Origin of the sequence: Cedecea davisae DSM 4568, from assembly GCF_000412335.2 — a bacterium.
GTDB lineage: Bacteria > Pseudomonadota > Gammaproteobacteria > Enterobacterales > Enterobacteriaceae > Cedecea > Cedecea davisae.
The window spans coordinates 900,845-956,266 of the sequence record NZ_KE161030.1; the positions used below are offsets into that span (position 1 = coordinate 900,845).

The following is a 55,422-nucleotide window of genomic DNA, read 5'->3' on the forward strand; positions in this document are numbered from 1 at the left end:
CAATATGGAAAATGCTGGATTTGGCGTTTTTTGCGCCGTCTCCGAGGCTATACATCAATAATCCACAGCCCACGGAACAGTAAGTACAGCTATTACGGGTTTCTTTCGCACGCAGCAATTTGTAATTGCGCGTCTCCGCCAGCGCGGTTTTTGGCGCAAAGCCCAAAACTGCCGCCGTTGTACCAGCCATCCCGCCGGCGCAGATTTTAAAAAATTTTCTGCGGCTGACGTTCATCGTAACCTCATCGGTATGACGTTATTCGTGCGGCGAAAATAACAACTATGGCCGTTCAAATATTGCGTGAAATCAACTCGATAAACATTGGGTATGCGGTTACCCACAAGGTGTTATCTATTGTGTTAAATAGATAGCCATTTGGTATGTGTGGTTATTGGCAGGAGGGGTAAAAGTGCCGCTCTGCAAATAAGGCGGCACGTTTTTGATATCGGCCAGCGCAGAAAATTACAGGCGGGTAAAAGAGAACCAGCGCCGCCAGATAAAACGCAGCACGTAATACTCGATAACGCCGAGCGCAAGGAACCATGCGCAGAACAGGATTATGTACAGCTGGCTAAGGTCGACCAGATGGAAGGTATCAATCAGCTTTTGCGCCAGCGTCAGGGTTAACGCCGGGGCCGGAAGCAGCAGGCAGGACAGGAAAGCCAGCAGCAGAATGCCGCCCGCGCTTAACAGCGCTTGGTGTGGATGGTTCATGACGTTGTTAACCTGAGGCTAAAAGAAGCTATTGTCCGGGAAAGCGGGCGCGGGTGCAAACCGGGTGAGGGGGAGGAAGAAAGCGGCCTCCCGGTTGGAAGGCCAGCGGAGAAAAGAATGCTTAAAACACTTCGTTCAGCAGGCTGTACATATGGGTAAATGCGCGTTTGGTCACTTCCGGGTGATATTTGGCCACGCCGTCAACATTAGCGCCCGGGTCGGTGAAGGAATGCACCGCTCCGGCGTAGCTGACGAGCTGCCAGTCTACGGAGGCGGCGTTCATTTCAGTGGCAAACGCGCTCAGCTGCTCGCGCGGTACCAGCGGATCTTCCGCGCCGTCCAGCACCAGTACGGAGGCTTTGATATCTCCGGCAGCGCTGGTTTTTTTGGTATCCAGCGTTCCGTGGAAGGAGACCGCAGCTTTGATATCTACGCCGCTTCTTGCCAGCTCAAGCGCGCAATGGCCGCCAAAGCAGAAGCCCGCGACAGCCAGTTTACCGGCGGCAACAGGTGCCGTTTTCTGGGCGGCAAGAGAGTCCAGCGCGGCGCGCATGCGGCCCACTTCTGCCGGAGTATCTTTCACTTCCATCATCAGGGCACCGGCTTCGTCCGCGTTGGTCGGGCGTTTGCCCTGGCCGTACAGGTCGGCAACCAGCACCACATAGCCCTGAGCCGCAATGGATTTTGCCTGCTCGATGGCGGCGGCGCTCACGCCCATCCAGTTTGGCGCAATTAAAATGCCGGGGCGCTCCGCGCTCTCCTTTTCGGCATACACCAGAGATCCTTCAAAGGTTTGATTATCGACTTGATATAAAAATGGCGCTGAAATAATTTCCGACATCGGTATTAACCCCTAAATAAATTATGGTTCTCTTACAGGTGAACCTTAATTATTTTCATAGCGCTAAGGAATTAGCAATTTATTAAAAACTCAAGCGCATGAATTGCTATCTAATTAAATTTAAAAAAGCTTTATGTGTTAGCAGATGGTTTTTTCTGTCAGAAATTGTAATGCAGGATTTGCGGGGTGAGCTTATCACCCCGTTATTTATTGCCGTGGCTGCCTTTTTAAAGGTGAATTGCCGGACGTACTGGCGAAGTTAATCCTGGGACATCAGGTCCCGGTAAAGCTCGGCCAGTACTCCGCCTGCGGCGAACTGCTGTTTGATCCAGCGGGTAACCTGACCCGTGGCGGCGTGCTGGGTGGCAAGCAGCATGCGCGAGTGCTGGCGAGGGTTGTGTACCTTCCGGGTGACCAGCAGCCCGCTGTTTTGCGCCTCACGCACCATATAATCCGGCAGGAAGCCAATGCCTTCCCCGAGGATCTGACACTGGCATTTGGTAGTGAAGTCCGGTACGGCAATCACTTCCTGGCCGTGCAGCAGCCAGCCCACTTTCTTATTAATCGTCGAGGCGGTGTCTTCCACCATGATATTGGGGTAGAGCCTGAGCTGGCTTTCGGGGATGGGCTCCTGAGCGTTTGCCAGCGGATGAGCGGGCGCAACGGCGAACTCCCAGCGGATGGCGCCGATTTCGGTGTAGTCAATCCCGCCTCCGCCCAGCAGGGCATCCGGTGCGCCGATGGCGATATTGACCTGATTATTAATCATCGCATCCCAGACGCCGTTATAGACCTCGGTTGTGATGGCTATCTGGCAGCCGGGGAAGCGCTGTTTGAGGATTTGCAGCAGCTTCGCCGTGTGGTGCGGGGTGTACAGCAGATGGTTAATACAAATTCTGACTTTAGCCTCAATCCCCTGCGAAATGGTATCGATCCCCCGCTTAATGCCCTGAAAATCATTCAGCAGGTCTCTGGCTTTACGGTAGAAATAAAGCCCGGATTCGGTCAGCTCAATATTGCGGGTGTTGCGGATAAACAGCGTCACGTCGAGCGCGGTTTCTATCCGCTTGATGGTGTAGCTGATAGCGGAAGTGGTGAGACCCAGCTCTTCGGCCGCCCTGCTGAAGCTGCCGTAGCGCGCGGCGCAGGTAAATGCCTGCAAATTCTCTTCGGTAAAGATTGAGTTCACGTCGTTCCCTCTTCACGGCGGTGGTTAGCGGGATTTTGACACAAGCGGCAGGATGATTGTTAAAACTCATTCAACAATAGCGCCTCCGGCGATGAATCTTTTTTAAGCGGATGTTATTCAACCGGGACGGTTGGTATTCTCAAATATCAGGAATTACAGCGCACGACAGGAGAACACAATGTCTGAAAAACAGCTGGTTACCGAGTTTCTGACGGCAGCCGTAAGGGGCGACACCGCGACGCTAAAAAAATGCCTCGGGCAGGGCGTGGAGATAAACGTAACCAACCGCCAGGGCAGAACGGCGGTCACGATAGCCAGCCTCAATCAACAATATGACTGCGTGGCGCTGCTGATTGACGCCGGAGCGGACATCAACATGCAGGACGAAACCTGCTTTAACCCGTTCCTGCTGAGCTGCCTGAATAACGATCTCAGGTTGCTGCGCCTGGTGTTACCCGCTAAGCCTGACCTGACGCGTCTGACCCGTTTCGGCGGCGTGGGCATCACGCCTGCCAGCGAAAAAGGGCATGTTGAAATTGTGCGTGAACTGCTGGCTCACACCGAAATTAACGTCAACCACACCAACTTCCTCGGCTGGACGCCGCTGCTTGAAGCTATCGTCTTAAACGATGGCGCAGAGAAGCAGCAGGAGATTGTGCAGCTTCTACTGGAGCACGGCGCTAACCCGCATATGACGGATAAATACGGCAAAACTCCGCTGGAGCTGGCTAATGAAAAAGGCTTCCGCGAAATCGCACAACTGCTGATTAACGCAGGGGCCTAATCGCTTTATCTCTATCTCTGGTTTTCACTCTTTAAGGCAGAAAAATAAAAATGACTGAAATTGAAAAAAGCCGTCGCGACTTCCTCAGCGGCACGGGCACAGTTGCCGCAGCCTGTGCCATTTTTGGCGCAACGGGAACCACCGCCTGGGCCGCGAAAGCACCTGCAACCCTTTGTGAGAACGACAACCGCATGAGCGCCATTAGCGAAAAGCACTATTATCTGGATAACGTGCTGCTTGAAAACGGGTTTAACTACCAGGACGGCGTGGCCGTCAGTACCCGTACGGTGCTGAATACGCTTGAAATTAAAGACGGTAAAATTGCTGCCCTGCACGCCAACAAATCGCACCCGGACGGCGCGCTGCACGCCTATGACGCGGGCGGCAAACTGCTGCTCCCGGCGATGCGCGATATGCATATCCACCTCGATAAAACCTTCTACGGCGGCCCGTGGCAGGTACATAACCGCCCGGAAGGCACCACCATCATGGACATGATTGCCTATGAGCGGAAAATTTTGCCCGAACTCCAGCCGTATACCCGCGAACGTGCCGGAAAGCTTATCGACCTGATCCAGTCGAAGGGCTCTACCGTGGCGCGCAGCCACTGCAATATTGAGCCGGTTTCCGGCCTTAAAAACCTCGAAAACCTGATGGCGGTGCTGGAGCAGAGGAAAGCCGGGCTGAGCTGTGAAATCGTGGCTTTTCCTCAGCACGGCCTGTTGCTGTCTAAATCCGAGCCGCTGATGCGGGAAGCGATGCAGGCCGGGGCGCATTATGTTGGCGGCCTGGACCCGACCAACGTGGACGGGGCGATGGAAAAATCCCTCGACACCATGTTCCAGATAGCGCTCGACTACAACAAAGGGGTGGACATTCACCTGCACGAAACCAGCCCGGCAGGCGTGGCGGCGGTGAATTATATGGTTGAGACGGTTGAAAAAACGCCTCAGCTTAAGGGCAAGCTGACCATCAGCCACGGCTTTGCGCTGGCAATGCTCACCCCGCAGCAGGTGGACGAGATTGCCACGCGCATGGCTGCACAGCAGATTTCCATCGCCTCAACGGTGCCGATTGGCACTCTGCATATGCCGCTCAAGCAGTTGCAGCAGAAAGGCGTAATGGTGATGACCGGCACCGACAGCGTTATCGATCACTGGTCGCCGTATGGCCTGGGCGACATGCTGGAAAAAGCCAATCTCTATGCGCAGCTTTATGTTCGCCCGAGCGAGCTTAGCCTGTCGCGTTCGCTTGCCATTGCCACCGGCAATATTTTGCCGCTGAACGATAAAGGCGAGCAGGTTTGGCCGAAGCCGCAGGATGAGGCGAGTTTTGTGCTGGTGGATGCTTCTTGTTCGGCGGAGGCGGTGGCGCGTATCTCCCCGCGCACCGCGACGTTCCATCAGGGCAACCTGGTGTGGGGAAATGTTAGCTAAAAACAAAATAGCCTGCGCAAGCAGGCTATTTATTCCCGTTAGCGGATAACAAAGACCGGGAAATGCGCGTGTCGAATAATACTCGAGGCGTTAGACCCCAGCAGATGGGTTGAAACCGAAGGATTCCTTGAGCCAACAATAATCACGTCGGCATGAATTTCCTGAGCCAGTTCGTTTACTTCGTCGCGCACCGAGCCGTAGCGAATATCGACAATTACGCGTTCTTTGGGCAGCGAGAAATGCCCGCGCAATTCCTCCATTTTTTCTTCGGCATTTTTCTTCAGGTATTCGTCGAACTTGCGGATATCAGAAGAAAAACCGTGGGTATTAAACAGCGGGGATTTGGGCAGAACGTACAGCAGGTGGATGGTGCCGGAGGACTCTTTCGCGAGGTATTCGGCGTGACGGATGGCTTTATCGGTGAGTTCCATTTCAAAAACATCCACCGGCATTAAGATGGTTTTATACATCGTTAATCTCCTTTTGGTAACGTTTCAGTAATCCTGGCACTAACGGCCTGAGAAATCAGTTTGATTTCATCTGGTTTGCGATCTGCGTGTTAATAAACCTATTTAAATTAGCGGCTATCAAAATGGGGGCAATTGTTTGTATGATACGCCGGTTACGGCTGTTTTTAAGGCCGGACATAAAAATATCAAATTAATACCGAGGATGATTCTGGATGGCTACAAAGATCCTGATGCAGAACCCGCGTACCGGTGAAACGGTAACCGGCTTCTATGGTTTTTCATGGACTACACTGTTTTTTGGCTCGTTCCCTGCGCTGTTCCGTAAGGACTTCATTACCTTTATCGGCGTATTTGTTGTGCTGCTGATCCTGGGCTTCATTACTCTTGGGATTGGTTCGATGATCGCGATGATCGTCTGGGCATTTATGTACAACAAATATTACACCGTTAATCTGGTGAAAAAGGGCTTTGCCTTTGCCGGTACGCACACTGAAAACCAGGTTGCTGCCAGCCGCGTGGGGTTAATCCTCAACGCGGATAATTGCCGAACCTACGCTCAGTAATTGCCGGGTTGATAGCAAAAAAGCGCCTCTGGGGCGCTTTTTCTGTTTTATCGGCATGACAGCTTAGTTGCGCCCAGCCATTACGCCGCCGTCCACGTCCCACAGCGCGCCGGTAACCCAGCTGGTATTGTCGGACAGCAGGAAGCTCACCACTTCTGCCACATCGCGCGGAGTGCCTACGCGGCCAATCGGGTGGAAGCTGTCAAAACTGCCCATCACGCCCGCGACATCTTCTTTAGGAATAAAACCTTCATAAATCGGCGTGTGCACCACCGCCGGAGAAACAGCATTGACGCGGATGCCCTGCGGCCCAAGCTCAATGGCGAGATTCTTAGTCAAAGCGTGCAAACCGGCTTTTGCCATTGAATAGGCGGAAGAAGGCGTTGCGCCGATGGCCTGCTGCGCCCACATGGAACCGATATTCACGATAGAACCTTTAGTCCCGGCGGCCACCATGTTTTTCACCACTTCGCGGGTGATGAAGAATGTTGCGCGGTTAATGTTCATATACATGTCGTAGTCGGCTTCTTCATGCTCGATAAACGGTTTTGGGAAGAAAACCCCGGCGGCGTTCACCAGCAGGCTGATGTCACGATGCTCAGCGTTAATCGCGCTTATCACGCTCTGCATACCTTCGCGGCTCATCAGGTCGGCCACGATGACCGACACTTCGCCCAGAGCGGAGAGCGCCTGGCGTGCCTGCTCTGCTTTCTCTGCCCGGTTGCCTACCAGCACAACTTTGCCGCCGTTTTCCAGCACCATACGGGCGCTTTCCAGGCCCATGCCGCTGGTGCCGCCAACAACTAAAAGTTTTTTACCAACAAATGATGCGGACATTGTGACCTCGTTTTATTTTACTGAATAACAGGAGAGCAGCCCGTTCTGGCGCTCCGGAATGGGCTCAGAATGCCAGCCTCCCTCCGGCGTGGCGAAGCATAAGAACTTGCATAACGAGAAAGAAAAACTATCTTGTAAGCAATGTGAGCGAATAGAGAAAAAAGATGAGGTCGCTAAACCGTCTTAAATGGCTGCACGCGTTTGAAGCAGCCGCGCGCCACGGCAGCTTTACCGGGGCGGCAGAGGAGCTGGGCGTCACGCCTGCGGCGGTTGGCCAACTGGTTCGTTCGCTGGAGGAATGGGTAGGCCACCCGCTGCTGCACCGCACCCGCAGCGGCAAAGAAAGGCTTAGTCTGGTAGCCGAAGCAAAAGAAGCGTTGCAGGACATCACCGCCGGGCTGGACAGCCTGGAGCAGGGCCTTAACAAACTGCGGGGCGCGAGGGCCAGAGCGGTCGTGGTTATCACGGCTTCGCAGGTGCTGATGATGAACTGGCTGATGGAGCGGCTAAACCGCTTTTCAGAGCAGCACGACAGCATCGATCTGCGCCTCAACGTCACCGAAAAACTGACCGACGTGCTGCACGGTGAGGCCGACGTGGGAATCCGCTGCGGCCCCGGAAACTGGCCCGGTTTGCAGTCAACGTGGCTGATGGATGAAGAGGCGGTTATCGTGTGTAGCCCGCAGCTGCTGGGCGGCGTTACCGAGGCCGACTGGCTGTCGAAGCAAAAGCTTATCTTTGATGACACGCCTCATCCCGGCGCGGATTTCCCCACGTGGGAGAGGATTCTGGCAAATATCGGCGTACCGGCATCTCAGCAAAATGGGCTACACATCAACTCCACGTCTGCGGTGATACTGGCTGCGCTGAGCGGGCGCGGCGTGGCGGTTGTACGCAAAGCTCTGGTGCAGCAGCTGATTGAGCATGGGCAGCTGCGCCAGCTGTTCCCGCAGCATAAATGGCCGCTTCGCTGGTCTTATTTTATAGTCCGTTCAGAAAGATCGACCCGCCGCCAGGAGGTCTCGCTGTTCCACGACTGGCTGGTGGCCGATGTGGGCGCTACGATTAAATGATGGAAAAACTGACTGAATTAAAGCGCGCGAAGCGGCTGGCTCTCTCATTACTGCTGATTGCTGCCGCCGTATTTATCGCGACTCTGTTTATGCCGCCCGGTTTCTGGGTTAGCGGCCTGAAGGCTATTTCTGAGGCCGCTATGGTCGGCGCGCTGGCGGACTGGTTTGCCGTGGTGGCGCTTTTTCGCCGCGTGCCGATCCCGTTTATTTCCCGCCATACGGCGATTATTCCGCGTAATAAAGACCGGATTGGCGACAATCTCGGCGTCTTTGTTCAGGAGAAATTTCTTGATACCCAGTCGCTAATTAACCTTATCCGCCGTCACGAACCGGCCCAGATGATGGGCGCCTGGTTCAGCCAGCCGGATAACGCGCGGCGCGTGGGGCAGCATTTGCTCAAGGTGATGGAGGCCTTTCTGTCGCTAACCGATGATGCCCGCATTCAGGGGCTTATTCGCAGGGCGGTGCATAAGGCGATTGATAAAGTCGACCTGAGCTACTCCAGCGCATTGCTGCTGGAGAGCCTGACCAAAAATAATCGGCACCAGGCGCTGCTGGACTCGGTTATTGCCCAACTGCTGACGCTGCTTGCCAAACCTTCAAGTCGGGCGTTTATCGCCCACCAGATAGAACACTGGCTGGAAACCGAGCACCCGATCAAAGCTAAAGTGCTGCCGACCGAGTGGTTGGGCGAGCAGAGCGCGGAGCTGGTGACGGACGCGGTAAATTCTCTGCTTGATGATGTTAGCCAGGATCGTGCGCATCAAATTCGCGGCGCTTTCGACCGCGCCGTTCAGCGCCTGATCGAAAATCTGAAAAACGATCCTGAAATGGCGGCGAAAGCGGAAAGCATCAAAGAGTATCTGAAAGGGGACGAGAAATTTAATCTCTACCTTGGCGAGCTGTGGAACGACCTGCGCGGCTGGCTGAAGGCGGATATCGCCAGCGATGACTCAAGAGTACAAAAACGTATTGCCGAAGCGGGGCAATGGCTGGGTGAAACGCTGATGGCGGACGCCTCCCTGCGCGCCTCGCTTAACGAGCACCTTGAGCAGGCTGCAAGGCAGGTTGCGCCGGACTTCTCCGCGTTTCTTACCCGCCACATCAGCGACACGGTAAAAAGCTGGGATGCAAAAGATATGTCGCGCCAGATTGAGCTTAATATTGGCAAAGATCTGCAATTTATCCGCATCAACGGCACGCTGGTGGGCGGCACGGTTGGGCTGCTGCTATACCTGCTTTCTCAACTGCCGGGCCTGATGGCGGGGTGGGGCATTCATTTTTAAGGCACGGAGCGGTTTGCGGCTCCGTGCTTTGAGCTTTGCCCTGGGGCTGTTAATCCGCCAGTTGAGTTCTCGCCAGCCTTTTTTCCAGCAGCCAAATAAACGGCGGCAGCAGGGCGGAGCTGGCTGCGGCCAGGAGCAGCAGCTGGTTAAGCGAGCGTGTTGTCATCTCTGTGGCCGGAAAGATGATGGCCGGGATGAAAAATGCCAGAGCGGTCAGCAGATGCATAATCGCGGTTTGCAGCGAGTTGAACCCGGCTCGCCACTCGTCTTTAGGGTAACGGATAGAGACAACAGAACTGGCTACAAGGCGGCAATAAGAGGTGCTGATAAAGATAACCATAAACAGCCAGCCCGCCGCAGAGCCGGACAGCGGCAGAGTAAAAGCCGCGAGGTAAAACGCGCCTGAAAGCAGCGTGATGCAAAAAGCAGAATACTTATTGGCAAGCATGCCGGTGAGCTTTGTTGCCAGAAGCCCGGCAATACCGCCCAGCAAAAACAACCACGCTAAATTCCCCTCTGCGGCCTGCATTCTCTGGATTAATAGTGGGACCAGTACCGGGATAATCAGCATTGGGCTGAACTGCGCCAGCCCTGTGGCGGAAGCAAAAAGCAGCAGCTCCGGGGTGATTTTCAGACGCCCTGCGGTTCCTTCCAGGCGCGGCTCCTGAGGCACAAAAACCATCACCAGCGCCGATGAAATAAAGCACAGCAGGCCAATAACGCCCAGCGCCAAATGCCAGTGAAAATGGCTGCAAATGAACAGCACTGCAGGCATGCCGACAATACTCACCGCTGAAAAAGAAGCGAGAACCGTCGCCAGTACCTTCGCGCGTTGCGCCGGTGGGGTGAGGTTAATCATTAGCCCAATGCCTACGCCCATGGTGGTGCCGCCGATAAAACCAGCCAGCAGGCGGAGCACCAGCAGCATGTCAAAGCTTGAAGTGGCGGTGATAGCCAGCGTCAGCAGGCCGAGCAGCGCCATATTGCTTACCAGCAGGCGCTTTTTATTGAGCTTATCGACCCATAAAAAAGCGCCAATCCCTGAAATGACCGCCGCCAGGGTGTAGATCCCCGTAATATAGCCGGACCAGGTGACGGGCACGGAAAAGTCCGGAGCCATAAAGGTAAATACGGGATTGAAAACCATATATTCCAGAGCGTTGGTAAATTGCAGAAAAGCGATTGTCAGGGCGATAACCGTGAGTCTTTTATTGTCAGTGCGGAGCATATACAGAGCCTGTGAAAATGAGATGAACACAGTTTGTCATATGGTGAAAAGGGTGATTAGCCGTTAAAATTAGCAATCATTTTTATCAATAATGGGATAATCAATGCGCCCGAAAATGGACCTGAATGCCCTGCGTGTTTTTGTTGAAGTGGCAAAGCACGGCAGCTTTTCCGGGGCCGCAAAAGCGCAGGGAATGCCGACCTCGAACGTCAGCCGCCAGGTGCAGCAGCTGGAGGAGCGGCTGAACCTCAGATTGATCGAGCGCACCACCCGGCACCTGAAGCTGACCGAGGCCGGACAGCTGCTTTATACCCGCATGGGCTCCATGCTGGATGCCCTGACGGACGCCGAAGTGGCGCTTTCGCTCCAGCAAAATCAGCTCACCGGGCAGCTTCGCCTGTGCGTGCCCAACGAGATTGGCCCGGCGCTGTTTGCTAAAGCGCTGGCGGAATTTGCCGTTATGCATCCGCTGCTGGAGATTTCCTGCACCACCAATCTCTCCGGTGAGGAAGTGCTGAAGCAGGATATTGACCTCGCAGTGATTATCTCTCGCGGCAAAATGGCGGACAGCAGCATCATTGCCCTTCCTTTGCTTACGTTCCCCTGCTGCGTGGTTGCCGCCCCGCAGCTGTTGCAGAAAGTTGGCCACCCCACGCGCATTGCGCAGCTAAAACAGCTGCCCTGCATTACCACCGTTAGCGCGCTCAACGGCGAGGCGTGGCAGTTTATGATGAGCGGCGGGCGGTTTAAGAAGGTTGCCGTTAAAGCGCACTACCGGGTGAACAGCGGTGAAATGGCCTTTCAGGCAGCGGTCGCTGGCCTGGGTTTTGCCATCCTCGCGAAGCAGGCCTGCGCCCGCTATTTGCAGGAGGGAAAACTGGTCGAAGTAGCGCTTGAGCATCAGGCCGCGCCGCTGGCGCTCTCGATTGTGTATAGCGGGCAAAACTACCTCCCGGCCCGGGTGAAAGCGCTGATTGAATTTTTGCGCCAGTACGCCGGTGATTTGAAAGGCAACTTTTCCATCGGCGAAGAGTAATTATGCGCCGCGCTGGTGCAGTCAGCCTTTGCACCCGCGCTTTCTGGTGCATTAACGCCCTTAGCTGATGTTTTCCTCCCCCGGCACTAAACGCCAAATCTGGCCCCTGGCGGGCAATCAGGCGAGAGGCAAAGGATCGCTTAAGTAGTGAAATATATCGTCTGACCAATTTAACCAGGCAAAGAAACAGCCCCGCCTTAATGCGCCAAAATAGCCGCCAGAAGCTGGCACAAAGCTTGCTCAACTCCTGTTAAAGCAACAGGAGAAGAAGATGAGTACAGATAATTTCCCCGCGATTAAAAAACCAGCGTTGATTATCGTTGATATGCAGAACGACTTTATTCGGGACGGAGCACCGCTGGAGGTGCCGGGCGGCAGGGATATTATTGGCCGCAACTTAGCGCTATTGCAGTATTTCCGCGAAACAGGGCAGCCGGTGGTCTTTTTAAGGTGGCTGGCGGTGGAGAACGATCCTAAAAGACGCCTTGAAGGCAAATTCTCGTGGATGAGCCTGCTTGATGAAACCACCCAGGCCTGCCGCCTCGGTTTTACCCGCCGCTACCGCGATGTGGACGGCGAGCTCGATGGATCGGCGGTTATTGATGAGCTAACTCCCCAAAATAATGAATTCACCATTTTTAAATACGGCTACGGCGGCTTTTATGGCACTTCGCTGGGGGAGCATTTATCCCAGCTTGGAGTCGATACTCTGGTCGTTACCGGCGTGGTGGCCGAGTGCTGCGTGGAAGATACGGTGCGCCAGGCCTGGAACCACGCCTACGCCACGCTCGCGGTTAGCGATGCCATTGCGGCGATGAGCGAGAAACGCATGGTGGAGTCCATGAGCGTTATTGAAGAGAACTACGGCTGGGTTGCCACAACCTGCCAGGTTATTTCCCTGCTAAATCAAAATAACAATAAATAAGAGGCCGCTATGCTCGAACTTTTTAGTATTCACAACATCATGGTTCATATTCCCCTCGGCACCGGCGGCTACGATCTTTCGTGGATTGAAGCTATCGGCACCGTTCTGGGGCTGATTAATATCTGGCTGGCCAGCCGTGAAATCACCATCAATTATTTGTTCGGCATTTTAAACGTGCTGCTGTTCACGCTGGTGTTCTACCAGATCCAGCTGTATGCCAGCATGCTGCTACAGGTGTTTTTCCTGGTGGCCAATATTGTCGGCTGGTACATGTGGTATCAAAGCGACAATTCGGCCAGCCCTGCGATGGTGGTCAGATGGATGCCGGTTAAACAGACCCTGGTGGTTTCGATTATCAGCGTGCTGTGCATCGCGCTGGTGGCGGCGAATATTGATGCGGTGTTTATCTGGCTGAGCAACGTGGCGGTTAGCGTGTTGCAGCTCTTCGGCGTGACGTTACAGCGCCCGGAAGCGATTCCCGATCCTTACCCGATAGCGGACTCCACCATTATGATCTTGTCGATTGTGGCGACGGTGTTGATGATCAAAAAGTATGTGGAGAACTGGATAATCTGGTGCGGGCTGGACGTACTTTCGGTCTGGCTGTATGCGAAGCAGGGCGTCTACTTTATGTCTCTGGAATACACGCTGCTTATCTTCATCGCCGCTTTCGGGACGTGGAACTGGATCAAACTTGCTCGTGAAAACCGAGTCTACGCGGGCGGGCAGCAGGGCGCGAAAATAAGCATAACCCCGTAAGGATGATCGCTACAGAGTCGTCATTATCTTGCAGCGTTCGGATTTTAGAACGATAAGCGTTGGTACCATATCGACGGCAATTTACGGGAGGTTTAGGTTAGGGCAACTACTCTTAAGGCTGGGCTGCGGTATCCGCAGTGACTGAGATGTTAACCCTAAAGAAAGGATTTTACGATGAAGGTACTTACTCTTGTTTCATCTCTGGCGTTGGCCAGTTTTTGCTTTTCCGCGGTAGCTGCAACACCTGAAAACATTGCCGTTTATGCTACCCATAAATCCACCGGTTCTATGTCCGTGGGTGGAAAAAGCGCTTATACCAACACCTTTGAAGTGATGGTTGCAAACGTCTCTGATAAGGATATTGATCTCTCCAAAGTGTGTCTGAAAGCAATCTCTCCTGACCATAAGGAATTTAAGCTCGACACCGTGGATGAGGCTCTGGCTAAAGGCCAGCTGAAGGCAGGAAAAATGGCTAAAGGTATCGCTGTTTTCGCCTCCGAAGATGCGAAAGTTAATGATGCGTTGCTGATTACCCTTTCCGGTGAGTGTAAGTAACCGTAACTGGCAGCCCATTCGGGCTGCTACCTTTTGACTGACTCAATGAGCCTGAATCGCTTCTTTTATTTGCCTTTGCTCCTTGCGGCTATCCTCTATTTTTTAATTTATATCATGACAATGAATAGTCATGAATGATTAGAGAATGTAAATGACAACTATTTAGAATACACAAAATTACTGATTGATGAAGCCGCTGTGTTTAATGTTAATTGAATAAAGGTTCAGCAAAATACCTCCATCGAATGATTATGGTTATTGAAAGTCATGAATGGAAATAATAATAAATCTCAGTTACGTGCGTCTGAAACAAAAAAATGCACGCTGGTCAGTCTCTGCATTAATTTTTTCCTGTCTGTATTCCAAATAATAGCCGGCATTTTTTCAGGTTCGCAGGGGCTTATTGCAGATGGGATTCATTCTCTTTCAGATCTCTCTTCTGATTTTGTCGTTTTAATTGCTAATAAGAAAGGGCAGAAGGAGTGTGATGACGACCATCACTACGGCCATTTGCGCTTTGAAAACGGCGGAAAGCTCATTATCGGGGCGATTCTTCTTTTAGTGGGGCTGGGTACTATCTGGTCGGCCGGGGGAAAACTTCTTCATAACAGCTTGCCTCAGGAGATAAACCCCTTAGCAATATGGGTAGCTCTAATCGCGCTGGTGATAAAAGAGACCCTTTTCCGCTATATGCTGTTTGTTGGCAAACGCATTCAGTCATCTTTGCTTATCGCGAACGCCTGGCATGCTCGATCTGATGCGGCTTCGTCGGTCATTGTGGCGATCGGCATTATCGGGAATATGCTGGGGTTCCATATGATGGACTCGATTGCTGCTCTGATTGTCGGCCTCTTCATTGCCCGGATGGGCTACCACTTCTCCTCTGACGCTCTTCAGGACTTGATGGATCGTTCTGTTGATACTGAACTGGAACATGAAATAAGGGTTTGCCTGTTGTCTACGACAGGTGTGGAGGGAGTTCATGATTTGAAAACACGTAAAATGGGCGACTACGCTCTGGTTGATGTCCATATCGAAGTCAACGGGGATCTGTCTATCCGGGAAGGCCATGAAATCGCGATAGACGCCAGAAAAAGGGTGATGGCCGTTTTTGATGTACTCAATGTCATGGTCCATATTGAACCCGAAGATAGCGACTGCCGGTAAGTATTATGTAACTGTTATCGTATTTATTTTACTGTTTGAAATGTATTTCCCTATAAATTGTTGTAATACACAATTTACGGTTATTATTATTGTTTTGACATATTATTTCCTATCTTGACATAACTAAACGGTTCCTAACCGAAGCTTATTCTTTTATTTCCCACAGTGTGCCAGGGGTTATAATAGGCTGTCTTTCAAAAGGGGAGCTCTCGGGTAGCCCTGATGAAGAGATATAATGGCGGGTGCGCGGCTACGCTAGATGTCGCTTACACATTTAAGTGAAAATGAACAGGAGAAGATTTATGACTTGTAATATTTCTGATGAACCTCCATCGAGAGAGGAACATATGGGCTGACTATCTACATTGAGACTCAGTGTATTCAATGGAGACGGTCTGTGCAGTTGCCATGAAACTGCCGGAAATTGATCTTTCATTTTATGCACTCAGGTTGAGGTGTAGTATGTCGCTACTCACAAAGCGCTACATGTTTTATGTTGATGCTAAAAGCACAATCATTTTCTCAATGTTGGCAGACACTGTTCAGTCAATACCATCGCCATTTCATACATCCTTCAATAAAAAGCTTACGGTATGGGGACAATTTGCCGGTAAGCTCCAGCTCAAACTGAAACAAAAAAGGCAACGTGTCGTTGAAGATAATATCAACTCACTATTGCCATAATTCGTAATAAGCCCTGGTGGTGCCTGTTTCTGACGGCTAAATCTTAGTCGCCAGGGCTTTTTAGGGTTTATAAATCTAATCTTGTCTCATTCGTTCGCGCTCAGCGAGGGTAACCTCATGCGTGCAAGTTAATGAGCGGAGTTTCCTATTATGCATGTTTTAACAACACACATAAGCAAGAAGACTTCTGTTGTGAACGACCTGATTGTTGGCTTTATTATAGCGGCCTGCATCATTTTGTTCATTTATGGTTGGCAGGGAATGCACACCCCTTTCGACGGTCACTCGTTGCCAGACGTTAGCCTGGACTATCATTTACTCCCCTATTACACATTGCGCACAACTATGCGATTGCTTATTGGGCTTTTTTACTCAATGCTCTTTTCGATAGTGTTTGCGGTATTAGCAGCAAAATATGCTCCCATGAGGAGGGTTATTTTACCTTTCGTAAATTTTATGGAGTCGGTGCCTTTAGTCGGATTCCTGACATTCACGACGGGATTTTTTCTCGGACTTTATCCGCACAGCGTTATGGGGCTTGAAGGGCTGGCTATTTTCGCAGTCTTTACCGCACAAGCCTGGAATATGATGCTGACGTTATATCAGACGCTAAAGGTCGTGCCTGATGAGTTATCCGAAGCCACTGAGGCTTTTGGTTATAACCCATGGCAAAAATTTTGGCGTCTGGGGTTCATCTATTCGTTCCCGGGTTTGCTGTGGAATACGATGGTCTCTCAGTCCGCGGCCTGGTTTGCGCTGGTTGCTTCAGAGATGCTTACCGTAGGGGATGGCAGTACTAATTTACCCGGGGTTGGCTCGTATATCGGTATCGCTTTACAGAATGGCAGTCTCAACGGCGTTATCCTGGGAGTATTAGCCCTTATCATCAATATTCTCATCTTCGATCAACTGCTATTCCGCCCGCTGGTTCGCTATGCGCATCAGTTCAAATATGAGGATGTTAGTGACAGAAAAATTCCAGGCTCATGGTTCTATCAATGCCTTAGTCAATCACATATAGGCCTTGGCTTAGGGCGCGCATGTAAAAAGTTGTCCATATTTTGGTTATTTGTTCTGCCTAAAGCGTGGTATGGACTAAAGCTAAACCGACTTTTTGCTTTCCTTGCGCAAATGAATTGGCTGTGGTCCAGCCTTTGGTATCTGGCTATCGTGGTCGGCTGCATTTATTACGGGCATCAGCTGTGGCTGTTTATTCCTAAGGAGTACCTGGCTTCACTTCCCGGCTTAATGGGGCTAACCGCCGCTCGAGTCATCGGAGCAATGGTGTTAAGCGTGATTATCTTCACACCTCTGGGTGTGTGGATTGGTCTGCGGCCAAAACTTGTGCGCTTTTTCCAGCCGATTATTCAGGTGATGGCGGCGGTGCCTGCCAACGTCTTTTATCCATTGATAGCCTTTATGATTGTGGCCTGGCATCAGAATTTGGGCACCTGGACAATTCCAATGATTATGTTGGGCACGCAATGGTACGTGCTGTTTAACGTCATTGCCGGAACCTCCATGATCCCAAGTCAACTCGTGGAAGCAAGCCGGGTGTTTCATCTCCGTGGCTTACTCTGGTGGACCCGATTCACGCTCCCGGCAGTGTTTCCCTACATCGTCACCGGCGTTATTTCTGCGGCTGGTGGAGCCTGGAATACCGCTATCGCAGCGGAAGTGCTGAGTTGGGGGAAAATCACCTTACAGACGCACGGACTCGGAGCCTTTATTTCTCTGGCCAGTGATGCGGGCCAAAACCCACAGGAAGCTCTGGGCTGCCTGGCTATGTGCTTCATGGTTCTGCTGTGCATTATTTTTGTCTGGCAGCCTATGTATCGTTACGCAGAGACGCGCTTCAAATTTGATTAGTTATTAACAAATTAAAGATGTCAGGGATTATTATGAAAAAATCATCAGTAGTATTAGAGATTAAGAACGTCTCAAAATCATTTAATAAAGGTCGTAAGCAAAAAGTAACCGTGCTGGATAATATTAGTCTTGAGATTAAAGAGAATGAAATCGTTGCTTTACTGGGGCGCTCCGGCTCAGGAAAGTCAACGCTACTAAGGATGGTTGCTGGATTAGTAGAGCCGGATATAGGCTCTATTGTTTGCTGCGATTTACCCATCAACGGGCCAGGCAAACATACCAGTATGGTATTTCAGTCTTTTGCACTTTTCCCCTGGCTAAACGTTTTTGATAGCGTGGCATTTGGGCTTCAGGCGCAGGGGTTATCGTCAGATGAGGTGGGTAAAAGGACAATGGACATGCTTGATCTGATAGGGCTTTCCGGGTACGAAAAAGCCTATCCGAGAGAGCTGTCAGGAGGAATGCGGCAGCGTGTTGGATTCGCCCGTGCACTAGCCGTTGAACCGGAACTGTTGCTGATGGATGAGCCATTCTCGGCACTGGATATTTTTACCGGTAATAAACTACGGCAGGATCTTATTGAGCTGTGGGAAAATCGTGTGATTAAGACGCGCTCGATGTTGCTGGTCACTCACAGCGTCGAAGAAGCGGTAATGCTTTCTGACAGAGTCTGCCTGCTGGGGGGAAAAGCCAGCACAATCACGGATACCTTTAATATAGATATTGAGCGTTCTCTGAGAACCAAAGACAGTATTGCGCCAATGGTGGATAAAATCAGCGATGCGCTAAATGACAGGATAGCATCTTGTGTCTGAAGGGAGACTCAGGGCGGTAGACAATATTTGTCACCACGGCATCTAACATATCGTTATGAAAATTTGAGAGCTACCTGTTTTATAGGGAGGAGAATCATTATACCAGGTAAATGGTAACTCTCATTTTTTCTGCTCAATCGCCTGCCATATTTCGACGATTGGATTATGGCAGGCGATACCTCTGATTCAATTTGGGCCGTTAACTAGTAGCAGCAGACTGGCTGATTTTCGACGCACTAAAGTTAGCCAACTTACTAAATTTCAGGCATAAAAAAAGACGTCGGTTGACGTCTCTTGATATGAATTTGGTACGCCCTACAGGGTTCGAACCTGTGACCTACGGCTTAGAAGGCCGTTGCTCTATCCAGCTGAGCTAAGGGCGCACTGGGGAGTGCGGGTGTCATTGCAGAAGAATCACACCTTTGTGCGGGTGGGATTATACGGTCAGCACCCTTTGAGTCAATGGCTTTTCAACCACCTGCGCGACAATTGAGCATAAACCCACATCAGAGCCTGACAGCGGGCCGCGCATCTGACAAAATAGAAGCAATCCCCTTCCTTTAAGTTTACAGATGGAATTCTCTCTCTGATGGCAGCAAAGATTATTGACGGTAAAACGATTGCGCAGCAGGTACGGCTTGAAGTTGCTGAAAAAGTAAGAGCCCGAATTGCCGCAGGAAAACGCGCCCCTGGTCTGGCCGTTGTATTGGTGGGAGCGAACCCTGCGTCCCAGATTTATGTTGCCAACAAACGTAAAGCCTGCGAAGAGGTCGGTTTTGTCTCCCGCTCTTACGATTTGCCGGAAACCACCAGCGAAGCGGAGCTGTTAGCGCTGATTGACGACCTGAACGCCGACGCTGAAATCGACGGGATCCTGGTTCAGCTTCCGCTGCCTGCCGGGATTGATAATGTGAAGGTGCTCGAGCGTATCGACCCGAATAAAGACGTAGACGGTTTCCATCCGTATAACATTGGCCGCCTGTGCCAGCGTGCGCCGCGCCTGCGCCCTTGTACGCCACGGGGCATTGTTACGCTGCTTGAGCGCTACAACATCGACACCTACGGCCTGAACGCGGTCATCATTGGCGCTTCCAACATCGTTGGCCGCCCGATGAGTATGGAACTGCTGCTGGCGGGCTGCACCACCACCGTGACCCACCGCTTTACCAAAAACCTGCGCCAGCACGTTGAGAACGCCGACCTGGTGATTGTTGCGGTAGGCAAACCGGGCTTTATTCCGGGCGAGTGGATCAAAGAAGGCGCTATCGTAGTGGACGTGGGTATTAACCGTCTGGAAAGCGGGAAAGTGGTCGGCGACGTAAATTATGATGAAGCCGCCGCCAAAGCCTCGTATATTACGCCGGTTCCGGGTGGCGTGGGTCCGATGACCGTCGCCACTCTAATCCAGAATACCTTGCAGGCCTGCGAGGAATATCATGATGTTGATGGAGAGTAATAATGGCGACCTTCTCATTAGGTAAACACCCACATGTTGAACTGTGCGATCTGCTGAAGCTGGAAGGCTGGTGTGAAAGCGGCGCGCAGGCGAAGGCGGTGATTGCCGAAGGCATGGTGAAGGTGGACGGCGAAGTCGAAACCCGCAAACGCTGCAAAATCGTTGCCGGTCAAACCGTGGCTTTTGAAAGCCTGAGCATTACCGTTCAGCCCTAACCTCTGACCTTAACCCTCGGTCTCACCGGCTGAGGGTTTGCTTTCTCTTATGCTCTGCAACTGAATCCCGCAAGACAAACTCCGCCAATCAGGCTGCAAAGCTTGGGCTGGCCGAAGAGCGCCGCACCCTGTCGCCACTACTCAAAACCTGCGCGACTTCAAATATTCGATAACAATATGGCAACAACGAAGATTTCAGTTGCGGGGAAAAATCCCTTTCGGCACTCTAGGTAGAACGTTCTAGTAGAACGTTCTACCAACCATAAAAACGCGTGAACAGACAAAACGCGGTTACTGCGTCTGCACCGGGGGAAACGTCCATGAGTCTGTTGTCCAGTGTTGTAAAATCGTTATCAAAGCTTTCCATGATTGGCCGCGCCTTAATGCTGCCAATTTCTTTGCTGCCCGCCGCGGGCCTGCTGTTGGCGTTCGGCGATAAGTTTCACTTACCGTTAATGATGAACGCGGGCGGGGTTATTTTCGATAACCTGCCTATGCTGTTTGCTATCGGCTCCGCCGTTGGCCTGGCCGCAGAATCCGGCATCGCCGCGCTTTCTGCTGCGGTTTCGGTGTTTATCATCAATATTACCATCGGCACCGTGATGCACATTACGCCGGAAATGGCCTCCGCAGGCGGTAAATACGCCATGGTGGTGGGTATTCCGACGCTGCAAATGGGCGTCTTCGGCGGCCTTATCTCCGGTATTCTTGCCGCGTGGTGCTACAACAAATTCCACACCATGCAGCTGCCGGAGTTCCTCGGCTTCTTCTCCGGCAAACGTTTCGTGGCAATTGCTACCGCGTTTCTGTCGTTCCTGCTGGGCATGGTTCTGCCGTGGGTCTGGTCTTATATTCAGTCCGGCATTGATGCGCTGTCCGTAGTGGTAAATGGCGATAATCAGGCCGCGTCGACCTTCATCTTTGGCCTTGTTGAACGCGCGCTGATCCCGCTCGGCCTGCATCACATCTGGTATCCGTCCTTCTGGTATTCGTTCGGGGAATACACCACCCACGGCGGGCAGGTTATTCACGGCGACCAGACGATTTGGTTCAAAATGCTGGAAGAGGGCGTGAAGTCCTTCAGCAGCGACAGCTATCAGGATGCCGGTAAATTCATGCAGGGCGAGTTCCCGCTGATGCTGTTCGCGCTGCCTGCGGCGTGTCTTGCGATGTACCATGAAGCCAACACCAAAAATAAGAAAATTGCCTCCGGTATTCTGTTCTCCGCGGCGCTGACCTGCTTCCTGACCGGGATAACCGAGCCGGTAGAGTTCACCTTTATTTTCGTAGCTCCTATCCTGTACGTGTTTAACGCCGTGATGGCCGGGCTTTCTTATATGTGTATGTACCTGCTGCATGCGCATATTGCGAAATCCTTCTCTGCCGGGATGATCGACTACATCTCCTTCGGCATCCTGCCGTCGTTCAACGGCTACCAGACCAACTTCCTGATGGCGGTTGTGGTGGGCGTGCCGATGGCGCTGATTTACTACTTCACCTTCCGCTTCGTTATTCGCCGCTTTGACGTGAAAACGCCGGGCCGCGCCGAAATTACCGCCAACGCCGGGGATAAAACCGATACCGAGCTGGCTGGCGATATCATCGGCCTGCTGGGCGGCGCGCCGAACATCAACTCCGTCGGCTCGTGCATTACCCGCCTGCGTCTTGAAGTGGATGACAGCACAATGGTGGACAAAGACGGCCTGAACAATCTGGGCGCGCGCGGCGTAGTCTTCGTCGGCGACTCGGGTATTCAGGTGATATTCGGGGCCAGAGCACAGTTCATCGCACAGACGATGTCGACGATGATCGGTAAGTGATGTAATACCTTTCGGCCTCCTGTATGTTTCAGGGGGCTGAAATTTATGGAAAGGCGCTAACAGGGGCGGAATGAAAAAGGTCAATATCATTGATGTTGCGGAGCTGGCGGGCGTTTCGGTGTCTACCGTTTCGCTGGTACTGCGCCAGAAAGGGAAGATCTCCGAAGCAACCATCGAGAAGGTTAATGCGGCTATCAAGCAACTGGGCTATGTCCATAACGTCGCCGCCGCCAATCTGCGCTCCAGCACCTCCAATCTGATTGGACTTATCATCCGTGATTTCAACGACTCCTTTTCGATAAACGTCACCGCAAGCGTGGTGCAGCATCTTGAGAAACAAGGCTATATGGTGTTTCTCGGCCAGCCGCGCGACGACCAGCAGCAGCTGCGGAATTGCCTGACGTCTTTTGCCCAGCAGGGTGTTGCCGGTGTGATTTATCTGGCGGCTGACCGCCACTCTGCCGAGCTGCCTCAGGCCATTGCCGACTGCCCGCTGCCGACGGTGGTTATCTCTGAGTCCACGATTACCAGCTCGCGGGATGTTATTGGCCGCGACAACCGCCAGGCCGGAAACCAGGCCACCCGCTTTTTGATAGAGCGCGGGCATCGTAATATTGCCTGGCTCGGCGGCAGTAAGTCATGCCTGATCCGCGCAGAGCGACTATCGGGCTACCGCAGCGCGTTGCAACAGTACGGCCTGCCGTTCAGAGAAGAGTGGGCGGCGGAATGTGCGGACGACACGTCAGCAGCAGCATATGCTACCCGGCAGATGCTGGAAAAGAGCAACCAAATCACCGCCATGCTGTGCCATTCTCCGGCGGCAATTATCGGCGCTATCACCGGTATTCAGCAGGTCGGGCGCACGGTGGGTAAAGATGTGTTTCTTACCCAGCAGGTGTCGCTCATCGGCTTTGAAGACATGATGTACATTAATCTCACTTCACCGAGTTTTACCTACGTTTCCGCCGCCAGCGAAGAAACCGGCCGCCAGGCCGCCTCGCTTATCGTCAGCAAAATTAAGCAGCCTGAATTGCCTGCCCAGCGCATTATTATTTCCGGAGAGCTGGTTCCGCGTGAATCTGCCTGAGGCTGAAATTAATAATAATGTTATTAATCTACTCATAATTAACGTCATTTTATTAACGTATGGTTTTCATTATTTTCCATATTAATGATGATTAAGGCGTTTATATTGCAATGGTTATATAACCGGGTCACACTGGCATCCCGTTACTAAGAATTATCTGTAAAAATGCTAAGACGATTCGCACTCATTTTTCTGGTTTTCCTCGGTTTTTATACTGGCAATGCTCTGGCAGTCAACTGCCAGCGGGCCGCAACGCCGCTGGAAAACACCATCTGCAATAATGAAAATTTGCACTGGCTTGACGCCACGATGACCATTATCTATCGGGCAATGCTTATCAATTCCGACGCCCCTGCGGTACATAAAGAGTACCTGGAGTGGGAGAAGTCGCTGGAAAGCTGTACCTCTGACAGCTGTATCGAGCGTGCCTATTATGAAGGTATTAGCCGGATTTCAGATGCTAATGAAAACTTTGACTGGCAGGGAAAGTGGTGGAATACCGCGGCACCAAACCGCAGCGGCGGCATCTTAACCTTTAGCCGCAACGCCGAGTGGTCTTTAACCGTTGATATCCGGGCATGGGCCGGGGTTAATCATGACGATTTCACCGCCGAAGCGAGAAAGCTTTACGGCATGGCTGTGGTGGAAAAAGTGGAAGATACCAGCAACTGTAAGCTGTTGTTTATTCCCCGCCAGGATGGTTCTATCCAGGTGCATAGCAACGCCGACTGGGGCTGCAATATGTCGATGCCGAACGGCGTATTTGTTGATGGCCGCTATGTAAAGAGCCAGACCGATCCGCGTCCGAAGGCCACGCTGCTGTCAATTGGCGTTTTCCCGGATGAAGCAACGGATACCCGCTTCCGGGAGATGGTCGGAGAGGATTATCAGCGCTTCGTTGATACGGCTAATATTTATATTTATCAGGATGATATAGATAACATAGGCGCGAAGGTTATCTCCATGTGGGTGCGAGGCCAGGCAAACCGCCACACCGCAATTATTATGTATACGCCGGAAGGCAAAATGTGGGCCGCCCGCACCGCTCCGGGTAAAAACGGCGTGCAGGAAGCCAAGTTTTACCGTTCTAAGGGCAATGAAAAAGAGCCACTTCCCCGCACGCTCCAGAGCTGGAAGCTAAGGTTTTTAGAGAAATAATTTTTACCCTCACCCCAGCCCTCTCCCTGAAAGGGAGAGGGGGCTAAAAACTCCGTTTATCTCTCTCACCCTCAGGGGGATAGCTGCCGCTATGCAATTTTTCCGTTCACCTGCACAGCGGCCTATCTCTGGCACCACCGCGCCTGAGTTGGGTCAAAACCGTGGGCGATGAGAGCCGGGGGCGGGCGGAGGCTGTGAGCGTCGGGAACGCATCGCAGCCGACCCAGGGCTGGGAGATAAAACGGAGGTTTACCGCTTGCGGCGATTTATCTCGCCGGGAGTCCGGGTTCTCAGGGGAGTGACGGTGACTCCCCTGAGACGTTCACGAGTCCGGGAGCTACATAAGCAGCGGAATATTGCGTGAACGGAATCCCCTCCAGATTGGCATAAACGGTTGTAAGCAGAAGAGATAACCTCTGTGAGCACGGTTATGTTCCGTTCACCGGGAATCTGTTTTCCCTGCACGTTCCGCGAACGGTGAACGTGTCAGGGGGAAATACGCCTTTCCCCCTGACAACCCCCGGCGCCGGCAAACTCATCGCCGCTAAAGCGGTAAACCCCCGGCTATCACCCAAACATTCGGGGTCGTTCGCGATCCGTTCCCGACGATCGCTCTCTTTCGCTGCTCCCGGCAGCTCCACCCCGCCTGAGTTGGGTCAAAGCCGGGGACGATGAGAGCCGGGGACAAGGGCATCACTGCGAGACTTAAAGCAACACTGACTTTCAGGATGGCTGCGGGATTGAAGCGCGGCACTTGTTCCGGCTTAAATCGCCTCCGTTTTCTCTCCGACTGACCAGGGTCCGGACGCCGGGAGCGGGCGGAGGCTGTGAGCGTCGGGAACGCATCGCAGCCGACCCAGGGCTGGGAGATAAAACGGAGGTTTACCGCTTGCGGCGATTTAACTCGCCGGGAGTCCGGGTTCTCAGGGGAGTGACGGTGACTCCCCTGAGACGTTCACGAGTCCGGGAGCTACATAAGCAGCGGAATATTACGTGAACGGAATTACCTCCGGGTTTGCATAAATGGCAGCTCCCCCTTCTGTAATGGTCTGCTGAGAGCCGGGGGCAAGGGCGTGGCTGCGGAATCTAATGCGATCTGGTGCTGGTGATACAAAGCGATTTGTTTTCCCCCTCGCCCCCGCGGGGAGAGGGCCGGGGTGAGGGGGATGAACTACGCCAGCGTGCCAACAATCTTTAAATCGCTATCGTCCGGCACTTCGTTATAAGAAAGCACATGCAAACCAGAGCTGAACAGGCGACCGTAGCGCGACAAAATCGGGCGTAGCTGCGGCGTAACCAGCAGCAGCGGTGGCAGGCTTTTCGCCTTCATTTGCTCGTAAATCATCGGCATAGTGTTTTGCAGCTGCGCCAGAATATTCGGGTCAACCGGGAAGCTGTCCAGCGCCACTTTACCGGCCTGCTGGGCCTGGTTTAGCGCGTTCAGCAGCAGGTTTTCCAGCTCGTTATCTATGGTGTAGGCCGCGAGCTGCCTGCGGTCGCCGTTGATATTATGCAAAATGGCACGGCGCAGGGCGTAACGCACGTCGGCGCACAGCAGCTGCGGGTCTTTCGTCACGGCCGAGCTTTCAAGCAGCGTGGCGGCGATGGTGACAATATCCTTCAGGGAAATCTGCTCAAGCAGCAGCTGGCGGTAAATCTTCAGCAACTGACTGAAGTTAAGCGCGTTATTTAAATCCTCCGCCAGCTTCGGCGCCTGCAATGCCAGGCGAGAATGCAGGTGCGTAATATCATCGTAGTTAAACAGCTCCGGCAGATGCTGGCGCGCAACTTTATTGACGTGAGTTGCCACTACGCTTGCGCAGTCCACGACCTGGTAACCGAGGTTCAGGGCGCGAGCTTTTTGCTCCGGGTCAATCCAGACTATCGCCATGCCGTAGGCCGGGTCGGTATCCAGCACGCCGTCTATTTCGCCGTACAGTTCACCGCCGGGGATAGCCATCAGCTTTTCTGCGTTAACTTCGCCCAGCGCAACCCGAATGCCGTTAATGTGGATGGCGTACTGGGCGGGTTTCAGGCGGAAGTTTTCGCGGATGCGAATCTCCGGCAGCAGCACGCCGCAGGTCTCAGAGATAACCTGCCTTGCGCCGCGAATACGCTGCGACAGCGGGCTGCCTTTGGCAGCATCCACCAGCGAAACCAGCTTGTAGCCGAGGTTCAGGCCAATTGGCTCCACCAGCGGGATGCTCTCCCAGCTGACGGTCGGCTCTGTGTCCGGGGCCAGCGCTTCCTGAATCGCCTCCATGTCGTCGTCCTGCTGCGCGGCAGGCTGAATAACTTTGCCCTGTCGCCAGGCTGCGAACAGCAAAAGCGCGGTAAAGCTCAGGAAAGCGATGTGAGGCATGCCCGGCACTACGGCCAGAATAAACATCACAAACGCGGCGGTATAGAGCACGTTCGGGCGGGCGAGCAGCTGAGTTTTAATCTCATCGCTGACGTCGCCGCCGTCGCTGACGCGGGTAACGATAATGGCCGCGGCGGTTGCCAGCAGCAGGGAAGGGATCTGGGCAACCAGGCCGTCACCGATGGTCAGTAGCACGTACTGCTGGAACGCATGGCTGGCGTCGAGATCGTATTTGAAAATACCGATACAGATCCCGCCGATCACGTTGATGATAAGCACCATGATCCCGGCAATGGCGTCGCCGCGAACGAACTTAGAAGCCCCGTCCATTGCGCCGTAAAAATCGGCTTCGTTAGCTACGTCTTTACGCCGCGTTTTTGCCTGCTGCTGGTTAATTAACCCGGCATTCAGGTCGGCGTCGATAGCCATCTGTTTACCCGGCAGAGCGTCGAGGGTGAAGCGAGCCGAAACTTCGGAAATACGCTCCGCCCCTTTGGTGACTACCACGAAGTTGATGATCATCAGAATGACGAACACCACGAAGCCCACCACGAAGTTACCGCCGATAACGACCTGCCCGAAAGCCTCGATAACCTTACCGGCCGCGCCTTCGCCTTCATGGCCGTGCAGCAGCACCACGCGCGTGGAGGCCACGTTGAGCGTCAGGCGCATCAGCGTGGTAATAAGCAGCAGGGTCGGGAAGACCGCGAAGTCCAGCGGGCGCTTGCTGTTTACCGCCACCAGCAGCACGATGACCGCCAGCACGATGTTGAAGGTAAACAGGATATCCAGCACCAGCGGAGACAGCGGCAGGATAATCATCGCCAGCACGCTGAGCAGCAGGATCGGCACGCCAACGTGCGTCTGCCTCAGGATGGTAACGGCCTGGGTTAACTTACTGTTCGCCATCGGCTTTTAATACCTCTTTTGGAATATCAATCTGCCTGTTAAGGCGGGGTTTTTGCTCAACTTTGCCCGCTCGCCAGGCTTTCACCTGCATCACGTAAGTCAGGACATGAGCAATGGCGCGAAACAGCTGCGCCGGAATCTGCTGGTTGACGCGCGTGGTGTAATAAACCGCACGCGCCAGCGGAGGGAATTCAACTATTTCCACGCCGTGGTTCTGGGCCACTTCGCGGATAAACATCGCTACGTCGTCCACGCCTTTTGCCACGATATAGGGCGCTTCGGCTTTATCCGGGTCATATTTCAGGGCGACGGCGTAGTGGGTTGGGTTGGTCACAATAACGTCCGCGGCCGGAACCGACTTATTGATTTGCCCCATCGCCATCTGGCGCTGTAGCTGGCGGATACGCCCTTTGATCTGCGGGTTGCCGTCGTTGTTCTTATGTTCTTCCTTCACTTCTTGCTTGGTCATGCGCATTTTTTTGGTGAACATAAATTTGCTCAGCGGCACGTCCAGCAGGGCGAACACGACAATTACAGCCACAAAATAGCTAATGACGTGGTGGAAAATATCAAACCCGCCGTCGATGGCCTGGCGCAGGTAAAGCTGTTGCAGGTTCAGCAGCCCGTTGAGCGAGTCGTGCACCATGGTGTAAAGCACGGCGAGAATAACGCCGCACTTGGCCAGCATTTTGCCGACCTCCACGTAGTGGCTGCCGGAAACCATTCTTTTAAAGCCGCTGATGGGGTTAATTTTTTTAAAGTCCGGCAGCAGCTTGTTGGGGGTAAATATCCAGCCGCCCGGGATAAGGCTTGAAACAATGCAGGCCAGCGGAATCGGCACTAACGTGGCGATAAACTTCAGCACGATAATCACGTTAAGCATCATAAACTGGCCGAGCGCGCCGCTATCGTCGAGCTTGCCCGCCATGGTGCCGACCGACAAAAACGACTCGCCAATCAGCGTTTTGTAATAAGGGAAGAAGCTGCCGAGCGTAATAAAGGATGCCACCAGCCCGACCGCCATGGTCAGGTCTTTGGAGCGAGGAATATCCCCCTTCTGGCGCGCCTTACGCAGTTTACCTGCGGTAGGTTTTTCGCTTTTATCTCCGCTTGAGGCCGACATCAGTTCACCCGCATCGAATCAAGCCTGGCAAGGATCTCATTGGTTAAATTGAGATAGTGCTCGGGAATATGGGACACAATCATGGTGATACACAGCAGGCCGAACAGCATGCTTATCGGGAAGCCGAGGGAAAACAGGTTCAGGGTCGGCGATACGCGGTTAAGCAGGCCAAATCCACCCTGCACAATCAGCATTACAAAAGTGGTGGGCAGCGCGACAAGCGTGGCGGAGGCCACTATCCAGCCGAGGCTTTGCACCAGCTGCTTTAGCGTCGGCTCGTTGATAGCCTGGCCGATGGGCCAGTAGCTGAAGCCCTTCACCAGAATGGTCACTACCAGCAGATGTCCGTCCATGATGAAGAACAGCAGGGCGCAGAAAATAAAGATAATTTGCGAAATAACCGTGGTCGAGCCGCCGTTGACCGGGTCGTTCATCATCGCCATCCCCAGCCCCATATTCATCGACAGAATATGCCCGGCGGTTTGCAGGGCGACGAACACCAGCTGCATCGTCATGCCAAACAGCAGCCCCCAAAGCAGCTGCTCGCCGATAAGCAAAATAGCGCGCATCGACACCAGTTCGTTAAGCACCACATTGTTGTGCAGCATCGGGGTAATCAGCGCCGTGAGCGTTAATGCGGTGGCAATTTTAATGCGGCGGGAGAAGGCTTTGTTGTCGAGCACCGGGCAAAAATGGATAAACGCCAGAATACGCACGAAGGGCAGAACCATCGCCATCAGCGGATTGAACAAGTCGTGGATATTGATGCCCATAATGCTCAGCTAACCAGCGAGGAGGCCTGGTGGAAGATTGCCGTGGTGAAGTCCACCAGCCGGGTCAGCATCCATTTACCGCCAAAAATCAGTACCAGCAGCGTGACAACCAGACGCGGCAGGAAGCTCAGGGTTTGCTCATTAATCTGGGTTGTGGCCTGGAAAATACTCACGCACAGGCCAACCAGCAGGCTGGGCACGATAGCGACGGCGGAAATCAGCAGCACCAGCTGAATGCCGGAAGCCATGATGTCCCCGGCGGTGTCCATATTCATCATCGCTATAGCCCCTGTACGCTTGAGGTCAGGGTGCCGACAATCAGCGTCCAGCCGTCGCACAGTACAAAAAGCATCAGCTTAAACGGCAGCGAGACAATCAGCGGCGACAGCATCATCATCCCCATCGCCATCAGGATACTGGCGACGATAAGGTCGATAACCAAGAACGGAATGTAAATCATAAAGCCAATCTGGAACGCGGTTTTCAGCTCGCTCAGCAGATAGGCGGGGGTGACCACGGTTAAGTCTTGTTCGCGAGCGTCACCGCTCACCCCGGCAATCTCCATCATCTGGGACATTGCCTTGTTGTTGGTCTGCGCCAGCATGAATTTTTTGAGCGGTACTTCGGCTGTTGCCAGCGCCTGATTAAGGGTAATTTTGTCGTTCTGGAACGGCACTATCGCTTCGCTATACACCGTGGTCCACACCGGGCGCATGACCAGCAGCGTCAGGGCGAGGGCAATCCCGGTGAGAATTTTATTCGGCGGGCTTTGTTGCAGCCCCATCGCCTGGCGCAAAATCGCCAGTACGATGATAAAGCGGGTAAAGCAGGTCATCATCAGCACCATGATCGGCAGCAGGCCGAGCAGGGTCATCAGGATCAGGATTTCAATTTTAACGTTGTAATCCTGGCCCGCGTCGGTATTAGCCGAGCTGAATAATGTCACCTCGCCGTTGGCGGCAAACAGCAGCGGCGAAAAGCACAGGCCGAGCGTCAGCAGCGCCGTCAGGGCGGATTTTCTGCCCGCGAGGCAGCGTAACAGCCGTTTCATCCTGCCAGCTCGCCAAGATCTTTGTTGTTGAATTCGATGATGCGTAGCCCGTATTTGTCGTTGAGCACCACCACTTCGCCACGGCCAAACAGGATGCCGTTCACTTTAATGTCCAGCGGTTCACCGGCCAGCTTATCCAGCTCAACCACAGAATCGTTGGTGACGGACATTAAATCGGCCAGCGAAATCTCCACCGAGGCGACTTCCAGCGTGAGGGTAACGGGAATGCGGCTAAACAGAGACATCTTGCGCATCTTGTCCATTGGATTATGGCGTGGCGTGTTGTCCTGCAAATCCATACGGATATTGCCTTCAACCGTCTCTTCCTGCGGAGCATCGTCGAAGTTCAGGTCGTCCAGGCTCAGGGACTGGCTCAGGTCTTGTTCAATTTGACTCATAGTGCTTCTCGGCCGTCTTATCGTTAAATTCACTCAGCAGCAATTTGCCGCGATCTTCCGCGATTTCAGCGGTAAAAATCTGTTCTTTGCCAATAAAGACCGGCATGGGTTGGTTCAGTGAAAGCGGAATAATGTCTCCGGGTTCAATGTCGGCAATTTGCGCCACCGTCAGGTTCAGCGAGGCCAGGCGGCCGTTGAGCTTTAGCGGCAGGTCGTAGAACAGCCGCTCAATTTGCCCGGCGCTCAGGGCCGACTCCTTTTCGCTCTCGGTGCCGTCCGGCGTTCTCAGTTTCGCCAGCATGCGGTCAACGTGAAAATGGTCGAGCAGGATGGTAAAGCCACCCTGGTCATAACCTTCGAGGCTAAAGGTGATACACCACGACCACTGGCTAATGACCGTCGAATAATCGTTTTTAATTTCTAACTCTTCACCGAAGGTTTCTTTATTGACTATCAGGGCGGTAAGTTCCTGGCCCAGTTTATTCTTCAGTCGTTCTTCGGTTTTTGATACCGGCTGAGACAGATCCGGTGCCACCTGGGTGCTGTCTTTGCTCAGACCATAATAGTCATGGAGAATATTCAGCAGCAAAATACGATCAATATCGAAAGCGAGATTGCCGTAGTTGGTGGAAAATATTTGTGTATTTTTATAATTTTTATCAATGGCGAACGTCATGTTTTTTAACATGACGTTAACTCTGAATTTTTTTAAGAAGTAAATACTCAAGCGCGCATCAAGAATATCGAAGCAATCATTCATGATCTTTGGCAGCTTGTGCCACGGACGGCCAAGTTTATTTACTTCCAGCTTCACCAGGTCGGGAAGCCGATCGCGGTGATGAATTCTAAGTCGTTGTAGTACAGGCTGCATAATTCTTCCGCATAACTATTGAATTTGACGGCGTCGCTAATGAGATTCATTATTGATTCATCAGCCGCCAAAAAAAAATATTACCTGGAGGTTTAAGTTATGAGAATGAGGTGGCGCTCTTTATTAGCAGCAGCGGGTCATTACTTGAAAACATCTCATCACTTTTTTTCAGGACGTTGATTAGACCTGCTTACGCCCGTTGTTGCAAGGGGGCGTAGCTTATTAATCTATTATTTATCCGAGGGCTATTAAGATTAATAACTTTTGTAACTCACTGTATTTTAATGATTAATATTTTAATATCCCTTAAAAATAAGACATTTCGTAGTACATCATTATACTCGCCACCAGTGATAGTCGCCGCATTGAGATGCCAGCGATTAAATAGCCGATACCAGACGCTTAACATAAACGGTCTTGATAATTGTTCTTTGTAATAAAGGGCGCATTAAGCCGGTTTTGCTGTCCTTATTAGTTTGAATTAATTATAGGTTGGTAACACATCATGAACATGTTTGTGGAACACGACGCTGGTAATATTAATGGCTTTGTTGCCAGCGCACCCTCCAGCGTCAGTGTATTTGCGCTGGCTCGTCGCGTGGCGAACTTCAATGTGTCGGTATTAATTACCGGCGAAACAGGAACCGGTAAAGAATGCGTGGCTAAGTATATTCACGAGCACGCATCCGGCGTTGATGCTCCTTATATTGGAGTCAACTGCGCAGCGATTCCTGAAAGCATGCTGGAAGCTATTTTATTCGGCTATGAAAAGGGCGCATTTACCGGAGCGGTAACCAGCGTGGCGGGTAAGTTCGAACAGGCAAATGGCGGCACGTTATTGCTTGACGAAATTGGCGATATGCCGCTGGCGCTGCAGGCGAAACTATTACGTGTATTACAGGAACAGGAAGTTGAGCGCCTGGGAAGCCATAAACGCATCCCGCTCGATATTCGCCTGATTGCCTCCACGAATAAAGATTTGCAGCTTGAGATTGCTGAAGGTCGTTTCCGCCAGGACTTGTTCTACCGTATTTCCGTGGTACCGATTCATATTACGCCGCTGCGCGAACGCCAGCAGGATATCGTGCCGCTGGCCCAGCGCTTTATTAGCAAGTATCACACTTTTCACCAGGGCAATACCCGCCTCGGCGAAGACGCCCGCCGTGCGCTGCTCAGCTATGACTGGCCGGGCAACGTCCGCGAGCTGGAAAACGTCATTCAGCGCGGCCTGATCCTTTGCAACGGCAGCGAAATTACCGCCAATGACTTTGGTCTTGCTCCGGCGGCTTCGCAAAGCTCTGGCATTGAGATGATGCCGGCCTGGCACGAAACCAAAAACGACGGCGTGCGCGGCGCGGTGGCGGCGATCCGCAACGTGAAGCTGCATGGCCGCATGGCCGAATACCAGTACATCATCGATCTGCTCAAGCGCCATCAGGGCAATAAATCTAAAACCGCACAGTTCTTAGGCATAACCCCTCGTGCGCTGCGCTACCGGCTGGCTTCGATGCGCGAAGAGGGCATTGATATTGAGTGTTACTCCTGAAAAGGAGAAGGAAACCGTTATGGATAAAATTTCAGGATTAGGCATGCCGATGGCGCAGCAGGAGATGCTCAATCGCCTGCAAAGTACCGCCGTCAGCGCCGGTTCCGGCTCTATTGCCGCGGCGCAGAACTTTGCTCCGTCGCTGAATAGCACCGCGCAGCCCGTCTCCTTCGGCAACGCGTTGAAGCAGGTCGTCAACAGCGTTGACCAACTTCAGCACTCCGCCAGCGCAAAGCAGACGGCCATCGACACCGGGCAGAGCGATGATTTAACCGGCGCGATGATCGAAAGCCAGAAGGCCAGCGTGGCGTTCACGGCGATGATGCAGGTGCGCAATAAGCTCACCAGCGCGCTGGATGAAGTGATGAACATTCCGCTCTAAGGGCCTTACCTTGTTAAACAAAATTAAAACTCAGCTTGCGGCGCTGCCGGTACCGCAGGGGAATCATAAAAAATGGCTTATTGGCGCCGCAGCCGTGTTGCTGACCGGCGCCATTGTCGCTTCGATATGGCGCAGCAGCGGCGGCTATGTCGCGCTGTATGGCGCCCAGGAAAATCTGCCTACCGCCCAGGTTGTTGAGGTGTTGGGCGCGGAGAACATTGCCTACCGTATCAACCCGGACAACGGGCAAATTCTGGTGGCCGAGAACAAGCTGTCTAAGGCGCGCATGGCGCTGGCGGCAAAAGGCATCAGCGCCGCGCTGCCGGAAGGCTACGAGCTGATGGATAAAGAAGAGATGCTCGGCAGCAGCCAGTTTGTGCAGAACGTTCGCTATAAACGCAGCCTCGAAGGCGAGCTGTCGAAGAGCATTATGGGGCTGGATCCGGTGGAGTCCGCGCGGGTTCATCTCGGCCTGAGCGAAGCCAGCTCCTTTGTGATGAGCAACAAGCCGGAAAGCAGCGCCTCGGTCATTATCCAGCTGCGCTACGGCAAAACGCTGGACGAACCGCAGGTTGCGGCCATCGTGCAGCTGGTTTCCGGTAGCGTACCGGGCATGAAGGCCAGCAGCGTGCGGGTGGTCGATCAGAGCGGTAATCTTCTTTCAGAAGGCATTCAGAGCGGCAATAGCGGCCTGGCGGGTATTCGCCAGGCGAATGACGTTGTGCAGCGTATGAAGGCCGACACCGAAAAGAATATCTCCGGCCTGCTGACTTCGCTTGTCGGCAACAACAACTTCCGCATCAGCGTGGCCCCGCAGGTCGATATGAGCAGCGTGGAAGAGACCCAGGAACGCCTGGGGAAAGACGCCCGCGTTAGCGATGAAAATATTAGTCAGGAAAATACCACTAATGAGCTGGCGATGGGCGTGCCCGGCTCGCTGAGCAACCGTCCGGTTAATCAGCAGCCCGCGACGGCAAATGCACCGGCAAACGCCAACGCCAATGCCAATGCCGCTCAGGCGCAGTCTGCTTCTCCGCAATCCCTCAGCAGCCGCAACCAGGAACAGCGCAAATACGCCTATGACCGCGATATTCGCCATATCCGCCATCCAGGGTATCAGCTCGAGAAGCTGCGCGTGGCGATTGCCCTGAACCAGAGCGCACCGGCGCTGGCGAAAATCACGCCGGAGAAACTGGCGGGCCTGACCCGGCTGGTGGAAGACGCGGCGGGTATCGATAAAGCCAGGGGCGACTCATTAACGCTGGATGTTATGGCGTTTACCGCGCCAGAAGCCGCGGAATTCCCGGTGCTGAAATGGTGGCAAGATCCTCACATGCAGTATTGGGGGCAAACCGGCGGCATAGGCCTGCTGGCGCTGCTGACCTTATTGTTTGGCGTCCGCCCGCTGGCGCAGCGCTTTGGCCGCCGCGAAGTGGTAGTTGCCGAGGCGGCCAATGAGCCGATGCTGGATAGCGGCGCGCTGCTTGAAAACGAAATGATGACGACCGAAGAAGGGCTGGCGCCTGGCCTGCCGAAATCGTCGTTCCAGAATGATGACAATCTCCCTCCGCAAAGCTCCGGCCTTGAAACCAAAGTCGAATACTTGCAGATGCTCGCCCAGAGCGAAACCGAGCGTGTAGCGGAAGTCTTGAAACAGTGGATCAACAGCAATGAGCGAAGCACCAGTAAGCAAGAGTAGTAAAAGCAGCGCCGGTAACAGCGGGCGCTCGCGCATCGAGCAGGCGGCTATTTTGCTGCTGAGCGTGGGCGAAGACGCCGCGGCTCAGGTCATGCAGAAGCTAAGCCGTGAAGAGGTGATTTTGCTGAGCGAAACCATGGCGCGCCTGCACGGAGTAAAAGTGACTCAGGCTCGCCAGGCGATGAACAACTTTTTCCAGGACTACCGCGAACAGAGCGGCATCAACGGCGCTTCGCGCACTTATCTGCGCAGCATTCTGGAGAAGGCGCTCGGCGGGGAAATCGCCCGCAGCGTTATCAACGGTATCTACGGCGACGAAATCCGCTACCGCATGGCTCGTCTGCAGTGGGTGGATGTTCCGCAACTGGCGGCGCTTATTGAGCAAGAACACTTACAGCTCCAGGCGGTGTTCCTTGCCTTCCTGCCGCCGGACGTGGCGGCCAGCGTGCTGAGCGTGCTGCCGCAGGAACGTCAGGATGAAATCGTCTACCGCATCGCCAAGCTCGATGATGTTAACCGCGACGTTATCGACGAGCTGGACAGGCTTATCGACCGCGGCGTAGCGGTGCTTTCCGAGCACGGTTCTAAAGTGACCGGCATCAAGCATGCGGCCAACATCGTGAACCGTATTCCTGAGAACCAGCAGCAGTTGCTGGATCAGCTGCGCGAGCGCGACGAAGACGTGGTGGACGAGCTGAAGGACGAAATGTACGAGTTCTTCATCCTCAGCCGCCAGAACCAGAACACCCTCCAGCGCCTGATGGAAGAGATCCCGATGGAAGAGTGGGCCGTAGCGCTCAAGGGCACCGAGCCGGTGCTGCGTCAGGCCATCTGCAACGTGATGCCGAAGCGCCAGGTTCAACTGCTGCAAAGCACCACTTCCCGCCTTGGGCCGGTGCCGGTGAGCCGTATCGAACAGGTGCGTAAAGAGATTATGGGCACCGTGCGCCAACTGGCGGAAGACGGTGAAATCCAGGTTCAGCTGTTCGCTGAGCAGACGGTGGAATAAGCATGTTTAAACAGACCCGATCGGCAACGCTCGACAGGCTAACTTCGCGGCGCCAGGCGGTGGTTAAACCCCGGCTGCATAAATTCCCGCCGCTGCGTAAGAGCTGGCAGCAGGCAAGCCTTGAGCAGTCAGGCCAGACCCTTAACCCCGAAGAGTACCAGCAGCAGTTAATGCAGGGCTTCCAGGACGGCCTGAACCGGGGTTTTGCCCAGGGAATGGAAGAGGGCAAGGAAGAAGGCTACCAGGAAGGGGCGCGCCTCGGCTTTGAAGAGGGCATGCGCAAAGGGATGGAAGAGGGCAAGCAGCAGGCTCGCCAGCTGTTCCTCGACGCCGCCGAACCGCTGGATGGCCTGGTGGGAGAATTGCGCCAGTATCTGGGGGCTTATGAACAGCGTCGCCGTGAAGAGCTGCTACAGCTGGTGGAGAAAGTCACCCGGCAGGTGATCCGCTGCGAGCTGGCGCTGCACCCTACGCAGATGATGACCCTGGTGGAAGAGGCTCTCAACGGCCTGCCGCAGATCCCGGATCAAATCCGCGTCCTGCTCAACAATGACGAATACCAGCGCATTAGCGAAGCCGAACCGGAAAAAGCTCGCCAGTGGGGGCTGTGCGCCGACCCGGAACTTGAAGCCGGAGAGTGCAAAGTCGTTACCGACACCAGCGAAATGGACATTGGCTGCCAGCATCGCCTCGAGCAGTGCATGGACGTGCTGAAAGATAACCTGCTGCCGGAAGCTCAGGATGAGTAATCAGGACTTCGAGCAGGCGCTGCGCTCCATTGAAAACATCAACCTTGCCCGCGTGGCGGGGCGGCTGGTGCGTGTTAACGGCATTCTGCTTGAATGCGTTGGCTGCCGCCTTGCCGTGGGGCAGCTATGCCGTGTCGAAAGCGCCGAAGGCGAGTTTATGGACGCCCAGGTCGTCGGTTTTGACCGCGACGTCACCTGGCTGATGCCGTTTAAACACCCCACCGGGCTGATTGCCGGGGCGCGGGTGTTCCCGGCGGACAAGCAGGAAGGCGTGATGATTGGCGACCGCTGGCTCGGGCGCGTGGTGAACGGCCTCGGCGAGCCGCTGGATAACAAAGGTAAACTGACGGGCGACACCCCGCTGCCGCTGCATTTACCCCAGGTTCACCCGCTGACGCGCCAGGGCGTGGAGCAGCCGCTGGACGTGGGCGTGCGCACCATTAACGGCCTGCTGACCATCGGCAAAGGCCAGCGAGTGGGCCTGATGGCAGGCAGCGGCGTGGGCAAAAGCGTGCTGCTGGGGATGATAACCCGTTACACCCAGGCCGAAGTGGTGGTGGTCGGGCTTATCGGCGAACGTGGCCGTGAAGTGAAAGAGTTTATTGAGAACTCGCTCCAGGCTGAAGGGCTGGCGAAGTCGGTGATCGTTGCCGCGCCGGCGGACGAGTCGCCGCTGATGCGCATTAAAGCCACCGAACTGTGCCACACCATCGCCAGTTACTACCGCGATAAAGGTAAAGATGTCCTGCTGCTGGTGGACTCGCTGACCCGCTACGCCATGGCCCAGCGCGAAATCGCCCTCTCCCTGGGGGAACCTCCCGCAACCAAAGGCTACCCGCCTTCGGCCTTCGGCATGATCCCTCGTCTGGTAGAAAGCGCCGGGAACAGCACCGGGAGCGGCACTATGACCGCCATTTATACCGTGCTGGCCGAAGGCGACGACCAGCAGGATCCGATAGTTGACTGCGCCCGTGCGGTGCTGGACGGCCACATTGTGCTGTCGCGCCACCTTGCCGAAGCGGGGCATTACCCCGCCATCGACGTCGGGCAGTCCATCAGCCGCTGTATGAGCCAGGTCACCGAGCGCCAGCATCAGGTTGCCGCCAGAACGCTGAAGCAGCTGTATGCCGAATATCAAAACATTAAGCCGCTGCTGCCGCTGGGCGGTTACGTGGCGGGTGCAGACCCGCTTGCCGACCGGGCGGTAAAACTCTCCCCGGCGATTACGCAGTTTCTCCAGCAGGAGGTGCACGATGCGGCACCGCTTGCCAACTCTATCAGCGATTTATGCCTGCTGGCGCAGGCGGGATAACCGGCGATGAGCAAACTGATAACCACCCTTGAACAGCTGCATATACTGCGCAACCGCGCGGTGAAAGAGACCGGCGCGAAGCTGAATGCCCAGCAGCAGTTGTGCCAGCGCTATGAAAAAAATATCACCGCATTGACCTCGCTTGCGGCTGGCCTGACCCAGGCTGAGGGAACATCCGCTTTGCAAATGACTAATCACTCCGGCTACAAGCGCACCATCCAGCGCGTTATCGACTGGCAAAAACAGGAACAGGCGCTGGCCGACCTGGAAGCGAGGCAGCTACAGGGCGCACTGCTCAATGAAGCCCGGCGCGAAAAAAGCCTGGAAGTGGTGCTGGAAGCAAAGCGCAGCGAACGCCGGGCGGAGTCCGAGCGGCGCGAACGTAAAACCACCGATGCGGTTTCCGCACAATGCTGGCTGCGGCAGCGGCTGGCACACCGCTAAGAGTTAATCTATGAAACCAACCGCTAACCGAGCCACGCTGCTGGATAATTTGCTAAAGCGCCAGCGTGCGGCCGCCGTATCAAAAACGCCGTTTGTCAGCGTAGTCTGCCCGACGTGGAACCGCCGCGAATTTCTGCCGTACCTGCTTTATATCTATCAGTACCAGGACTATCCGGCGGACAAGCGCGAGCTGATAATCCTCGATGACTCGGAGCAGAGTAATCAGGATCTGATTGACATGATGGTTGACGCTGCTCAGCAAAATGTTCGCTACATTCACAGCCCCGAGCGGCTGGCGCTGGGCAAAAAGCGCAACATGCTTAATCAACTGGCCAACGGCGAATACATCATCAGCTTTGACGATGACGACTATTACCCGCCGGAAAAAATCTCGCATCAGGTTGGCGAAATGCTGGGCCACAATGCGCTGTTTTCCGGCTGCGATCAGATCTATGTCTGGTACAGCCACCTCGACAAAATGTATCTCACGCATCCGTTTGGGCAACAGCATGCGCTGAACGGAAGCTTCGGCCTGCACCGAAATCTGCTGAAAAGACACCGCTACCAGGACGATGCAACGCTTGGCGAAGAGCAGGCGTTCCTCAATAACTTCACCACGCCGGTGCTTCAAATTGACCCGCAGAAGGCCATTGTCTGCATCTCCCACAGCAGTAATACCTACGACAAAGACTTCATTATGGGCAGCAGCATCCCGGTGGAGCTACGCCTTGAGGACCTGGTTAAAGACCAAAACCTGCTGGCGCATTACCGGCGTTTAAGCCGCGCGCCGCTTCACCAGTCGGTGCTGTGGTCGGTATTTGATAAGGTGGCGGTTATTTTCGCCCCGCAGCAGGAGCAGGCTCTGGAGCAGCAGTGCCGTGATTTGATGGACTTTGGTTTTTCCGCCAGCCAGCTGTTTCCGGTGGCGCTTCATCAGCACGAGGACGCCGACCTTGCAGAACTGCAAACCCACTGCGCAATACTCGAGCGGGCACAGCAGGAAGGCTGGGGCAACGTGCTGCTGCTGGATGCGACGGTCAACTTTGTGAAAAAAGAAAACTCCGTTCAGCAGGTTAACGCCTTGCTAAGCAAGCTGCCGCATCTCGACTGGCAGGCGCTGATGCTGGGCGGAAAATACAGCGAACTGCGGCTGATGAACTCGCTGCAGGGCGTGGTGCGGGTTCGCGCCGCCGAGTGCGGCTGTGCCTATGGCGTTAATGCCAATTTTTACCCGGCGCTGCTGGCGGCCTACCGCGAGGCAATCAACGCTTCGCAAACGCGTGACCAAGCCTGGCAGCCGTTATTCCAGGATAACTGCTGGCTCGGGTTTTACCCGAGCTTTGCCTTTATTCAGCAAACGCGCGACCGCCAAAGCGGTAAGCCGGTTGACTGCACCCACTGGTTCTTCCGTAAACACAATTAAGTAAGGGATGGCCGATGCCGCCCCGGAGAGAGAAATGGATATCATCGAACGTTATCAACCCGAATTTGTTACCCGCTTTGACGCCCTGAACGACGCTTGTTCATGCCCGGCCTGCGCTAACGGCGCGGAGGGCTGGCCGCAGGCCAACGTTTACCTCAACACGCAGCAGCGCGACAGCCTGGAGCCGGGTTGTGAAAGCGTGGCCCGCGAGCTGCTGCTCAACCCGCAGGCATTTGTGCTGCATATTTCCCGGAATGGGGTGCGGGGCGAGACCGCGCTTTCGCCGTGGGATGAGGCGCTAAATCAGCAGTGCATCAACCTGGCCATTCATCCTTCGTTATCTCTGGAAGGCAGTCTGTACGCCATCGGCGTGCTGCTAAGCAAAGCGCGGCAATATGTCGAAGAGGGAAGTGATGACCCGGCTCTGCTGGCCTCAATGGGCGAGCAACTGGCCCAGCTGGCGGAGCACGGCGTTCTGGAGCAGCAGCTTCAACTGCTGCCGCCGATTGAAGAAAACGTCCTCGCTACCCTGAAGGCGATGGGGGCGATGCGGCTCAGCCTCAACCTGCCGATGGCGGAAAAAATGAGCGTGATGCTGAAGTTGAGCGAGCTGGGCATTATGCCCGCCAGCCGCCTTAGCGAGCGTCTGGCCGAGCTGCGGTCCGCTACGCAGGGGAATACCTTGTTCAGCGAGCAGCCGCATATTTTACGCAATATGCTGATTTATCGACTCTACCATGACGTATTCCCGGGCGTGGGCTGCGAAAACTACGGCGCGGCTTTCCTCGCTCTGGCGGAAGACTTCTTCCAGATTAAGATGCTGAGCGCCATCTGGCTTGGCAATAATCAAAGCCTGACGGAGCAGGATGTGGTCACGCTGTTCAGCGCCTGGTTTAGCTGGCGTAAAGCCAACCCGGCGCAGGTTGATGAGCAAAACAGTGCGGATTACAGCCTGCTGTGCGGGCTGTCTTTGCTATGACAACGGTTATCACCTTCGGTACTTTTGACGTGTTTCACGCCGGCCATCTGAACATTCTTACCCGGGCCAGAGCGCTGGGGGACCGGTTGATGGTGGGGATCTCCTCGGATGCACTCAACGAACAAAAGAAGGGGCGTAAACCCGTCTACAGCGAGCAGGACAGAATGCAAATTATCGCCGGGCTGAAGTGCGTGGATGGCGTATTTCTTGAAGAATCGCTGGAGCTGAAAGCGCAATACATTCAGCAATATCATGCCGGTATTTTGGTCATGGGCGATGACTGGCAGGGGCGCTTCGATAGCTACAGTGCCTTGTGCCGGGTGGTCTACTTTCCGCGCACACCGTCGATTTCTACCACGTCGATAATTGAAGTGGTTAAATCTCTATAATCTGCTGGCTTGCGTCCGGGGAGAGACGGTGAAAGTTAAACTATTTCTTGATGGCGGTGAGGCAGCGTTTTCGCATCAGCTAATCAATTTTGTTCATGGCCTGGCTAATCCCGCCGACTTTACCGTTTTTTTAGTGAGGGATAGCCAGGTAGACAGCGCTGTTTTGCAGGCTTACAACGTTGCGGTGTACCCGTACAGCGGCGATAGCTGTCAGGCGATGATGGATAAGCTTGCCGCATTTCTGGCGGAGCGTAACCTCAGTTTGCTGGAAATCCACTGCGGGTTAGGGAACTGTCGGGAATTACTCCCTTTACTTGAGACGCTTAACGCACATCTTCCGGTTGTTCACCTCAATATTTATGATGATGATTACGCGGATCTGGCAGGACGCAGCGAGATGGCAACCTTGCCCTCAGGCGAGCTTGCAGCTGCTTTGAAAAGCTATGGTTCAGCGCTGCGAGCTACTCTGAAGGGTGAAAAAACGATGGTTACCCGCGACGGCTGGAGCCTGCTGCTGAATTACGCCTGGCCGGATGCCGTTCAGGTGACTTATTACCCCAGCGGCTATGCACTTGATAATTTTTCTCCTCTGGAACGCTGCGGGCTGAGCTGTTGTGAACTGGCTCCGCTCGACGAGAAACAGAGTGTTTTATATCTGCGAATCTTTGCTCTGCCAGCCGGATTATATTTCACGCTACAAGAGCTTATGCAGCATCCTGACTGTCTTACTGTGGTTGGCGGGGAACCGCTTTTTAACTCTACCAGGGAAGTACACGGTAAACGTTGGCTTGCGCAGCTTGCCGGGCTAACAAGGCCGCAGGATGCTCCGGTAATTTATGGGGGTAAAAACGTTTCTGAGCATCAGAAAATAACCACGGTGCTCGGCCGTAATGTGCTTTTTTTACCTGATAACTTCCCGTTAGCTGCTTTGAAACTGTTGGGATTAGCACCAAAAATCGCGGCCGGAGTGCTAAGCCCGGTATTGCTAAAACTTGAGGCCAGAGAAGTGGTTCTGGCGGCTTCCCACGAGGAAGAGTTGGGAGAATGCGCGGCGGCGAGAGTTGCCGTTAAGTGCGGCATGCTGGCGCGGGAAAAGGTAGTTTTTCTTGGTGAGGTTGCCGCTTTTGCCGACTCACGCCCACCCCAACGCATCTTCTATTCCACGGCCTCGATGGGCGATGTGGTTTATGCCCTGGGCTGTCTTACTGCGCTGCGGGAAAATATGACGGAGAGGTTTGTTTTTGCCGCCAACGGGCTTTATGCAGACCTGATCAATGCCTCCCCGGCGGTCGATGATTTTTGGGATATCCATGCCCTGACGGCGGAACAGAATGTTGAAATTCTTGCAGCCCGAAAACGCGGCAAGCTGCATACGCTCTCATCCTGGGGGCATTTCCTCGCTCCGCAGCATATGACGGATGCTTTTTTGCAGGACTTCCCCGGCAGCTTTAGCGAGTGGCAAAAACAACCGTCTGTTGCCGTTCCCGCTGCCGCGCAGTCAAAGGCTGACGCGTTTATTGAGCGTCATCGATTAAAGGAAGAAAAAGTCGTACTACTGCACCCGAACATTGGCGCACCGAACCGTTCCTGGAGCCTGGAACAGTGGCACCGTCTGGCTCACGAATTTCTGAGCAGCGGCTGGAAGGTGGTGTTGATTGGCAGCGACACCAATAAACATCGCGACAAAAAAATGATGGCCTTCGAGCTGCCGGGCGTGATTGACGCGATAAATCAATTTTCCGTGCTGGAAACCATCGCTCTGATGCGGCGCTGCCAGCTGCTGGTGGCGTGCGACTCGGGGCCGGTGGCGCTGGCCGGAATGACATCAATTGCAATTTGCGCCCTTTACTCTCTTATCCCTTCGGCCTGGCGCTTGCCTGTCAGAAACGGTGAGCCGGGCTGGAATGCTCTGGGCGTAGATGTGGGCTGCCATTTTGGCCAGTGCGGAGGGCTTATCCAGAATGCTGAGTTTATCCGCCAGATGCCGGGTGGAGATAGCTTTAAGCTTGATAGCGCCGAATTTGCGAAGTGGTGCCCCAACAATCAGCAATACAGCTGCCTGAAAGCGTACTCAGCCCCCGAGTTCTGGCTGGCTATCACTCGTTTTCTTACGGGTGAACGCTTTGTGTTGAATCGCTAACAGGCGCGGCTCCTTCGCCTTAAACGAAAGGAGCCGCGGACTCTCAATATTGCTCTACGGTAAAACGTTGTCCGCCCGCCACGCATGCATCCACTTCATGGCTGAGTAAATTAAACAGCGAGGCGCAGGCCTTATCCGCATCGGTTTCGAACAGTTCATCGCACATGGCCTGGCGCTCCAGGCGCATGGTGTCGTTAAGCAATGCCTGACGCATCGCAGAGGCAAAAGTTTCTTCGGTAAAATCATAGGCAAAATCTAACGGCGGGATAAGCGAATAGTCCGGCTCAAAGCTCCGGTGATCATTCAGTTCGATTTTCAACTTCATTACCGGGTTTCCGGTCAGCAGAAAATCAAACATGATCGACGAATAGTCGGTCACCAGCAGATCAAAATGGCTCATCCACGGATACAGATCGGTGCAAGGATTTATGTAGAAAGCCTGCCGTGAAAGGGCTCGAGTAGCGCCTGCTTCAACATAGATCGGGTGGCTTTTTATAAAGATATCGGCGTTGAGGCGATCGCCCGCCTGAATGAGCTTCATCAGAAAATCTGGCGAGGAAGTGATGAGATTCGAGTGCCCACGCTGCCAGGTGGGGGCAAAAAGGATCTTTTTCCTTCTTTTATTTTTCAGCGCCTGTAGCAGCGCTTCCGGCAGTTCGCTGCCGATCATTTCATGTTTGTTTGGTTCACGGACCAGCACTTCATTGCGTGGATAGCCCGCGCGGATTATGCGGCGAGCGGCAAAAGATTCATTAAAGAAATCATCCAGCTTTGATGAGGTGCTCAGCACACAGTCCGCGCGGGAGGCGAAGTCCAGCGGGCGACGGAAGTCATAGGAAAGCACATCCATATGGGGCATCAGCTTGAGCAATAAATGTTTTACCGAAACGCCATGCCAGAGCTGAATGTGCCTGGCGCCCTGAAGGCTGGCGAACAGCGCTTCATCGCCATTCAGGCTTTGAGAAGGGTTGACCGAGAAGACCGCCACCGCTGCGCTGAGAAACAAATTAATGCACTCCAGCGAGGTTTCATTGTTGATTAAATGGCAAGGAAGGTCGTGCTGACGCAGCTTGTTAATTAGCTCCGGCTGCGTGCTGCACCAGATAACCTCGAAATCTTTTTCCTGCGCCAGAGCGTGCAGGAAAAGGTATTTAGTATTGTCGCTAAACTCCTCGCGGCCGAAAAACAGCACCCGTCTTTTTTTACGATTCTTTTGGGACAGGCTGGCCAGCCGCTGGATGATTTCGTTACTCATGGTTTTATCCTCTCGCATTCCCGGCAAATAGCCTTTGGCGCAGGCTATGCAGCAGAGCATTTTGTTCCGGCGGTTCCGGTGCGGTTATGGCCTCAATTATCACATTTGCCGCGCGTTTACCGGCCTTGCCGTCCTGCCATGCATCGCAATATTGATAGCGAATAAGCTCCAGCTCGCTCTCCAGCGCGCGCCATTTTTCCTCGGCGGCCAGCGTCTCGCGCAGCTGTTCAATGTTTTTCGCAACCGGCAACAGGGAGCGGATTTTCTGATCGGGGCTCCACTGGCTTGAGAAGGTTTGCTGGCCTTCCAGCAGGGCTTCCATATTGTCCCAACTCAGTAAAATAGTGCGTTTACCGGCGTGAATGGCATCGAAGATAAAGCCGCTATTATCGGTCAGAACATAATCGGCCACGCGCAATGCAGGGAAGGCCAGATGATGGTCTTTAACCCGCTTGCGTAAATGGCGGCGGGCGAGCGCCAATGAGGTGGCTTCTTCCGGGCGGCACAGCGTGCCATGGTGCAATTTGGTAATGATGTTGAAGTCGTGGCCCAGGCGCTCGAGCTGCTTTGCCCAGTGGGGAATTGAACTCAATGAGCCAAAGGTTGGAGCGTAGAGCAGCGTCGGTTTTTGCGGATCCAGATTCAGCTCTTCAATGCCCTCAAGGGAGTCCGGCTGGTTGTGCCAGGCGTCAAAACGAGGATTGCCGACGGCTACCGCGTTGCCGTTGATATTGAGCGCCTGCTGGCTGTAGTGGCTGTAGCAGAGAATTTTGGAATAAAACACATTCCACCAGGCGTGGTTCCACTGCTCTTTTGCCAGACCATAAAGTGCGCGGATATGAACCGGAGCGAGGCTATCCGTTCCCGGCGCATAATAAGGGCTGACAAGGCAACTGAAAGGGGTGCCAACCGTAAGGGATTTCGACAGCAGACAGGCGCCAAGGCGTGGCTCATCGATTTTGCCCAATAACTCCTGCATATCTTTCAGCAGAGCGGGGGGCATGCCGTCGCTTATCACCAATCGGCAAGAAAAACCGCGGTCCAGAAGCTCGGTGATTATTGAGCGATAGACCTGGTAGTGAAAAGCGGTTTCCATATAAAAACCAATCGGTGCCGGGGCAGGCGTAGGGGCAATTTCATTCATGATGGTGACGTTTAGCCAGGTGTAAGCTGTTACTGAGGTGGTTGACCTGATAGCCGTGTTCGGCAAACAGGTGAGCCAGAGACCGGCGGGTATGCAGAGTAATATGGCCATTGCGTGGGGCGATGTACCAGTGATCCATCAGCCGTACTTCGCGTTCTCCGGGCAGCATGCTGGCAATCATGTCGGCATTCTGCTCGGCGCGCCGTGAGACATAATCCGGATCGACCCTCTCGTAGGCCTGGTTATAAATAGCCTGCTGGTAGTCTGAAACCTGCCAGTCATCGAAAGCGGTAGTAAACAACAAGCCGCAGCGTTCGCAGCGGTTGTACCAGATGGGGATGCCGCTTAATGGCAAATGCATTCCCCGGCGTTCCTCGCAATTTTTATTAAAATCGCAAACGCCGTGTAGGGGAGCAGCGTGCCGACATACTTTACAGCTTGCCTGATGCGCCGCAGCCTGAACGGACTTCATGGTTGTTATCTCTGATGAAGGAAACGGAATTAAACCTGCTGATAAAGCCAGTTTTCCGGCTCGCCGCTGTTGACCAGGTTTTCGAGGATCTCCTGCTGCATGCCGAGCAGTAATCCGTTGCCTTCGTTTGTCGCCTTGCACTGCGTGGCCTGGGTTTCTAAATCTTCCCACAGGGCGAAAACACGGCTTTTGTGTGATTCTGGCAGGCGCGAGAACAGGGCTTTAATTCCCTGAGGGCCAGCGGGAACGCCAAGAGCAGCGAGCGTGGAGTACCGCTGCTGGCTGCTGGCTGCGAGGCTCTGATAGGTCTGAATGAGTCTGCTATTAAGTTCATCCAGTTCGGCGGCCTGGCGGCCGACAATAAGCTGGCGTTGCTGCTCCAGCAGGGCATTCAGCTCGGTGTAATGCTTACGATCGGCAATCATATCTTCAATTAGCTGCTTCACGCCCTGGGCCGGGTTACTCATAAACTACCTCTGATAATATTTCTGCATCGCGTCGGTCAGTTCATCCAGATTGATGCTGATTTTGCCCGCGCCGATGGCTTCTTTCATCGCTTCTACGCGCGCCATATCAACTTCCGGCATGGCGCCTATTTGGTTTTGCGCTTCCCCCAGCACCGGATCGACCGGGCGGGTTTTTTCAACGCTATTGCCTTCGTCAGCCTGCGGCTGAGTCTGGCTGGTCGCACCGGTATTTAGGGTGGCTACGGCCAGGCTGTACTGAGTTGGGTTAACTTTCATCGCTGTTCTCCGGTTGCTCTATGGGTCTGTTTTTATTGGGCTGCAAGGTGAATCCACGGGGAGGAAAACATCTTTCCCATTTCCTTACCGGGTTAAAGCGACCCGCAGAGAGCAAAACTTTAATCGCGAAGTAAAAAATTATCGCCCCGCCGTGTTGAGCATACGCACAACGCCCGCGTCGGCCACTACGGCACTGACTACGCGCTGGCTGCTTTCATTTTTCACCTTAATGGTTTCGCCTTTGCGCCCCTTTTTCATCGCTTCGCCGAGCGTCTGGGCTTCAATCCCGTCCTGGTGGGCAACCATCAGCACGCGCTGGCCGCGCTCCACCAGCACCGGGGAGTCCAGATGCGCGAGGGAGATTGGCTGGCCCGCACGCAGGCGGCGTTTTAGCGTCATACCGACGGCTTCAGCGGGCTTAGTGAGGTAAGCGGAGCGGGAGCCGGAGGCTCGAACGGTTTGCATTTGCAGGTCGGCTCGGGTCAACACATGCCCGCGCTCAAGCGCAACTTTGGCGACCACGGCTTCTTGTTCTGCCGCGTATAGGGGGGTTGAGAGTAGCAGCGCGCCCGTCAGCGCCATCAGGCGGAAGGTAAGGGGGAAATCTTGTTTCCCTTTGCGGCTGTGTTGTTTGGTAAAACTGTTTATATTCATGATGTTATAACTCTGGCACGGTAATTGCTATACAAAGGATGTATTAGCGATTTTTTGCCGTTGTTATTTCATCACGAGGATGTGGGTTGTGAGTATTTCTTTTGACAAAGCATTGGGTGTTCATCCGCAGGCAGTAGCACTTCGACTTTCCCGAGCAGAGTTGCTATCCGCCAACCTGGCTAACGTCGACACTCCAAACTTCCAGGCTAAAGATATTGATTTTGCCGCGGAGATGCAACGTTCAGCGTGGAGTTTTTCTCTCGACTCTTCGCCGCAGGAAAAATATCGCGTGCCATATCAGCCCTCTTCCGACGGCAACACCGTTGCTCTCGACGTTGAGCAGGCTGAGTTTTCGAAAAACGTCCAGGACTACCAGTCAAGCCTGGCATTTTTGAATATGAAATTTGTTGGCCTGAAAAAGGCAATCGAAGGGAAATAACCAACTCAGGTAACTACACACGATGGCATTTAACAATATCTACCGTGTTTCAGGCTCGGCAATGACGGCGCAGACCGTACGCCTGAACACCATTGCCAGCAACATGGCTAACGCCGACTCGCCGTCGGCGACCGAGGGGGGCGTTTATAAGGCGCGTCGCCCGGTGTTTGCTTCGGTTTATCAGAACGACGAGCTGATGGGCAACCGGGCGCTGACCGGGGCCAGAGTGCAAATTATGGATGTGGTCGAAACCGGCAACGCGGTGCAGCGCTACGAGCCAAACCACCCGATGGCCGATGACCGGGGCTATGTCTATTACCCGGATGTGAACGTGGTGGAAGAGATGGCGGACATGATGTCGGCCTCGCGCAGTTTTGAAACCAACGTCGATGTACTTAACAGCGTTAAAAGCATGCAGCAAAGCCTGCTGCGGCTCGGAGAAGTGTAATTATGAACGTCAATAACGACGCCAGTACTTTTAATGCAGCCAGCGACAGCAACGTGGCTAACAACGGCAGCGCTGCCGGTATGAATAGCCTGTTTATGCAACTGCTGGTTGCCCAGATCCAAAACCAGGACCCGCTCAATCCGACCGACGGTACAGAATACGTGAGCCAGCTGGCGCAGCTGACTCAGGTTCAGTCGATGGAGACCATGTCGCAGCTGATGGCCAACAGTTCCGTGCTGATGGATAACCTGCAAACGCTGACCACCGGCAATCTGGTCGGACAGAAAGTGATGGTGCAGAGCGACAGCTTTACCTCCGACGGTGCCACCAACGTGGATGGACGCTTGACGCTGGATCACGCCGCAGGCGTGGTGACGGTTATCGTCAAAGACTCCGCCGGAACCGAGCACAAAATCGAGCTGGGCAAGCAGGAAGCCGGGCAGGTGGATTTCTCCATCGATCCTAAAGAGCTGGGGCTTTCCGAAGGGAAATATACCGTCAGCGTTGTGACCGACACCGGGGAAGACAAAGTTCCGGTTGAGCTTGGCGGCATCGTTAATAACGTGCGCATCCCGCTCGACGGCAGCCCTACGCTGCTCAATATCTCCGGCCTGGGCGAAATCGCCTACAACCACATCACCCAATTTGGAAAATCTTCTCCTTCTTCACAGGCGTGAACGGCGGGCAGAAAGAGTTAATAAGGAAGACATAACATGAGTTTTAGTATTGCTACCTCCGGCCTCAACGCCATTACTGAACAGCTGAATGCTATCTCCAACAACATTGCCAACTCCGGCACCGTTGGTTTTAAATCCGGCCGCGCGGAGTTTGCCGCGCTGTATGCCCAGAGCCAGCCTCTTGGCGTTGGCGTTAGCGGTGTGACCCAGAGCATTACCCGTGGCGGCTCGATAACCGCCACCGGTAATGGCCTCGATCTGGCGATTGGCGGCAACGGTTTCTTCGTCGTGCGCGACAGCGCCGGAACTACCGCCTATACCCGTGCGGGCTACTTCGGCACCGACAGCAGCGGCAACCTGGTTAACGGCTCCGGCATGAACCTTCAGGGCTATCCGGTAGATGCTAACGGCGTATTGCAGGTGGGTAGCGTGGGTAATTTATCTATCAGCAGCGGTTCTATCCCGGCTAAGGCTACCGACAGCCTCGACTTTACCGCCAACCTTGACGCGCGCGCGGAGAAGCCGGAAACCGACGTATTCGACCCGAAAGATAACACCTCTTACAACAACACCTACGCCACGCAGGTTTATGACTCTCTGGGGCGCGAGCACACCATTAACCAATATTTCGTGAAAACCGACGAAAATACCTGGGAAGTTCATTACTACATGGACGACCAGCCGATGAGCAACCCGGCAACCCAGACTCTTGAATTTAGCGATCAGGGCGTGCTGAAAACGCCGAACGGTACCGTGAATCTGACGGTGGATATTCCTGGGGCGCAGAGCCTGTCCATCGATCTCAGCTATAACGGCACCACGCAGTACGGCTCCGACTTCTCCGTGAGCAAGAATAAAGGCAGCGGCTACGCATCCGGCGAGAAAACCGGCCAGCAGATTGATGAAGATGGCTCGGTTTACGCCACTTTCTCTAACGGCGAGCGCATGCTTCAGGGGCAGTTAATTCTGGCTAACTTCGCTAACCCTAACGGCCTGGCCGCCCAGGATGGCACGACCTGGACGCAGACCGCAGCATCAGGCACGCCGTTGACCGGTGCGCCGGGTACCGGCCTGCTGGGCTCAATTAAAGCCGGCGCGCTGGAAGCTTCTAACGTTGATTTAACTTCGGAACTGGTCGGGCTGATGAGCGCTCAGCGTAATTATCAGGCCAATACCAAAGTTATCAGCACCAACGACAGCATGATGAACGCGCTGTTCCAGGCCGTGTAATGGATCACTTAATTTACACCGCGGTCAGCGGCGCAAACCGTAGCCTGTCTCAGCAGCAGATCCACGCGAACAACCTGGCTAACGTCAATACCCAGGGCTTTCGTAGCGATCTGGAAAGCGCCCAGGCTCAGCAGATCCAGGGCGAGGGTTATAACTCTCGTTTCCTGGTTCAGCAGACCAGCGGCGGTATCGATATGACGCCGGGAACGGCAAAGCAGACCGGGCGTGACCTTGACGTTGCCCTGCGCGGCAGCGGCCTGATAGCTCTGGCCAGCGGCAACCGCGAGGTTTATACCCGCAACGGGCAAATAGACGTTGGCCCGGAAGGCGATCTGACGATTAACGGCCTGCCGGTTGAAGGGGACAACGGCCCCATCATCCTGCCGCCGTTTTCACAAATCTCCATTGCCGACGATGGCGTGATAAGCATCGTGCCGGACGACGGCGGCCCTGCCGTGCCGATGGATATTGACCGGCTCAAGCTGGTGGATATTCCCGCCGGACAGTTGCAGAAAAACAGTTCCGGGTTTCTGGTAACCAATGCGCTGACCAATCCCCGGAATGAAGAGGTCATGGTGACGGCGGGTCATCTGGAAACGGCCAACGTTTCGGCCATTAACGAGATGGTTTCCAGCATTGCGCTGAACCGACAGTTCGAAGCTCAGATCAAAATGATGAAAGCGGCGGACGACCTGGCCACGGCGGGCAATCGCCTGCTGCGCGGCAGTTGATTACAAGGATAACCAGCGATGAATCCAGCTTTATGGGTGAGTAAAACCGGCCTGGCGGCGCAGGACGCCAAAATGGGCGCAATTTCCAACAACCTCGCCAACGTGAATACCTCCGGGTTTAAGCGCGACCGCGTGATGTTCTCGGACTTGTTTTACCAGAACCAGCGCACGCCCGGCGGCCAGCTCGATCAGAACAACACCGCGCCGACCGGTATTCAGTTCGGCACCGGCGTAAAAATTATCGGGACTCAGAAAGAGTTCTCTACCGGCAACATCCAGAACACCGGGCAGGATCTTGACGTGGCAATCACCGGGCAGGGTTTCTTCCAGGTTGAAACCCCGGACGGCGAAATTGCCTACACCCGCGCGGGCAATTTGCAGCGCAATCAGGAAGGCGTGATTACCAACGCCGCCGGTCTGCCGCTGGTGCCGCAGATTGAGCTACCGGCCAACACCAAAGAGATCCAGATTGCTAAAGACGGCACGGTGATGGCGCAGGTTGGCGGCGAAACGGATCCGGTTGAGCTGGGGCAAATTACGTTGGTGAATTTCGTTAACCCAGCCGGTCTGGAAGCCGTTGGTGGCAACCTCTATCGTGAAACCGCTGCCAGCGGCGAAGCGGTTGAGGGCGTTCCCGGTGAGGAGGCATTTGGCCAGTTGGAGCAGGGGTCGCTTGAGGGTTCAAACGTGCAGGTTGTTGAGGAGATGGTTGACATGATAACCGTCCAGCGCGCCTACGAAATGAACGCCAAAATGGTTTCTGCCGCCGACGATATGCTGAAGTTTGTCACCCAGTCGATGTGATGATGGGTTAATGAAGTGAAGAGAGTCATGAAAAAGCAGTGTGTTATCAGTTTACTGGTGCTGGCGCTGGCCGGGTGTGAAAGCCCGGCGCTGCTGGTGCATAAAGACGATGCGGCCTTTGCGCCGCCGGAAGATTTCGTCATGCCGGAAACGGCAGTGCAGGGCGGCGGCGTCTACAACGGCGGCTATAACTGGTCGCTCACTCAGGATCGCCGCGCCTATCGCGTGGGGGATATTCTTACCGTACGTCTTGATGAGTCTACCCAGGCCAGTAAGCAGGCGAGAACCAACTTCGGCAAGAAGAACGATGTCTCCATCGGCGTGCCGGAAGCCTTTGGGCAATCGGTTGATAAGCTAAGCGGTTCGGTTAACGGCGACCGCAACTTTAACGGCAACGCCAGCTCCCAGCAGCAAAATAGCCTGCGCGGGTCGATTACCGTCGCGGTATTTAAAGTGCTGCCGAACGGCATTCTGGCGGTGCGCGGCGAGAAGTGGCTCACCCTTAACCAGGGCGATGAGTACATGCGCGTGACCGGGCTTGTCCGTGCCGACGACGTTGAGCGCGATAACTCCGTTTCTTCCCAGCGTATCGCCAACGCCCGCATCTCGTATGCGGGGCGCGGGGCGCTGAGTGACTCTAATGCAGCAGGCTGGTTGACGCGTATCTTCAACCACCCGCTGTTCCCAATTTAATCGGAGCTGACAATGCGTAACGTGGCATTTTTTCTCGCGCTCCTGTGGAGCAGCAGCCTGCTGGCTGAAACGCTGGGCAACATCGTGGACATCCAGGGTGTGCGCGGCAATCAGCTGGTGGGCTATAGCCTGGTGGTCGGTCTTGACGGCTCCGGCGACAAAAATCAGGTGAAATTCACCAGCCAGTCAATAACCAACATGCTGCGCCAGTTTGGCGTGCAGCTGCCGACCAAAATTGACCCGAAAGTGAAAAACGTGGCGGCGGTAGCCATTAGCGCCACGCTGCCGCCCGGCTACGCGCGCGGGCAGTCAATTGACGTGACCGTTTCCTCTATTGGCGACGCAAAGAGCCTGCGCGGCGGGACGCTGCTGCTGACCCAGCTTCGCGGTGCCGACGGGGAAGTTTATGCCCTGGCCCAGGGGAACGTCGTGGTGGGCGGCGTGAAGGCGGAAGGCAACAGCGGCTCCAGCGTGACGATTAACACGCCAACCGTGGGGCGTGTGCCGAACGGCGGTTCCATCGAGCGTGAAATTCCGACGGACTTTCAGGATAACAGCCAGGTGATGCTTAACCTGAAGCGGCCCAGCTTTAAAACCGCCAATAACGTAGCGGTGGCGCTGAATAGCGCATTTGGCGCAAATACCGCCGTGGCGCAAAGCGCGACCAACGTGGCGGTGCGTGCGCCGATGAATCCGGGTGAGCGCGTAAGGTTTATGTCGATGCTGGAAGATGTACAAATCAACGCCGGTAAGCAGCCTCCGCGCGTGGTGTTTAACGCCCGCACCGGCACGGTTGTAATTGGCGACGGCGTGGTGGTTCGGGCTGCGGCTGTTTCCCACGGCAACCTGACGGTGACGATTCGTGAAAGCAGCAATGTCAGCCAGCCGGGTGCCTTCAGCCAGGGGCGCACCGTTGTGACCCCGGACAGCGATGTGAATGTTAGCCGCGGCCGTGGCCAGATGGTGACCATTCCGGCCGGAACCAGCCTGCGCAGCATCGTCAACACGATTAATAGCCTCGGTGCCGCGCCGGACGACACGATGGCGATTCTCCAGGCGCTGCATGAAGCGGGCGCGCTCGATGCCGAACTGGTTGTGATTTAAGGGATAAAACAATGATCAACGCAATTAACCGCCAGCAAACCGTGCTGCCGGGCGACATTACGGCTCAGGCAAAGCCGCAAAATATTGAGCAGGCCGCCGAGCAGTTTGAAGCGATGTTTCTGCGTTCGATGATGCAGCAAATGCGCAAGGCGACGGATGCGATGGCCGCGGAAGATAGCCCGTTTAACAGCAAACAGCAGCGCATGATGCGTGATTTCTACGATGACAAGCTGGCCTCAAACCTGGCCTCGCAGCGCAGCAGCGGGATTGCCGACATGATTATCGCTCAGTTAACGCCAGCCGGGGTTAAGGAGAGCGCTAAAAGTGCCGCTTTAGTTCAGCAGCCGAAGGAAATGACTCCCCCGGTTATCCCCGTAATGCGTAGCGGCCAGGAGCAATAAAAAATGAGCATGATTAATATCGCCTACAGCGGCATTCAGGCAGCACAAACGGGGATGAGCATTACCTCGATGAACATTGCTAACCTGCTGACGCCGGGTTACAGCCGCCAGGGCCTGCTGCAAAGCGCCATCGGGCCGATGGGGCAGGTTGGGCTTTCCGCCGGAAACGGCGTGCAGGTTGACAGTATTCGCCGTATCTCTAACCAGTATCTGGTCAATCAGGTCTGGCAGACCAATACCAAAGCCAATTATTACACCGCCGGGCAGCAGTATATTGGCGCGCTGGAAGAGGTTATCGGCACCGACTCCACCAGCCTCGGCAACGGGCTGGATGAATTCTTCGGCGCCCTGAGCGCGTTGACTACCCAGCCGGAATCCCCGGCGCTGCGCCAGCAGCTGTTAAATCAGGCCGGTTCCCTGGCCCAGCGTTTTAACAGCATGAATGACTTTATCACTAGCCAGAAAAACTCTATCTCGACCCAGCGTAATGCCGCGGTGGACAGCATTAACTCGCTCAGCTCCGGCATCGCCAGCTATAACCAGAAAATCATCGAGCTGGAGTCTACCGGCGGCAACACCAGCGTGCTGCGCGACCAGCGTGACGAACTGGTGAAAAAGCTTAGCGAACAGGTGGATGTAAAAATCACCGAGGACAGCTCCGGGAGTTATACCGTGGCCCTGAAGGGCGGCCAGCCGCTGGTTAGCGGGAGAACGGCGGGTGAGCTAAAGGCCGACGTTGACGCTAACGGCAACAGCACCCTGAGCCTGAAGTTCTCCACCAGCGAATTCAACCTTAACCCGTCGGCGGGCGGCCAGCTAGGTGCGCTTTATGACTACGAAACTACCACTCTGAAAGATATGCAGAGTGCGGTTCAGGGCATGGCAGAAGCGGTGGCCGATCTGTTCAATAACCAGCTCTCCCAGGGCTTTGATCTCAACGGCAACCCGGGCAAGCCGCTGTTTGTATTCGACCCGAGTAGCAGTTCGGGCATGTTGCAGGTTACCGACCTGAAGCCGGACGAAATTGCCCTCTCCGGGGCGGCGGGCGAGCCGGGTAACGGCGATAATTTGCAGTTGCTGATCGATTTGAAAAACAGCAA

General features: G+C 54.3%; 58 protein-coding genes, 1 tRNA gene and 1 pseudogene (2 of these 60 only partly in view). 39 read left to right on the plus strand and 21 right to left on the minus strand.

The window, feature by feature from the left end; genetic code table 11:
• From fdnG to HMPREF0201_RS04235, 4 genes are all read right to left on the minus strand, one after another.
• Positions 1 to 235: the start of a formate dehydrogenase-N subunit alpha gene (gene fdnG / locus HMPREF0201_RS04215; protein WP_147293937.1), read on the minus strand. It extends 2,813 nt beyond the left edge of the window; the window shows 235 of its 3,048 coding nt (coding positions 1–235); it begins with the start codon at positions 233 to 235; the stop codon falls past the left edge of the window.
• A gap of 228 nt (positions 236 to 463) precedes the next feature.
• The gene (locus tag HMPREF0201_RS04225) at positions 464 to 715 is read right to left on the minus strand and encodes a DUF1158 family protein (RefSeq protein WP_016535241.1); all 252 of its coding nucleotides are present in this window, start codon (positions 713 to 715) and stop codon (positions 464 to 466) included.
• Between the two features lie 121 nt (positions 716 to 836).
• Positions 837 to 1,556, minus strand: a complete 720-nt coding sequence (locus HMPREF0201_RS04230; protein WP_016535242.1) for a dienelactone hydrolase family protein — start codon at positions 1,554 to 1,556, stop codon at positions 837 to 839.
• 259 nt (positions 1,557 to 1,815) lie between these two features.
• Positions 1,816 to 2,745, minus strand: a complete 930-nt coding sequence (locus tag HMPREF0201_RS04235; protein ID WP_016535244.1) for a LysR substrate-binding domain-containing protein — start codon at positions 2,743 to 2,745, stop codon at positions 1,816 to 1,818.
• A gap of 178 nt (positions 2,746 to 2,923) precedes the next feature.
• On the opposite strand from HMPREF0201_RS04235, the gene HMPREF0201_RS04240 reads away from it, so the two are divergent.
• A complete protein-coding gene (locus HMPREF0201_RS04240) occupies positions 2,924 to 3,529 on the plus strand; it encodes an ankyrin repeat domain-containing protein (protein WP_016535245.1) in 606 nt (201 codons plus the stop codon).
• A 50-nt stretch (positions 3,530 to 3,579) separates the two neighbouring features.
• Positions 3,580 to 4,965 carry an amidohydrolase family protein gene (locus tag HMPREF0201_RS04245; protein WP_016535246.1) on the plus strand — a complete coding sequence of 462 codons (1,386 nt, stop codon included), beginning with the start codon at positions 3,580 to 3,582 and terminating at the stop codon, positions 4,963 to 4,965.
• 38 nt (positions 4,966 to 5,003) lie between these two features.
• On the opposite strand, the gene uspG is transcribed toward HMPREF0201_RS04245, so the two are convergent.
• Positions 5,004 to 5,435, minus strand: coding sequence for a universal stress protein UspG (gene uspG / locus HMPREF0201_RS04250; protein ID WP_016535247.1), 432 nt, complete (start codon positions 5,433 to 5,435; stop codon positions 5,004 to 5,006).
• Positions 5,436 to 5,647: 212 nt separating this feature from the next.
• Here uspG and HMPREF0201_RS04255 point away from each other — a divergent pair, with 212 nt between their 5' ends.
• On the plus strand, positions 5,648 to 5,998 hold the full coding sequence (locus HMPREF0201_RS04255; RefSeq protein WP_016535249.1) for a hypothetical protein: 351 nt from the start codon (positions 5,648 to 5,650) through the stop codon (positions 5,996 to 5,998).
• 63 nt (positions 5,999 to 6,061) lie between these two features.
• Here HMPREF0201_RS04255 and HMPREF0201_RS04260 read toward each other — a convergent pair whose 3' ends face one another.
• Positions 6,062 to 6,835 (minus strand): SDR family NAD(P)-dependent oxidoreductase, encoded by a 774-nt coding sequence (locus HMPREF0201_RS04260; protein ID WP_016535250.1) that lies wholly within the window; start codon positions 6,833 to 6,835, stop codon positions 6,062 to 6,064.
• 164 nt (positions 6,836 to 6,999) lie between these two features.
• Here HMPREF0201_RS04260 and HMPREF0201_RS04265 point away from each other — a divergent pair, with 164 nt between their 5' ends.
• Both HMPREF0201_RS04265 and HMPREF0201_RS04270 read left to right on the plus strand, forming a co-directional pair.
• Positions 7,000 to 7,908, plus strand: coding sequence for a LysR substrate-binding domain-containing protein (locus tag HMPREF0201_RS04265; RefSeq protein ID WP_016535252.1), 909 nt, complete (start codon positions 7,000 to 7,002; stop codon positions 7,906 to 7,908).
• On the plus strand, positions 7,908 to 9,194 hold the full coding sequence (locus tag HMPREF0201_RS04270) for a DUF445 domain-containing protein (RefSeq protein WP_039897978.1): 1,287 nt from the start codon (positions 7,908 to 7,910) through the stop codon (positions 9,192 to 9,194). Before HMPREF0201_RS04265 ends, HMPREF0201_RS04270 begins: the two co-directional genes overlap by 1 nt.
• A 49-nt stretch (positions 9,195 to 9,243) precedes the next feature.
• On the opposite strand, the gene HMPREF0201_RS04275 is transcribed toward HMPREF0201_RS04270, so the two are convergent.
• Complete coding sequence (locus HMPREF0201_RS04275) at positions 9,244 to 10,422, minus strand: MFS transporter (protein ID WP_016535254.1); 1,179 nt, start codon at positions 10,420 to 10,422, stop codon at positions 9,244 to 9,246.
• A gap of 103 nt (positions 10,423 to 10,525) precedes the next feature.
• Between HMPREF0201_RS04275 and HMPREF0201_RS04280 the strand changes: the two genes are divergently transcribed.
• From HMPREF0201_RS04280 to HMPREF0201_RS04315, 8 genes are all read left to right on the plus strand, one after another.
• Positions 10,526 to 11,458 carry a LysR family transcriptional regulator gene (locus tag HMPREF0201_RS04280; RefSeq protein WP_016535255.1) on the plus strand — a complete coding sequence of 311 codons (933 nt, stop codon included), beginning with the start codon at positions 10,526 to 10,528 and terminating at the stop codon, positions 11,456 to 11,458.
• A 271-nt stretch (positions 11,459 to 11,729) separates the two neighbouring features.
• On the plus strand, positions 11,730 to 12,383 hold the full coding sequence (locus HMPREF0201_RS04285) for a cysteine hydrolase family protein (RefSeq protein WP_016535256.1): 654 nt from the start codon (positions 11,730 to 11,732) through the stop codon (positions 12,381 to 12,383).
• 9 nt (positions 12,384 to 12,392) lie between these two features.
• Positions 12,393 to 13,142, plus strand: a complete 750-nt coding sequence (pnuC, locus tag HMPREF0201_RS04290; RefSeq protein ID WP_016535257.1) for a nicotinamide riboside transporter PnuC — start codon at positions 12,393 to 12,395, stop codon at positions 13,140 to 13,142.
• A gap of 174 nt (positions 13,143 to 13,316) precedes the next feature.
• The gene (locus HMPREF0201_RS04295) at positions 13,317 to 13,697 is read left to right on the plus strand and encodes a DUF4354 family protein (RefSeq protein WP_016535258.1); all 381 of its coding nucleotides are present in this window, start codon (positions 13,317 to 13,319) and stop codon (positions 13,695 to 13,697) included.
• Between the two features lie 267 nt (positions 13,698 to 13,964).
• On the plus strand, positions 13,965 to 14,864 hold the full coding sequence (locus tag HMPREF0201_RS04300) for a cation diffusion facilitator family transporter (RefSeq protein WP_016535259.1): 900 nt from the start codon (positions 13,965 to 13,967) through the stop codon (positions 14,862 to 14,864).
• Between the two features lie 462 nt (positions 14,865 to 15,326).
• A complete protein-coding gene (locus tag HMPREF0201_RS04305; protein ID WP_148374893.1) occupies positions 15,327 to 15,548 on the plus strand; it encodes a hypothetical protein in 222 nt (73 codons plus the stop codon).
• Positions 15,549 to 15,698: 150 nt separating this feature from the next.
• A complete protein-coding gene (locus tag HMPREF0201_RS04310) occupies positions 15,699 to 17,417 on the plus strand; it encodes an ABC transporter permease (RefSeq protein ID WP_016535261.1) in 1,719 nt (572 codons plus the stop codon).
• Between the two features lie 32 nt (positions 17,418 to 17,449).
• Positions 17,450 to 18,232, plus strand: a complete 783-nt coding sequence (locus tag HMPREF0201_RS04315; protein WP_039897980.1) for an ABC transporter ATP-binding protein — start codon at positions 17,450 to 17,452, stop codon at positions 18,230 to 18,232.
• Positions 18,233 to 18,538: 306 nt separating this feature from the next.
• Here the strand turns inward: HMPREF0201_RS04315 and HMPREF0201_RS04320 are convergent.
• Positions 18,539 to 18,615 (minus strand) — tRNA-Arg (locus tag HMPREF0201_RS04320).
• A 206-nt stretch (positions 18,616 to 18,821) separates the two neighbouring features.
• On the opposite strand from HMPREF0201_RS04320, the gene folD reads away from it, so the two are divergent.
• The 5 genes from folD (at position 18,822) to HMPREF0201_RS04345 (ending at position 23,968) form a co-directional block, all read left to right on the plus strand.
• On the plus strand, positions 18,822 to 19,688 hold the full coding sequence (gene folD, locus HMPREF0201_RS04325) for a bifunctional methylenetetrahydrofolate dehydrogenase/methenyltetrahydrofolate cyclohydrolase FolD (RefSeq protein ID WP_016535263.1): 867 nt from the start codon (positions 18,822 to 18,824) through the stop codon (positions 19,686 to 19,688).
• Positions 19,689 to 19,690: 2 nt separating this feature from the next.
• On the plus strand, positions 19,691 to 19,903 hold the full coding sequence (gene ybcJ, locus HMPREF0201_RS04330) for a ribosome-associated protein YbcJ (protein WP_016535264.1): 213 nt from the start codon (positions 19,691 to 19,693) through the stop codon (positions 19,901 to 19,903).
• A gap of 320 nt (positions 19,904 to 20,223) precedes the next feature.
• The gene (locus HMPREF0201_RS04335; RefSeq protein WP_039897981.1) at positions 20,224 to 21,723 is read left to right on the plus strand and encodes a PTS transporter subunit EIIC; all 1,500 of its coding nucleotides are present in this window, start codon (positions 20,224 to 20,226) and stop codon (positions 21,721 to 21,723) included.
• Positions 21,724 to 21,793: 70 nt separating this feature from the next.
• Complete coding sequence (gene malI / locus HMPREF0201_RS04340) at positions 21,794 to 22,810, plus strand: Mal regulon transcriptional regulator MalI (RefSeq protein ID WP_016535266.1); 1,017 nt, start codon at positions 21,794 to 21,796, stop codon at positions 22,808 to 22,810.
• A gap of 165 nt (positions 22,811 to 22,975) precedes the next feature.
• Positions 22,976 to 23,968: a lysozyme inhibitor LprI family protein gene (locus tag HMPREF0201_RS04345; protein WP_016535267.1), complete on the plus strand. Its 993-nt coding sequence runs from the start codon at positions 22,976 to 22,978 to the stop codon at positions 23,966 to 23,968.
• A gap of 1,171 nt (positions 23,969 to 25,139) precedes the next feature.
• Here the strand turns inward: HMPREF0201_RS04345 and HMPREF0201_RS04350 are convergent.
• The 7 genes from HMPREF0201_RS04350 to HMPREF0201_RS04380 are packed head-to-tail and all read right to left on the minus strand — an operon-like array spanning position 25,140 to position 31,455.
• Positions 25,140 to 27,239: a flagellar biosynthesis protein FlhA gene (locus HMPREF0201_RS04350; RefSeq protein WP_016535268.1), complete on the minus strand. Its 2,100-nt coding sequence runs from the start codon at positions 27,237 to 27,239 to the stop codon at positions 25,140 to 25,142.
• Positions 27,226 to 28,362, minus strand: coding sequence for a flagellar biosynthesis protein FlhB (flhB, locus tag HMPREF0201_RS04355; RefSeq protein WP_016535269.1), 1,137 nt, complete (start codon positions 28,360 to 28,362; stop codon positions 27,226 to 27,228). Before flhB ends, HMPREF0201_RS04350 begins: the two co-directional genes overlap by 14 nt.
• On the minus strand, positions 28,362 to 29,135 hold the full coding sequence (gene fliR, locus HMPREF0201_RS04360; protein ID WP_016535270.1) for a flagellar biosynthetic protein FliR: 774 nt from the start codon (positions 29,133 to 29,135) through the stop codon (positions 28,362 to 28,364). Before fliR ends, flhB begins: the two co-directional genes overlap by 1 nt.
• A gap of 5 nt (positions 29,136 to 29,140) precedes the next feature.
• Positions 29,141 to 29,413 (minus strand): flagellar biosynthesis protein FliQ, encoded by a 273-nt coding sequence (gene fliQ, locus HMPREF0201_RS04365; protein WP_016535271.1) that lies wholly within the window; start codon positions 29,411 to 29,413, stop codon positions 29,141 to 29,143.
• Between the two features lie 2 nt (positions 29,414 to 29,415).
• Entirely contained in the window at positions 29,416 to 30,186 is a 771-nt protein-coding gene (gene fliP / locus HMPREF0201_RS04370) for a flagellar type III secretion system pore protein FliP (RefSeq protein ID WP_016535272.1), read from the minus strand.
• Complete coding sequence (fliN, locus tag HMPREF0201_RS04375) at positions 30,183 to 30,584, minus strand: flagellar motor switch protein FliN (protein WP_016535273.1); 402 nt, start codon at positions 30,582 to 30,584, stop codon at positions 30,183 to 30,185. The genes fliP and fliN overlap by 4 nt, the downstream gene beginning before the upstream one ends.
• Positions 30,571 to 31,455: a FliM/FliN family flagellar motor switch protein gene (locus HMPREF0201_RS04380; RefSeq protein WP_039897982.1), complete on the minus strand. Its 885-nt coding sequence runs from the start codon at positions 31,453 to 31,455 to the stop codon at positions 30,571 to 30,573. Before HMPREF0201_RS04380 ends, fliN begins: the two co-directional genes overlap by 14 nt.
• A gap of 505 nt (positions 31,456 to 31,960) precedes the next feature.
• Here HMPREF0201_RS04380 and HMPREF0201_RS04385 point away from each other — a divergent pair.
• The 11 genes from HMPREF0201_RS04385 to HMPREF0201_RS04435 are packed head-to-tail and all read left to right on the plus strand — an operon-like array spanning position 31,961 to position 43,527.
• Positions 31,961 to 33,001: a sigma-54 interaction domain-containing protein gene (locus tag HMPREF0201_RS04385; protein ID WP_016535276.1), complete on the plus strand. Its 1,041-nt coding sequence runs from the start codon at positions 31,961 to 31,963 to the stop codon at positions 32,999 to 33,001.
• Positions 33,002 to 33,020: 19 nt separating this feature from the next.
• Complete coding sequence (gene fliE, locus HMPREF0201_RS23425; RefSeq protein ID WP_016535277.1) at positions 33,021 to 33,383, plus strand: flagellar hook-basal body complex protein FliE; 363 nt, start codon at positions 33,021 to 33,023, stop codon at positions 33,381 to 33,383.
• 10 nt (positions 33,384 to 33,393) lie between these two features.
• The gene (gene fliF, locus HMPREF0201_RS04395; protein ID WP_016535278.1) at positions 33,394 to 35,082 is read left to right on the plus strand and encodes a flagellar basal-body MS-ring/collar protein FliF; all 1,689 of its coding nucleotides are present in this window, start codon (positions 33,394 to 33,396) and stop codon (positions 35,080 to 35,082) included.
• Entirely contained in the window at positions 35,054 to 36,091 is a 1,038-nt protein-coding gene (locus HMPREF0201_RS04400; protein ID WP_016535279.1) for a flagellar motor switch protein FliG, read from the plus strand. The genes fliF and HMPREF0201_RS04400 overlap by 29 nt, the downstream gene beginning before the upstream one ends.
• Positions 36,092 to 36,093: 2 nt before the next feature.
• A complete protein-coding gene (gene fliH, locus HMPREF0201_RS04405) occupies positions 36,094 to 36,840 on the plus strand; it encodes a flagellar assembly protein FliH (protein WP_016535280.1) in 747 nt (248 codons plus the stop codon).
• Positions 36,833 to 38,152: a flagellar protein export ATPase FliI gene (fliI, locus tag HMPREF0201_RS04410; protein WP_016535281.1), complete on the plus strand. Its 1,320-nt coding sequence runs from the start codon at positions 36,833 to 36,835 to the stop codon at positions 38,150 to 38,152. The genes fliH and fliI overlap by 8 nt, the downstream gene beginning before the upstream one ends.
• A 6-nt stretch (positions 38,153 to 38,158) precedes the next feature.
• Entirely contained in the window at positions 38,159 to 38,596 is a 438-nt protein-coding gene (gene fliJ, locus HMPREF0201_RS04415) for a flagellar export protein FliJ (RefSeq protein WP_016535282.1), read from the plus strand.
• Between the two features lie 10 nt (positions 38,597 to 38,606).
• Positions 38,607 to 40,019, plus strand: coding sequence for a glycosyltransferase family 2 protein (locus tag HMPREF0201_RS04420; RefSeq protein ID WP_016535283.1), 1,413 nt, complete (start codon positions 38,607 to 38,609; stop codon positions 40,017 to 40,019).
• Between the two features lie 34 nt (positions 40,020 to 40,053).
• A complete protein-coding gene (locus HMPREF0201_RS04425; protein WP_055696346.1) occupies positions 40,054 to 40,998 on the plus strand; it encodes a hypothetical protein in 945 nt (314 codons plus the stop codon).
• A complete protein-coding gene (locus tag HMPREF0201_RS04430; protein ID WP_016535285.1) occupies positions 40,995 to 41,387 on the plus strand; it encodes an FAD synthase family protein in 393 nt (130 codons plus the stop codon). The genes HMPREF0201_RS04425 and HMPREF0201_RS04430 overlap by 4 nt, the downstream gene beginning before the upstream one ends.
• Before the next feature lie 28 nt (positions 41,388 to 41,415).
• Positions 41,416 to 43,527: a glycosyltransferase family 9 protein gene (locus tag HMPREF0201_RS04435; RefSeq protein WP_016535286.1), complete on the plus strand. Its 2,112-nt coding sequence runs from the start codon at positions 41,416 to 41,418 to the stop codon at positions 43,525 to 43,527.
• A gap of 43 nt (positions 43,528 to 43,570) precedes the next feature.
• On the opposite strand, the gene HMPREF0201_RS04440 is transcribed toward HMPREF0201_RS04435, so the two are convergent.
• From HMPREF0201_RS04440 to flgA, 6 genes are all read right to left on the minus strand, one after another.
• Positions 43,571 to 44,782 carry a CDP-glycerol glycerophosphotransferase family protein gene (locus HMPREF0201_RS04440; protein ID WP_055696347.1) on the minus strand — a complete coding sequence of 404 codons (1,212 nt, stop codon included), beginning with the start codon at positions 44,780 to 44,782 and terminating at the stop codon, positions 43,571 to 43,573.
• Between the two features lie 4 nt (positions 44,783 to 44,786).
• Entirely contained in the window at positions 44,787 to 45,926 is a 1,140-nt protein-coding gene (locus HMPREF0201_RS04445; RefSeq protein ID WP_016535288.1) for a CDP-glycerol glycerophosphotransferase family protein, read from the minus strand.
• Positions 45,919 to 46,287: a class I SAM-dependent methyltransferase gene (locus tag HMPREF0201_RS04450; RefSeq protein WP_016535289.1), complete on the minus strand. Its 369-nt coding sequence runs from the start codon at positions 46,285 to 46,287 to the stop codon at positions 45,919 to 45,921. The genes HMPREF0201_RS04445 and HMPREF0201_RS04450 overlap by 8 nt, the downstream gene beginning before the upstream one ends.
• A gap of 140 nt (positions 46,288 to 46,427) precedes the next feature.
• A complete protein-coding gene (gene flgN / locus HMPREF0201_RS04455) occupies positions 46,428 to 46,865 on the minus strand; it encodes a flagellar protein FlgN (RefSeq protein ID WP_016535290.1) in 438 nt (145 codons plus the stop codon).
• A 3-nt stretch (positions 46,866 to 46,868) separates the two neighbouring features.
• Positions 46,869 to 47,141, minus strand: coding sequence for a flagellar biosynthesis anti-sigma factor FlgM (gene flgM, locus HMPREF0201_RS04460; RefSeq protein ID WP_016535291.1), 273 nt, complete (start codon positions 47,139 to 47,141; stop codon positions 46,869 to 46,871).
• A 138-nt stretch (positions 47,142 to 47,279) separates the two neighbouring features.
• Positions 47,280 to 47,795, minus strand: coding sequence for a flagellar basal body P-ring formation chaperone FlgA (gene flgA, locus HMPREF0201_RS04465; RefSeq protein ID WP_016535292.1), 516 nt, complete (start codon positions 47,793 to 47,795; stop codon positions 47,280 to 47,282).
• An 88-nt stretch (positions 47,796 to 47,883) separates the two neighbouring features.
• On the opposite strand from flgA, the gene flgB reads away from it, so the two are divergent.
• From flgB to flgK, 10 genes and pseudogenes are all read left to right on the plus strand, one after another.
• The gene (gene flgB, locus HMPREF0201_RS04470; RefSeq protein WP_039897984.1) at positions 47,884 to 48,234 is read left to right on the plus strand and encodes a flagellar basal body rod protein FlgB; all 351 of its coding nucleotides are present in this window, start codon (positions 47,884 to 47,886) and stop codon (positions 48,232 to 48,234) included.
• A 22-nt stretch (positions 48,235 to 48,256) separates the two neighbouring features.
• Complete coding sequence (gene flgC / locus HMPREF0201_RS04475) at positions 48,257 to 48,682, plus strand: flagellar basal body rod protein FlgC (protein ID WP_016535294.1); 426 nt, start codon at positions 48,257 to 48,259, stop codon at positions 48,680 to 48,682.
• A gap of 2 nt (positions 48,683 to 48,684) precedes the next feature.
• Complete coding sequence (gene flgD, locus HMPREF0201_RS04480; RefSeq protein WP_016535295.1) at positions 48,685 to 49,359, plus strand: flagellar hook assembly protein FlgD; 675 nt, start codon at positions 48,685 to 48,687, stop codon at positions 49,357 to 49,359.
• A gap of 36 nt (positions 49,360 to 49,395) precedes the next feature.
• Positions 49,396 to 50,589, plus strand: a complete 1,194-nt coding sequence (gene flgE, locus HMPREF0201_RS04485; protein ID WP_016535296.1) for a flagellar hook protein FlgE — start codon at positions 49,396 to 49,398, stop codon at positions 50,587 to 50,589.
• Positions 50,589 to 51,320 carry a flagellar basal body rod protein FlgF gene (locus HMPREF0201_RS04490; RefSeq protein WP_016535297.1) on the plus strand — a complete coding sequence of 244 codons (732 nt, stop codon included), beginning with the start codon at positions 50,589 to 50,591 and terminating at the stop codon, positions 51,318 to 51,320. Before flgE ends, HMPREF0201_RS04490 begins: the two co-directional genes overlap by 1 nt.
• Positions 51,321 to 51,338: 18 nt before the next feature.
• On the plus strand, positions 51,339 to 52,124 hold the full coding sequence (gene flgG / locus HMPREF0201_RS04495) for a flagellar basal-body rod protein FlgG (RefSeq protein WP_016535298.1): 786 nt from the start codon (positions 51,339 to 51,341) through the stop codon (positions 52,122 to 52,124).
• A 27-nt stretch (positions 52,125 to 52,151) separates the two neighbouring features.
• Positions 52,152 to 52,817 carry a flagellar basal body L-ring protein FlgH gene (gene flgH, locus HMPREF0201_RS04500; protein WP_016535299.1) on the plus strand — a complete coding sequence of 222 codons (666 nt, stop codon included), beginning with the start codon at positions 52,152 to 52,154 and terminating at the stop codon, positions 52,815 to 52,817.
• Positions 52,818 to 52,829: 12 nt separating this feature from the next.
• Complete coding sequence (locus HMPREF0201_RS04505) at positions 52,830 to 53,921, plus strand: flagellar basal body P-ring protein FlgI (protein ID WP_016535300.1); 1,092 nt, start codon at positions 52,830 to 52,832, stop codon at positions 53,919 to 53,921.
• Between the two features lie 11 nt (positions 53,922 to 53,932).
• Positions 53,933 to 54,214 (plus strand): annotated as a pseudogene (locus HMPREF0201_RS04510) (rod-binding protein); the annotation flags it as partial.
• Positions 54,215 to 54,325: 111 nt separating this feature from the next.
• Positions 54,326 to 55,422 carry the 5' portion of a flagellar hook-associated protein FlgK gene (gene flgK, locus HMPREF0201_RS04515; RefSeq protein WP_016535302.1) on the plus strand. It continues 274 nt past the right edge of the window, so 1,097 of the gene's 1,371 nt are visible here — the first part of the coding sequence; its start codon is at positions 54,326 to 54,328; its stop codon lies beyond the right edge, outside the window.

Bases quoted from the DNA above. Each gene is read 5' to 3' on its own strand.
- fliJ (WP_016535282.1), top strand. From the start codon at position 38,159: ATGAGCAAACTGATAACCACCCTTGAACAGCTGCATATACTGCGCAAC.
- HMPREF0201_RS04385 (WP_016535276.1), top strand. From the start codon at position 31,961: ATGAACATGTTTGTGGAACACGACGCTGGTAATATTAATGGCTTTGTT.
- flgD (WP_016535295.1), top strand. From the start codon at position 48,685: ATGAACGTCAATAACGACGCCAGTACTTTTAATGCAGCCAGCGACAGC.
- pnuC (WP_016535257.1), top strand. From the start codon at position 12,393: ATGCTCGAACTTTTTAGTATTCACAACATCATGGTTCATATTCCCCTC.
- HMPREF0201_RS04420 (WP_016535283.1), top strand. From the start codon at position 38,607: ATGAAACCAACCGCTAACCGAGCCACGCTGCTGGATAATTTGCTAAAG.
- HMPREF0201_RS04345 (WP_016535267.1), top strand. From the start codon at position 22,976: ATGCTAAGACGATTCGCACTCATTTTTCTGGTTTTCCTCGGTTTTTAT.
- HMPREF0201_RS04295 (WP_016535258.1), top strand. From the start codon at position 13,317: ATGAAGGTACTTACTCTTGTTTCATCTCTGGCGTTGGCCAGTTTTTGC.
- HMPREF0201_RS04350 (WP_016535268.1), bottom strand. From the start codon at position 27,239: ATGGCGAACAGTAAGTTAACCCAGGCCGTTACCATCCTGAGGCAGACG.
- flgM (WP_016535291.1), bottom strand. From the start codon at position 47,141: ATGAAAGTTAACCCAACTCAGTACAGCCTGGCCGTAGCCACCCTAAAT.
- folD (WP_016535263.1), top strand. From the start codon at position 18,822: ATGGCAGCAAAGATTATTGACGGTAAAACGATTGCGCAGCAGGTACGG.
- HMPREF0201_RS04335 (WP_039897981.1), top strand. From the start codon at position 20,224: ATGAGTCTGTTGTCCAGTGTTGTAAAATCGTTATCAAAGCTTTCCATG.
- HMPREF0201_RS04445 (WP_016535288.1), bottom strand. From the start codon at position 45,926: ATGAATGAAATTGCCCCTACGCCTGCCCCGGCACCGATTGGTTTTTAT.
- uspG (WP_016535247.1), bottom strand. From the start codon at position 5,435: ATGTATAAAACCATCTTAATGCCGGTGGATGTTTTTGAAATGGAACTC.
- flgG (WP_016535298.1), top strand. From the start codon at position 51,339: ATGAATCCAGCTTTATGGGTGAGTAAAACCGGCCTGGCGGCGCAGGAC.
- HMPREF0201_RS04280 (WP_016535255.1), top strand. From the start codon at position 10,526: ATGCGCCCGAAAATGGACCTGAATGCCCTGCGTGTTTTTGTTGAAGTG.
- HMPREF0201_RS04490 (WP_016535297.1), top strand. From the start codon at position 50,589: ATGGATCACTTAATTTACACCGCGGTCAGCGGCGCAAACCGTAGCCTG.
- ybcJ (WP_016535264.1), top strand. From the start codon at position 19,691: ATGGCGACCTTCTCATTAGGTAAACACCCACATGTTGAACTGTGCGAT.
- flgA (WP_016535292.1), bottom strand. From the start codon at position 47,795: ATGAATATAAACAGTTTTACCAAACAACACAGCCGCAAAGGGAAACAA.
- HMPREF0201_RS04400 (WP_016535279.1), top strand. From the start codon at position 35,054: ATGAGCGAAGCACCAGTAAGCAAGAGTAGTAAAAGCAGCGCCGGTAAC.
- HMPREF0201_RS04305 (WP_148374893.1), top strand. From the start codon at position 15,327: ATGTCGCTACTCACAAAGCGCTACATGTTTTATGTTGATGCTAAAAGC.
- HMPREF0201_RS04225 (WP_016535241.1), bottom strand. From the start codon at position 715: ATGAACCATCCACACCAAGCGCTGTTAAGCGCGGGCGGCATTCTGCTG.
- HMPREF0201_RS04450 (WP_016535289.1), bottom strand. From the start codon at position 46,287: ATGCATTTGCCATTAAGCGGCATCCCCATCTGGTACAACCGCTGCGAA.
- fliE (WP_016535277.1), top strand. From the start codon at position 33,021: ATGGATAAAATTTCAGGATTAGGCATGCCGATGGCGCAGCAGGAGATG.
- HMPREF0201_RS04260 (WP_016535250.1), bottom strand. From the start codon at position 6,835: ATGTCCGCATCATTTGTTGGTAAAAAACTTTTAGTTGTTGGCGGCACC.
- HMPREF0201_RS04285 (WP_016535256.1), top strand. From the start codon at position 11,730: ATGAGTACAGATAATTTCCCCGCGATTAAAAAACCAGCGTTGATTATC.
- HMPREF0201_RS04275 (WP_016535254.1), bottom strand. From the start codon at position 10,422: ATGCTCCGCACTGACAATAAAAGACTCACGGTTATCGCCCTGACAATC.
- HMPREF0201_RS04315 (WP_039897980.1), top strand. From the start codon at position 17,450: ATGAAAAAATCATCAGTAGTATTAGAGATTAAGAACGTCTCAAAATCA.
- fliQ (WP_016535271.1), bottom strand. From the start codon at position 29,413: ATGATGAATATGGACACCGCCGGGGACATCATGGCTTCCGGCATTCAG.
- HMPREF0201_RS04300 (WP_016535259.1), top strand. From the start codon at position 13,965: ATGAATGGAAATAATAATAAATCTCAGTTACGTGCGTCTGAAACAAAA.
- flgE (WP_016535296.1), top strand. From the start codon at position 49,396: ATGAGTTTTAGTATTGCTACCTCCGGCCTCAACGCCATTACTGAACAG.
- HMPREF0201_RS04255 (WP_016535249.1), top strand. From the start codon at position 5,648: ATGGCTACAAAGATCCTGATGCAGAACCCGCGTACCGGTGAAACGGTA.
- fliH (WP_016535280.1), top strand. From the start codon at position 36,094: ATGTTTAAACAGACCCGATCGGCAACGCTCGACAGGCTAACTTCGCGG.
- flhB (WP_016535269.1), bottom strand. From the start codon at position 28,362: ATGTCGGCCTCAAGCGGAGATAAAAGCGAAAAACCTACCGCAGGTAAA.
- HMPREF0201_RS04310 (WP_016535261.1), top strand. From the start codon at position 15,699: ATGCATGTTTTAACAACACACATAAGCAAGAAGACTTCTGTTGTGAAC.
- fliN (WP_016535273.1), bottom strand. From the start codon at position 30,584: ATGAGTCAAATTGAACAAGACCTGAGCCAGTCCCTGAGCCTGGACGAC.
- HMPREF0201_RS04425 (WP_055696346.1), top strand. From the start codon at position 40,054: ATGGATATCATCGAACGTTATCAACCCGAATTTGTTACCCGCTTTGAC.
- flgC (WP_016535294.1), top strand. From the start codon at position 48,257: ATGGCATTTAACAATATCTACCGTGTTTCAGGCTCGGCAATGACGGCG.
- flgN (WP_016535290.1), bottom strand. From the start codon at position 46,865: ATGAGTAACCCGGCCCAGGGCGTGAAGCAGCTAATTGAAGATATGATT.
- fliP (WP_016535272.1), bottom strand. From the start codon at position 30,186: ATGAAACGGCTGTTACGCTGCCTCGCGGGCAGAAAATCCGCCCTGACG.
- HMPREF0201_RS04245 (WP_016535246.1), top strand. From the start codon at position 3,580: ATGACTGAAATTGAAAAAAGCCGTCGCGACTTCCTCAGCGGCACGGGC.
- fliR (WP_016535270.1), bottom strand. From the start codon at position 29,135: ATGGGCATCAATATCCACGACTTGTTCAATCCGCTGATGGCGATGGTT.
- HMPREF0201_RS04270 (WP_039897978.1), top strand. From the start codon at position 7,908: ATGGAAAAACTGACTGAATTAAAGCGCGCGAAGCGGCTGGCTCTCTCA.
- HMPREF0201_RS04440 (WP_055696347.1), bottom strand. From the start codon at position 44,782: ATGAGTAACGAAATCATCCAGCGGCTGGCCAGCCTGTCCCAAAAGAAT.
- HMPREF0201_RS04380 (WP_039897982.1), bottom strand. From the start codon at position 31,455: ATGCAGCCTGTACTACAACGACTTAGAATTCATCACCGCGATCGGCTT.
- HMPREF0201_RS04230 (WP_016535242.1), bottom strand. From the start codon at position 1,556: ATGTCGGAAATTATTTCAGCGCCATTTTTATATCAAGTCGATAATCAA.
- malI (WP_016535266.1), top strand. From the start codon at position 21,794: ATGAAAAAGGTCAATATCATTGATGTTGCGGAGCTGGCGGGCGTTTCG.
- fliI (WP_016535281.1), top strand. From the start codon at position 36,833: ATGAGTAATCAGGACTTCGAGCAGGCGCTGCGCTCCATTGAAAACATC.
- HMPREF0201_RS04505 (WP_016535300.1), top strand. From the start codon at position 52,830: ATGCGTAACGTGGCATTTTTTCTCGCGCTCCTGTGGAGCAGCAGCCTG.
- HMPREF0201_RS04265 (WP_016535252.1), top strand. From the start codon at position 7,000: ATGAGGTCGCTAAACCGTCTTAAATGGCTGCACGCGTTTGAAGCAGCC.
- flgH (WP_016535299.1), top strand. From the start codon at position 52,152: ATGAAAAAGCAGTGTGTTATCAGTTTACTGGTGCTGGCGCTGGCCGGG.
- HMPREF0201_RS04240 (WP_016535245.1), top strand. From the start codon at position 2,924: ATGTCTGAAAAACAGCTGGTTACCGAGTTTCTGACGGCAGCCGTAAGG.
- HMPREF0201_RS04430 (WP_016535285.1), top strand. From the start codon at position 40,995: ATGACAACGGTTATCACCTTCGGTACTTTTGACGTGTTTCACGCCGGC.